The organism is Shewanella sp. A22 (assembly GCF_053850585.1).
In genome coordinates, this window is sequence record NZ_JBSQBN010000017.1 from 1 (window position 1) to 45079 (window position 45079).

General features: G+C 41.0%; 41 protein-coding genes. 22 read left to right on the forward strand and 19 right to left on the reverse strand.

All coding sequences use genetic code 11. From position 1 onward, the window contains the following. Positions 1 to 129 precede the first annotated feature (129 nt). A complete protein-coding gene (locus tag ACWXWT_RS05035) occupies positions 130 to 747 on the reverse strand; it encodes a LysE family translocator (protein ID WP_456040526.1) in 618 nt (205 codons plus the stop codon). Between the two features lie 122 nt (positions 748 to 869). Between ACWXWT_RS05035 and ACWXWT_RS05040 the strand changes: the two genes are divergently transcribed. Further along, positions 870 to 1403: a thioredoxin family protein gene (locus tag ACWXWT_RS05040; RefSeq protein ID WP_456040527.1), complete on the forward strand. Its 534-nt coding sequence runs from the start codon at positions 870 to 872 to the stop codon at positions 1401 to 1403. A gap of 129 nt (positions 1404 to 1532) precedes the next feature. Here the strand turns inward: ACWXWT_RS05040 and ACWXWT_RS05045 are convergent, their stop codons facing one another. Then, the gene (locus tag ACWXWT_RS05045) at positions 1533 to 4103 is read right to left on the reverse strand and encodes a TonB-dependent receptor plug domain-containing protein (RefSeq protein WP_456040560.1); all 2571 of its coding nucleotides are present in this window, start codon (positions 4101 to 4103) and stop codon (positions 1533 to 1535) included. A gap of 466 nt (positions 4104 to 4569) precedes the next feature. Here ACWXWT_RS05045 and ACWXWT_RS05050 point away from each other — a divergent pair, with 466 nt between their 5' ends. Then, the gene (locus tag ACWXWT_RS05050; RefSeq protein WP_456040528.1) at positions 4570 to 6168 is read left to right on the forward strand and encodes an AMP-binding protein; all 1599 of its coding nucleotides are present in this window, start codon (positions 4570 to 4572) and stop codon (positions 6166 to 6168) included. Positions 6169 to 6251: 83 nt separating this feature from the next. On the opposite strand, the gene ACWXWT_RS05055 is transcribed toward ACWXWT_RS05050, so the two are convergent. Next, complete coding sequence (locus tag ACWXWT_RS05055) at positions 6252 to 8012, reverse strand: ABC transporter transmembrane domain-containing protein (protein WP_456040561.1); 1761 nt, start codon at positions 8010 to 8012, stop codon at positions 6252 to 6254. Positions 8013 to 8189: 177 nt separating this feature from the next. On the opposite strand from ACWXWT_RS05055, the gene ACWXWT_RS05060 reads away from it, so the two are divergent. Then, positions 8190 to 8684, forward strand: a complete 495-nt coding sequence (locus ACWXWT_RS05060; protein ID WP_456040529.1) for a prepilin-type N-terminal cleavage/methylation domain-containing protein — start codon at positions 8190 to 8192, stop codon at positions 8682 to 8684. A gap of 23 nt (positions 8685 to 8707) precedes the next feature. On the opposite strand, the gene ACWXWT_RS05065 is transcribed toward ACWXWT_RS05060, so the two are convergent. Beyond that, a complete protein-coding gene (locus ACWXWT_RS05065; RefSeq protein WP_456040562.1) occupies positions 8708 to 9118 on the reverse strand; it encodes a hypothetical protein in 411 nt (136 codons plus the stop codon). Positions 9119 to 9310: 192 nt separating this feature from the next. Here ACWXWT_RS05065 and ACWXWT_RS05070 point away from each other — a divergent pair, with 192 nt between their 5' ends. After that, on the forward strand, positions 9311 to 10468 hold the full coding sequence (locus ACWXWT_RS05070; protein ID WP_456040530.1) for a methyltransferase: 1158 nt from the start codon (positions 9311 to 9313) through the stop codon (positions 10466 to 10468). 231 nt (positions 10469 to 10699) lie between these two features. Here ACWXWT_RS05070 and ACWXWT_RS05075 read toward each other — a convergent pair whose 3' ends face one another. Continuing rightward, the gene (locus ACWXWT_RS05075; RefSeq protein WP_456040531.1) at positions 10700 to 11440 is read right to left on the reverse strand and encodes a FadR/GntR family transcriptional regulator; all 741 of its coding nucleotides are present in this window, start codon (positions 11438 to 11440) and stop codon (positions 10700 to 10702) included. A gap of 400 nt (positions 11441 to 11840) precedes the next feature. Here ACWXWT_RS05075 and ACWXWT_RS05080 point away from each other — a divergent pair, with 400 nt between their 5' ends. The 6 genes from ACWXWT_RS05080 to ACWXWT_RS05105 all read left to right on the forward strand — a co-directional run bounded on the left by ACWXWT_RS05080 (position 11841) and on the right by ACWXWT_RS05105 (position 19927). Continuing rightward, positions 11841 to 14063 (forward strand): chondroitinase-B domain-containing protein, encoded by a 2223-nt coding sequence (locus tag ACWXWT_RS05080; RefSeq protein WP_456040563.1) that lies wholly within the window; start codon positions 11841 to 11843, stop codon positions 14061 to 14063. A gap of 65 nt (positions 14064 to 14128) precedes the next feature. Further along, positions 14129 to 16360 carry a heparinase II/III domain-containing protein gene (locus ACWXWT_RS05085; protein WP_456040564.1) on the forward strand — a complete coding sequence of 744 codons (2232 nt, stop codon included), beginning with the start codon at positions 14129 to 14131 and terminating at the stop codon, positions 16358 to 16360. A 43-nt stretch (positions 16361 to 16403) separates the two neighbouring features. Further along, entirely contained in the window at positions 16404 to 16751 is a 348-nt protein-coding gene (locus ACWXWT_RS05090) for a cupin domain-containing protein (RefSeq protein WP_137222629.1), read from the forward strand. Continuing rightward, positions 16748 to 18034 (forward strand): MFS transporter, encoded by a 1287-nt coding sequence (locus ACWXWT_RS05095; RefSeq protein ID WP_456040532.1) that lies wholly within the window; start codon positions 16748 to 16750, stop codon positions 18032 to 18034. The genes ACWXWT_RS05090 and ACWXWT_RS05095 overlap by 4 nt, the downstream gene beginning before the upstream one ends. Before the next feature lie 2 nt (positions 18035 to 18036). Beyond that, entirely contained in the window at positions 18037 to 18978 is a 942-nt protein-coding gene (locus ACWXWT_RS05100) for a sugar kinase (protein WP_456040533.1), read from the forward strand. Between the two features lie 178 nt (positions 18979 to 19156). Next, positions 19157 to 19927, forward strand: a complete 771-nt coding sequence (locus ACWXWT_RS05105) for a class I SAM-dependent methyltransferase (protein WP_456040534.1) — start codon at positions 19157 to 19159, stop codon at positions 19925 to 19927. 17 nt (positions 19928 to 19944) lie between these two features. Here ACWXWT_RS05105 and ACWXWT_RS05110 read toward each other — a convergent pair whose 3' ends face one another. Both ACWXWT_RS05110 and ACWXWT_RS05115 read right to left on the reverse strand, forming a co-directional pair. Beyond that, positions 19945 to 20832: a sterol desaturase family protein gene (locus tag ACWXWT_RS05110; protein WP_456040535.1), complete on the reverse strand. Its 888-nt coding sequence runs from the start codon at positions 20830 to 20832 to the stop codon at positions 19945 to 19947. A 110-nt stretch (positions 20833 to 20942) separates the two neighbouring features. Beyond that, a complete protein-coding gene (locus tag ACWXWT_RS05115; protein ID WP_456040536.1) occupies positions 20943 to 21968 on the reverse strand; it encodes a DUF2804 domain-containing protein in 1026 nt (341 codons plus the stop codon). Between the two features lie 272 nt (positions 21969 to 22240). Here ACWXWT_RS05115 and ACWXWT_RS05120 point away from each other — a divergent pair, with 272 nt between their 5' ends. The 4 genes from ACWXWT_RS05120 (at position 22241) to ACWXWT_RS05135 (ending at position 25653) form a co-directional block, all read left to right on the forward strand. Continuing rightward, the gene (locus ACWXWT_RS05120) at positions 22241 to 22807 is read left to right on the forward strand and encodes a YajG family lipoprotein (RefSeq protein WP_456040537.1); all 567 of its coding nucleotides are present in this window, start codon (positions 22241 to 22243) and stop codon (positions 22805 to 22807) included. A gap of 59 nt (positions 22808 to 22866) precedes the next feature. After that, the gene (locus ACWXWT_RS05125; protein WP_456040538.1) at positions 22867 to 23451 is read left to right on the forward strand and encodes a peptidylprolyl isomerase; all 585 of its coding nucleotides are present in this window, start codon (positions 22867 to 22869) and stop codon (positions 23449 to 23451) included. Between the two features lie 325 nt (positions 23452 to 23776). Beyond that, positions 23777 to 24109: a hypothetical protein gene (locus tag ACWXWT_RS05130; protein ID WP_456040565.1), complete on the forward strand. Its 333-nt coding sequence runs from the start codon at positions 23777 to 23779 to the stop codon at positions 24107 to 24109. A 116-nt stretch (positions 24110 to 24225) separates the two neighbouring features. Further along, positions 24226 to 25653: an AmpG family muropeptide MFS transporter gene (locus ACWXWT_RS05135; RefSeq protein WP_456040539.1), complete on the forward strand. Its 1428-nt coding sequence runs from the start codon at positions 24226 to 24228 to the stop codon at positions 25651 to 25653. A gap of 444 nt (positions 25654 to 26097) precedes the next feature. Here the strand turns inward: ACWXWT_RS05135 and ACWXWT_RS05140 are convergent, their stop codons facing one another. Beyond that, a complete protein-coding gene (locus ACWXWT_RS05140; RefSeq protein ID WP_456040540.1) occupies positions 26098 to 26787 on the reverse strand; it encodes a hypothetical protein in 690 nt (229 codons plus the stop codon). Positions 26788 to 27321: 534 nt separating this feature from the next. On the opposite strand from ACWXWT_RS05140, the gene ACWXWT_RS05145 reads away from it, so the two are divergent. The 3 genes from ACWXWT_RS05145 to ACWXWT_RS05155 are packed head-to-tail and all read left to right on the forward strand — an operon-like array spanning position 27322 to position 29561. Continuing rightward, positions 27322 to 27882 carry a hypothetical protein gene (locus ACWXWT_RS05145; protein WP_456040541.1) on the forward strand — a complete coding sequence of 187 codons (561 nt, stop codon included), beginning with the start codon at positions 27322 to 27324 and terminating at the stop codon, positions 27880 to 27882. 55 nt (positions 27883 to 27937) lie between these two features. Then, positions 27938 to 29086, forward strand: a complete 1149-nt coding sequence (locus ACWXWT_RS05150) for an Acg family FMN-binding oxidoreductase (RefSeq protein ID WP_456040542.1) — start codon at positions 27938 to 27940, stop codon at positions 29084 to 29086. Between the two features lie 31 nt (positions 29087 to 29117). Continuing rightward, positions 29118 to 29561: a MarR family winged helix-turn-helix transcriptional regulator gene (locus ACWXWT_RS05155; RefSeq protein WP_456040543.1), complete on the forward strand. Its 444-nt coding sequence runs from the start codon at positions 29118 to 29120 to the stop codon at positions 29559 to 29561. Positions 29562 to 30014: 453 nt separating this feature from the next. Here the strand turns inward: ACWXWT_RS05155 and ACWXWT_RS05160 are convergent, their stop codons facing one another. Both ACWXWT_RS05160 and ACWXWT_RS05165 read right to left on the reverse strand, forming a co-directional pair. Next, the gene (locus ACWXWT_RS05160) at positions 30015 to 30209 is read right to left on the reverse strand and encodes a hypothetical protein (RefSeq protein WP_456040544.1); all 195 of its coding nucleotides are present in this window, start codon (positions 30207 to 30209) and stop codon (positions 30015 to 30017) included. A 418-nt stretch (positions 30210 to 30627) separates the two neighbouring features. Then, positions 30628 to 31113, reverse strand: a complete 486-nt coding sequence (locus tag ACWXWT_RS05165; RefSeq protein ID WP_456040545.1) for a YajQ family cyclic di-GMP-binding protein — start codon at positions 31111 to 31113, stop codon at positions 30628 to 30630. 340 nt (positions 31114 to 31453) lie between these two features. Between ACWXWT_RS05165 and ACWXWT_RS05170 the strand changes: the two genes are divergently transcribed. Both ACWXWT_RS05170 and ACWXWT_RS05175 read left to right on the forward strand, forming a co-directional pair. Further along, entirely contained in the window at positions 31454 to 31810 is a 357-nt protein-coding gene (locus ACWXWT_RS05170; protein ID WP_456040546.1) for a VanZ family protein, read from the forward strand. 6 nt (positions 31811 to 31816) lie between these two features. Beyond that, the gene (locus ACWXWT_RS05175) at positions 31817 to 32785 is read left to right on the forward strand and encodes a ketopantoate reductase family protein (protein ID WP_456040547.1); all 969 of its coding nucleotides are present in this window, start codon (positions 31817 to 31819) and stop codon (positions 32783 to 32785) included. A gap of 85 nt (positions 32786 to 32870) precedes the next feature. On the opposite strand, the gene ACWXWT_RS05180 is transcribed toward ACWXWT_RS05175, so the two are convergent. From ACWXWT_RS05180 to hemA, 8 genes are all read right to left on the reverse strand, one after another. Next, positions 32871 to 33743: a multidrug transporter gene (locus tag ACWXWT_RS05180; RefSeq protein ID WP_456040548.1), complete on the reverse strand. Its 873-nt coding sequence runs from the start codon at positions 33741 to 33743 to the stop codon at positions 32871 to 32873. Between the two features lie 171 nt (positions 33744 to 33914). Then, positions 33915 to 34766 (reverse strand): 3-deoxy-8-phosphooctulonate synthase, encoded by an 852-nt coding sequence (kdsA, locus tag ACWXWT_RS05185; protein WP_456040549.1) that lies wholly within the window; start codon positions 34764 to 34766, stop codon positions 33915 to 33917. A 17-nt stretch (positions 34767 to 34783) separates the two neighbouring features. After that, on the reverse strand, positions 34784 to 36031 hold the full coding sequence (locus ACWXWT_RS05190; protein WP_456040550.1) for a DUF819 family protein: 1248 nt from the start codon (positions 36029 to 36031) through the stop codon (positions 34784 to 34786). A gap of 169 nt (positions 36032 to 36200) precedes the next feature. After that, entirely contained in the window at positions 36201 to 36989 is a 789-nt protein-coding gene (locus tag ACWXWT_RS05195; protein ID WP_456040551.1) for a SirB1 family protein, read from the reverse strand. A 9-nt stretch (positions 36990 to 36998) separates the two neighbouring features. Next, positions 36999 to 37394, reverse strand: coding sequence for a SirB2 family protein (locus tag ACWXWT_RS05200; protein ID WP_456040552.1), 396 nt, complete (start codon positions 37392 to 37394; stop codon positions 36999 to 37001). Between the two features lie 125 nt (positions 37395 to 37519). Further along, complete coding sequence (prmC, locus tag ACWXWT_RS05205) at positions 37520 to 38374, reverse strand: peptide chain release factor N(5)-glutamine methyltransferase (protein ID WP_456040553.1); 855 nt, start codon at positions 38372 to 38374, stop codon at positions 37520 to 37522. A 9-nt stretch (positions 38375 to 38383) separates the two neighbouring features. Continuing rightward, on the reverse strand, positions 38384 to 39469 hold the full coding sequence (gene prfA / locus ACWXWT_RS05210; RefSeq protein ID WP_456040554.1) for a peptide chain release factor 1: 1086 nt from the start codon (positions 39467 to 39469) through the stop codon (positions 38384 to 38386). A 14-nt stretch (positions 39470 to 39483) separates the two neighbouring features. Further along, entirely contained in the window at positions 39484 to 40734 is a 1251-nt protein-coding gene (gene hemA / locus ACWXWT_RS05215) for a glutamyl-tRNA reductase (RefSeq protein ID WP_456040555.1), read from the reverse strand. Positions 40735 to 40971: 237 nt separating this feature from the next. On the opposite strand from hemA, the gene lolB reads away from it, so the two are divergent. The 3 genes from lolB to ACWXWT_RS05230 all read left to right on the forward strand — a co-directional run bounded on the left by lolB (position 40972) and on the right by ACWXWT_RS05230 (position 43523). Next, positions 40972 to 41583, forward strand: coding sequence for a lipoprotein insertase outer membrane protein LolB (gene lolB, locus ACWXWT_RS05220; RefSeq protein ID WP_456040556.1), 612 nt, complete (start codon positions 40972 to 40974; stop codon positions 41581 to 41583). Positions 41584 to 41612: 29 nt separating this feature from the next. After that, on the forward strand, positions 41613 to 42485 hold the full coding sequence (ispE, locus tag ACWXWT_RS05225) for a 4-(cytidine 5'-diphospho)-2-C-methyl-D-erythritol kinase (protein WP_456040557.1): 873 nt from the start codon (positions 41613 to 41615) through the stop codon (positions 42483 to 42485). A gap of 90 nt (positions 42486 to 42575) precedes the next feature. Continuing rightward, the gene (locus tag ACWXWT_RS05230; RefSeq protein WP_456040558.1) at positions 42576 to 43523 is read left to right on the forward strand and encodes a ribose-phosphate pyrophosphokinase; all 948 of its coding nucleotides are present in this window, start codon (positions 42576 to 42578) and stop codon (positions 43521 to 43523) included. Positions 43524 to 43818: 295 nt separating this feature from the next. Here the strand turns inward: ACWXWT_RS05230 and ACWXWT_RS05235 are convergent, their stop codons facing one another. Next, the gene (locus ACWXWT_RS05235) at positions 43819 to 44799 is read right to left on the reverse strand and encodes a patatin-like phospholipase family protein (RefSeq protein ID WP_456040559.1); all 981 of its coding nucleotides are present in this window, start codon (positions 44797 to 44799) and stop codon (positions 43819 to 43821) included. Between the last annotated feature and the right edge of the window lie 280 nt (positions 44800 to 45079).

Consider the following 45079-nt stretch of genomic DNA (forward strand, 5'->3'; position numbering starts at 1 on the left):
AGATGCTGGAGGTAGAGTAACGCAGGAGCTTGTTACCGAGGATCACTATTCGCTTCAATCATCTGCCTTGCCTACAGCACTTTGAACTCCCGCTGAAAGATCACATATTTAATAGGATTGGTATAAACACTACAAAAGTGTGTAAATCACTCTTATCGAAAGTAAAATAAGTACTATGCCAGATAACCGATCAATCAGCTTTGCTTTTTCGCGTAACCTAGGTAGCACAGCAGAGTGCGACAATAAAAACGCAATAATGGTATACCACAAACCGTCCATCACTAACGGCGTAAACACAATCAAGGTTTGGCCCGCTGTCGTTTGCGCTGCCAAAACAAATTGACTAAATAAAGCTAAAAAAAATAGTAAAATTTTAGGATTAAACAACGATATAGCAAGCCCATCTCGAGCTGCTATCCATAAACTGCTTGGCTCACCAGAAATGAGTTTCTGCTGCATCCCTCCTTTAGAGCCTAGCGCTTGAATCCCCATCCAAGCCAAGTAAATTGCCCCCATGACAGCAATAACATTAAAGACTAAAGGAGATGCTTTTAGCACGGCAGCCAAGCCGAGTAAGGTCACAAGAGCGTAGACACCAATACCAATTGAATGTGCCCAAGCGCAAACCACACCATGTAGACGACCGCCACTAAGCGTATGCCTCACCACCATAGCTAAACTCGGCCCCGGAGACATCGCTCCCAAACAACATATTGCTAATAGCCCCAACCAAGTACTTAACGCCATAACACCTCTTTTTATGGTTATCACAACCGATACAGGTAAAAATACATTTTAACAGCCAATTAAGTATGCGCTGCTAATGTAACCTCACAAGACAACATGATAAAGCTTTATCTAGGAAACCTATGACAACGTTAATGATAATACTGCTCGTGGTGATTTTTACTGCTGTAGCAGGACTTTCCTGGGCTAAATTCCAAGGAAAGTCTATCCCAACCTTAGTGATCATTATGCTTGCATTGATGGGAATGTGTTTTGCGGGAATTATCGCCTTTGTAAATAAAGGAGAGAACTATCTAGCGTACCAAACATTACGCTGGCAGCCGCTTGAACCTGAAAAAATTGCTACCTATGTCAAACAAGGTAAAATTGTATTTGTTGATATCACCGCAGACTGGTGCGTCCCTTGCAAAACCAATAAAGCCAACGTATTGCATCGTGAACAAGTGGTAAAACAATTAAATCAACCACACATTGTACTCATGCAAGGTAACTGGACCAAAGCGGATACTGTCATTGAGCAGTATATGGGACAACAAGCGGTTGCCGGCACACCGTTTAATAAAATCTATGGCGCATCCTACCCAGAAGGTATTGAATTGCCTAAAGCGCTTATAATTAACGATGTATACCAAGCATTATCTTTAGTCGTCAAATAAAATACTTAATCTTGATAACACTGAAGAATATATAGTCTTCAAGACAAATTGCTTAACAAAACGATTGATAATAAAAAGACTGCCGAAGCAGTCTTTTTTATTGGTTTAGCTATTGAATATCGCTAATACTTAGAAGCGGTAATTTACACGGCCATAGTAGTAGCCACCGTTGTAATCGAATGGACCACTTTCGTAGTACACTGCACCTAACTCACCCAATGTGCCGTCTTTTAGCTTCTGCGCTTCTTGATCAAAGATGTTATTAGCACCCACTGAAACAGTTAAGTTATCAAGTACAGCATAACTGACTTCAAGATCGATAGTCACCGCTGCATCAGCCATTTCAGAGCCCCAATCAGACGTATCATCAGCATGGGTTGCATAGTACTCACCGAAGTAATTACCACGTAAAGACATGCTTAAGTCATCCCAGCTTTGTCCCCAAGTAAGGGTAGCTCGGTGTGCAGGAATACCATCTTCTAAACGACGAACTTTACCTTCATCTGTTGTTTCTGAATTGTACTTATCGACACTGGTATCAGTCCAACCATAAGCTAAACTAAATTTCGCATCACCTGACAACATTTCTGTTGTGTATGACCCAACAATATCAATACCTTGAGTTGTAGTATCAAAATCGTTGGTGTAATAAGTTACCGCTGAAATTAACTCTGGGAACTCAACGCCTGCAGCTCGTAATGCATCGTAGTCAGTTGCTTCAACCGCGATTTGGCTAGACTGCGCAATACGACCCGTTACTTCAATATTGTAGTAATCCACTGTTAAGAATAAGTTGTCATACTCATACACAAAACCTGCAGCATAACTTACAGATTCTTCTGGATTTAATACTTCACCGCCATAAAATGCCGCTAATGGATTCGTTGGTGGTGCTATAAAGGTTTGGATCAGGTCACCGTTAACAATCGAAGTTTGGGTATTAACCACGTTTTCTTGGCCAACTGTCGGCGCACGGAAACCGGTACTGTGCGATGCACGAAATGATAATTCATCCGTTGCAATATACTGTGCAGTTAACTTGTAGTTTAACGTGTCACCAAAGGTTGAAAAGTCTTCATAGCGTAATGCTAAGCCAACCAAGAAATCATCAGTTAAGTGCGCTTCTACATCGGCATAAATACCAATATTGCTACGGTCATTTTTACCTGCAGATTCAGGACCAAAACCTTTAAACCCGTGTGATCCGATGTTAAAACCTTGATCGGCATAAGGACCAGCAATCCAAGACGCTTCTTCACCTTGGCCAATCTCGAAAGACTCTTCACGCCACTCAAAACCAGTCGAAAAACTAATATCTTCTAAACTGCCGATAGTAACGTAACGGCTAAAATCGACGTTAACTGTGGTTTCAACTTGCTCGTACGAACCGGTGTCAAAGTCAGTCGGTGTATCTAATCCCATAGATGGGTTAAGTGAGTTTTTTAAACCAAAACTGGCTTTGTTGCTACCAGTACCCGCACTGGCATCATACATCCACTCCCCTAACTCACCTTTAATACCCGCAAAGAAAGACATGTCTTCGATTTTACCAGTGAACTGCGGTGTATACCCACCAGGACGAATTTGGTTCATAGAGAAACAATTTGGATCAGCGACCATCGCTTTATAGGCGTCAGTATCTAGCACATTTCCAACGTTAGCAGGGACATTACCTACCCACGAACAAGATGGGACACCATTTTCAGCTAACCCAACGTCACCAACTAATAGCGTTTCTCCACCATCAACCGAGTAAACATTGCCACGATTATGCGGGTTACGATAATAAAAACCACCTGTTGCTTTGCGTGATGATACATTACCAAAAGCGTATAAATGGGTCTTATCATTAATATCAAAACCAGAGTTTACGAATACGGTAAAATCATCTTCAATTTCAGGGTTACCCCAGGTTTGTGCAGGGTCTTGAATAAATTCGTTACCCGCATCGGCAATTGCAAAAGCATCCGGACGTTGTACACTACGACTGGTTGCATCGGCAGTTTTATATTGCGCACTAATGTTAATAAAACCATCATCTGTTAGCGGTAAACCAACATTACCATCAATCGTTGTTGCAGCGCCGTCACCTTCATAGTATTCGCCCTGACTAACGGTAATAGAACCGCCTTCAGAAGCATCTTTTAATACGAAGTTCATGACGCCCGCAATTGCATCCGAACCATACTGCGCCGCAGCACCGTCACGTAATACTTCAACTTGCTTTAATGCCACGCCAGGAATAACCGAAATGTCTGGGCCTTGAGCACCATCGTTAATGCCACCACCTTGGAAAGCAATAACCGATGCACGATGACGACGTTTGCCGTTAACTAAAATAAGTGTACTGTCTGACGGCAAACCACGTAAGTTCACTGGGCGAACGAGCGTCGCGGCATCACTAATTGGTTGTGCACGAGAGTTAAACGACGGTACAGAGGTCACTAACATATCGATCATGTCTGTGGAGCCGTTTTTCTTAAGGTCGTCACTGCTGATAATATCAACTGGGACAGGTGAGTCACCGATTGAACGAGGTGCAGCACGAGAACCCACCACAGCCATTTTTTCAACGTTTTCTTTAACAACTTCTTCGTCAGCAGCAAAAGCTTGCGAGCTAACAACCGTTCCGGCAAGTGCAAATGAAATGGCCAAACTCAATGAGTTAAAACCAAATGTAGATTTTTTTGATTGCATTATTATTATCTTCCCAACTGCTTATTATTGTTGTGTTTCAACTTGATTTTTAGGTGATTCATTCCTAAAACCAACTTCTTTATAAGTGAAACAATCCTTATTTCGATTACACTTTTATAACAACCAAAACACAATTGCTAACAATTTCTAAAACAAATAAGCAATATCTAAATAATAAATTTACAATGAATACTGTAAATAGCTGATTTTAGGTGATATAGATCACATTATGATTTTTTTTCAACAATCTGTTTTTTGCTCACAAAACAACCAACAAAACTAATGTATATAAAACTTTACGTTTAAAACTGATGTTTTTTTACACATCGGATAAGGTAAAAAATCATCAAAAATCAATTTTACTATCATTCTTTGCCAATTAATCTCGACCCGTGTAGTTTAGTAAAATGAATCTAAACGAACGTTTGATTTTATAACAATAACAACACAAAAATTATAGGGGATATGCATGTCTTATGATGCTGATTCAACACTAGATTTACATCAATACACATCTATCGTCGATCTGATCGAGAGATCCTGTAACAAATTTTCCGACAACATCGCATACGCATGTCTAGGAAAAAACACGACATTTAATGAAATAGAACAAGACTCACGCCATTTTGCTGCTTACTTGCAACATTGCACTAAATTGCAACCAGGAGACAGAGTCGCGATTCAATTACCAAATATTACCCAATTTGTGATCGCAGCTTATGGGGTTATCCGTGCAGGAATGGTGTTGGTGAATACTAATCCAATGTATACAGAACGAGAATTAACCCATCAATTTAATGACTCTGGCGCAAAAGCCTTAGTCATCCTGTCAGATTTATTGCCAACACTACCCAATGTGATCAAAAACACTCCTATAGAGCTGGTAATTTCGACTCATGCAATGGACCTTATTCAGCCACAACCTCAAACAGACACGTCATTTCCAAAAGTGACTTTTATTGACGTATTAGCTGAAGGCGCGAAACATCAATACCAAGCAGTGAAACCAAAACATAGCGATTTAATTGCCTTACAGTACACAGGCGGCACCACAGGCTTATCAAAAGGTGCAATGCTCAACCATGGCAATCTATTAGCTAACTCAGCTCAAGTAAAATCGCGCATTGCCAGCACCATGAATGAAGGACATGATATTTTTGTTGCTCCCTTACCGATTTACCATATTTATGCATTTATGGTTAATTTAGTGCTGTATTTTGAATCTGGCAGTTGTTCTGTACTGATCCCTAATCCACGCGATATAAATGGATTAATCAACACCATGAAAGCCTATCCTTTTACTGGGTTTGCGGGCTTAAATACTTTGTTTGTCGGTTTATGCCATCAACCCGAATTTAAAGCGTTAGATTTCAGTAAAATGACCATTACTATTTCAGGTGGTACGGCATTAACCAGTGCAGCAGCTAACTTATGGCAACAAACCACTGGGTGTATGATTTCAGAAGGCTATGGATTGTCAGAAACCTCTCCTGTAGTTAACTTAAACGCACCAGGCTATCAACGTCTTGGTACAATTGGCAAACCAGTTCTCGGAACCGAAGTACAGATACTCGACATGGACGATAATGAGGTCGCCATTGGACAAGCTGGCGAGTTGGCCGTTCGCGGCCCACAAGTTATGCAAGGTTATTGGAATAAACCACAAGAAACCGCCAAAGTGATGACAACAGAAGGCTTCTTTAAAACCGGTGATATTGCTATTGCCAGTGAAGATGGTTATCACACCATTGTTGATCGCAAAAAAGATATGATCATTGTGTCTGGGTTTAACGTCTATCCCAATGAAGTAGAAGACGTCTTATCGACTCATGAACTAGTACTTGAATGTGCAGTAGTTGGCGTTGAAGATGAGCGTTCTGGTGAAGCCGTTAAAGCAGTGATTGTATTAAAGCAACAGCCCAGCGATTTTGAAGCCATCAAGCAAACCATTAACGACTATTGCCGCAGCCAACTTACAGCATATAAGGTGCCACGAATTATTGAATTTACGGATCAATTACCCAAAAGCACAGTAGGTAAAATTTTACGTAGAGAATTGCGCAAGTAACTGCATCGTATATGGCTCTCATCCCTAAATAAAAAGATGCCTAGGCATCTTTTTATTTATTACATCAGGGCCAATCGTCAAAACTACTTTTGCATCAATAATTGTAAACTGGCAAATTCGCGATATAACGCATTGCTTGTCATTAATTCATTGTGTGTTCCACTGGCAACTAACTGACCTTTATCCATCACAAAGATACGATCTGCATTAATCACGGTCGCTAAGCGATGGGCAATGATCACCGTGGTACGCTTGTCCATTAATGAATCAAGTGCTTGCTTAACTTTTACCTCGCTAACAGCATCCAGTGCGCTAGTTGCCTCATCGAGTAACAATAATGGCCGGTCAGCTAAAATGGCTCTTGCAATAGCAATCCGCTGTTTCTGACCACCGGACAACCGCACCCCTCGCTCTCCTAAATACGTTAAATATCCATCGGGGAACTCACGAATAAACTCATCCGCTTTTGCTGCAATACATGCTTGCATCACCTCTTCATCGCTGGTATCTAAGCGGCCATAACGCACGTTATCCAGCACATTCATGGCAAACACTACCGAATCCTGCGGAACCAAGGCATATTGTTGACGTAACTCATTGAGTGACAAGGTCGAAATATCAACACCATCCAATAAAATCCGCCCCATTTTAGGTTGATAAAATCGCATCATCAATTCAAACATCGTACTCTTACCCGCACCACTTGGGCCAACAAGCGCAACTCGCTCACCGGGTTTAATCGTCAAAGATAACTGCCTGATAACGTCTTGATTCGCATCTGCGGGGTATGCAAACACCACATTATCAAAACGTAATAACCCTTTAATCGGTAATCTGAGTTGATTGGGATTAGGTTGCTGTGGAATATCAATTGGCGTATTTACCAGTTCCATTAACCTTTCCGCAGCACCAGATGCCCGCTGAATTTCACTAAACACCTCGCTAATGGTTGCTACCGCGCCAGCGACCATAACAGCATAAAACATGAATGCAGACAGTTCGCCACCAGTGATATTTCCGGAAACAACATCCTTAGCGCCTACCCAAGTAACAAAGGATATTGCAGCAATGCTTAAAAACATTACCGTCGAGATTAATAACGCACGATATTTTATTCGCCCTTTAGCCACATCCATAACGGCTTCGACTCGACGGGCAAATAACTGACGGTCTTGTCCTTCATGGGTATAGGCTTGCACAGTATGGATCTCGTGCAGTGTTTCATCAATGTATGCACCTAAGTCGCCAACTTTATCTTGGCTCTGTCGAGATAATGTTCTTACTTTACGGCCAAAAAAACTGACAGGTCCTAACACCAAAGGCACGGCTAATAACACTAATGCAGTTAGCTTAACACTGGTAAACCCCATCATGACAATGCCACCTAATACGGTTACACACGATCTCAGAGCCATCGATAAACTAGAACCCACCACGCTTTGAATCAATGTACTATCGGCTGTAAATCGGGATATCACTTCCCCTGTTCGCTGAGTTGCAAAAAAACCCGGCGATAAAGACAACAAATGCTGATAAACCTGTAAGCGAATATCGGCACTAACGCGCTCACCTAACCAAGTCATTAGATAAAAACGACAAAAGACCGCGGTACCACTAACAGCCGTTATGCCGATAATAATCAGCATTATTTCATTTAATCTTCCTGCATTATCAGCAACAAACCCTTCATCAACCATCAGCTTTACACCTTGGCCCAGTGACAACCAAGCAAGTGAGCCAATGAACAAAAATACTATCGAAGCCACAACCTTAGCTTTGTAAGGTGATAAAAAATGTAAAATCCAAGGCAACACCGAAGGTAATAAAGGTTGTTTAGTAGCAATATTGGATGCTGTTGGAGTAGTCGTAGAATTCGTCACAGTATTTACCAGTGTATATAACTAAGATTTGCTGATAGTAACAACAAAATGCAACATTGTAGATGCCTTACTAATCAAGTATGTACATCATTTGTTGACTCCTATTTTCAAACAGATGCTAGCATCAACTAAAAAAACAGTATGAATATCATGATAAAAAACAATATAAATACATCTAACGGCTTTACATTAATTGAATTAGTTGTCGTCATTATCATTTTGGCTATATTAGCCGTTATTGCTGCAAGTAAATTCGTTAATTTCAGAACCGATGCAATTGTATCGACTATGAAAGGAATGGAAACAGCCATGCAATCGGCTGCTACATTAACCTATTCAAAAGCCTCGATTGCCGGAGTAGATAGATTTGCGACGACAACGCTTAATATTGATGGGGTTGATGTTGATTTAGCTTATGGTTACCCCGACGGAACAGCCTCTGGTATTGCAATGCTAATGAATATTCCCGAAGGTGATTGGCAACAACGCGCAAGCACTTTGCCTATAACTGCATGGGTATATTGGCATGGTGTTATAGAAGAAGATGCTGGCAAAGCGCAATGTTATTTACGTTATAGACAAGTTACGTCTGCCAATGACCGCCCAATTATAAATGTTGAAACTAACGGCTGTTAACCGCTAGCAGCCGCTATAATAAATCAGGTCTGCGGGTAACGTTTTTCAATCGCTTTTAAAGAACGTAAGAATAAACCTAATCCACCCAAACTAAGCACTAAAATCACAATTAAGTCGAATGCACTCATGTATGAGAATCGAAAATTAATTGAACTTATCACTCCAAAAATGAGTGCGATAAGTGAACCAAAGGTCAGTAGCCAACCAAATGGGTTTTTAGCATTATAAAACATCAATCCAACCCCAAATATAAACGGGATCATGACCATGCCACTAGTGAGTCCAAATCCACCTAATTGATATAAATGGCTACCGAACCCAAATGAGCTAGTAATTTTGATAGCATTAAGCAACATGTAAAACCCACCACACATCATAGCCAAACCAATAAAAAACGGCCCAATACCACCACTTGTTCCACCAGCACCTTTCATCACGTCACCTAGAAACTGTTTATTCAATTCACAATTTACTTAACAGCTTAATGAATAGCAAACTTTGCCTCTATAACCTAAGTCTCGCGCTATCTGGTGATATCTGAGATAATGCTAAGTATCTCTTGAGCATTCGACTACAAATGCCTCCAGCTTTATAGCATCAATATTTTTTATTTAGGTAATACACCCATGACCACCCAATTTGCTTGTGCAGGCATTGAACTAGAACTATTTCGTTACCCCACTCAACAAGCATCTAATTTACAAGCATGGGACGCCGCTGACGAACATTTAATTAAACACTTAATCGACACTGAGCAACAAGTAGTGCCAACAGCAATACTCAACGACAGCTTTGGTGCGTTAACGTGTGCTTTAGCCAAAATTGATCCGCAATGGCCAATCACACAGGAAACCGATGCAAAAACCAGTTTGCTGGGGTGCCAATTTAATGTGCAACATAACCGCCTCTCCCCATCAAACCTAAAAACGTTAAATAGTCGCGATACACTGCCACAAGGTATCCAACTGGTGTTGGTCAAGTTACCGAAAAACCTTCACTACTTTGCTCAACAGCTGGCGCGCTTGTCGACGGTTTTACCGGCAGGAACCCAAGTGTTAATTGGCGCAAAAGCAAAATCAATTAATGCTGCGTTACTGAGTATCATTGATAAAAATTTAGGCCCAGCAAGTGCCAGCTTAACGTGGAAAAAAACTCGGGTAATTAATTGCATCAGCGACGGAAAAGCTCGCTCAATAGCGAAACCAGTGAGCTGGAAAATTGATGAATTAGGGTTGACCATCAACAACCTAGTTAACGTTTTTGCTGCAAATAAATTAGATATTGGTGCCCGAATCCTGCTTGATAACATGCCAAAAGGAGATTTTAAGCATATTGTCGATCTAGGCTGTGGTAACGGTATTTTGGGGCTTCATGCCAAACAATGTTTTCCCAATGCAGAGGTTCACTTTGTAGACGACTCGGATATGGCAATAACATCAGCGGCATACAATTGGCAAAATAACGCTTTACACAACACCACATCAACTGAGCCACAGGGACATTTTTATTGGGATGATTGTCTGACAAATCTACCTGCTGAAGTGACTCCCGATCTTATTTTATGCAATCCTCCCTTCCATCAAGGTGAAGCCATCACAGATCATATCGCTTGGCAAATGTTTGTCGATGCCCACAAACGTTTAAAAACGGGTGGCATTCTACACGTAGTAGGTAATCGCCACTTAGCTTACCATGTTAAAATTAACCGTATTTTCAAAAACTGCACAACCATTGCTTCCAATGGTAAATTTGTTATTTTACAAGCAAAAAAACAGTCATCCTAACCAGATGCATTAGGTCAATAGCGGTAAAACATCGCCACTACAGCTTGTTAGTCTCTTAAAACTATCCCCATCATACGGTACTAATGTCTTAAATTAAACGTTAATTGGTATGACCAAAAAAAATAAAGCGGGAAGGTTAACAATGTATATTAACCCCTAAGGCATACTCAGGTATCGTAACGACACCTAGTGGTCGAGCCCCAAATCAGCAGAATAAACCAATAAAGTTAATCAGCCTTTAATTTTAACTAAGTTCTCAATCGAGTATAAATCGCGGTTTGCGCTGTTTTTTCGACGCACTTCTTCTAAAGCCTGTTGCTCAAGTTTGTCAAACAACACATTAATTAACCGATTAAAGTGCTTATGCATTGCCAAACGCGCTTCTGCCGCATCATGCAAAGATAACGCCTGATAAATAGCCGTATGCTCTGCTAACGTTTTATTATTATCGGTGCTACAAACAATATTATAATCTTCAATGATTTCATTGCTTGATGAGCGTAGGGTCCACATGTTTTCAAACAGATTAATTAAGGCACCATTACGAGTAGAATAGGCAATAATTTGATGAAACAACTCGTCGGCTTCTTCGACATTTTGCATGTCTTTCATCATAACTAATGTGCCATGAAGCTTTTCAAGCTCATCTTTTGTAATCGTCTTTGCCGCTAAGGCGGCAATTTCACCTTCAACTAAGGCCCGCGCTTGAGTAAGCTCAAAGGCATTAACATTGGTGACACTTACATTTTGCTGTTTGTTGTTAACGACATACACACCAGAACCTGTTTTCACTTCAACTTTTTCACGCACCTCTAGCGCAATAATGGCTTCACGAATGGTTGGCCTGCTGACATCGAACTTTTCTGCAAGCTCCCGCTCTGGGGGTAAACGACTGCCTACTGGATATTCGCCACTGGCGATACCAGCTTCAATCGTATCAACTATTCGCCAAAATAAACGACGGTTTTTCATATACCTTCCTTCGAAAAGTAAAACCAATTTAGTGGTTTAATACTGACATACTATCGGTTAATAGCATGGCAGCAAACAACTAATTAACATGATATGTTAATCACAATATAAAAATAATAGCACATTGTCATACCTTTAAAAACATTGGTAATAACACCAAAATAAAATACCGGGCAATTGGTATAACAATTTGGTTGACATAATGTTAATCATTGGTTAGTTTCTATTCAAGCACAAAGTGTAATTAAAACGTTGTGTTTACGTTAAGAAAAGGAAATCAACTAATCTGGGGAGATTAACGGTGAAACTTAACAAGAAAAGCCAAGTGCAGATAAGTCATTCAAATAATAAAACGCCATCATCATCGCATTGGCTGTTCACTCAGTTGTTAGTCTTATTAATGCTTTGCGCACCATCAACCTTGGTGCAGGCAAAGGATCGCTTAGTGGCAACACAAGCTGAATACAAAACGGCACTAAAGCAAGTTGAACCTGGCGATAAAATCATTTTAAAAAATGGTACATGGCAAAACTTTGAAGTGTTGTTTATGGCTAAAGGTACTGCTGACTCACCAATTGAATTAACAGCCGAAACTAAAGGCAAGGTGATCCTGTCTGGCCAATCTAACTTAAAACTGGCTGGCGAATATTTACAGGTTTCTGGGTTAGTCTTTAAAAATGGTTACACTCCTAGCAATGAAGTCATCGCCTTTAGAAAAAATAAAAAACAACTGGCCTTTCACTCTCGTGTAACCGAAGTCGTTATTGATAATTATAGTAATCCAGACAGACAAGAGTCAGATTACTGGGTCAGTTTATATGGTCAGAATAATAGACTTGATCACAACAACTTTGTTGGTAAACGCAACGTGGGCGTTACCGTTGCAGTGCGTTTAGACAGTAAAGACAGCCAGCAAAACCATCACAGAATAGATCATAATTATTTTGGACCTCGTCCAATATTAGGGTCTAACGGTGGCGAAACACTTAGAATTGGCACCAGTCACTACTCGCTAACAGACTCATTTACTGTCGTTGAAAATAATTACTTTGATCGCTGCGATGGCGAAGTGGAAATTATCTCGGTTAAATCAGGTAAAAACCGTATTCAAAACAATCTATTTTACCAAGCTCGCGGCACATTAACCTTAAGACACGGCAACGGTAATACTATCGACAGCAATGTGTTTTTAGGTAATGGCGTAGATCATACTGGCGGGATCCGGGTCATTAACCGCGATCAAATCATTACCAACAATTACCTAGAAGGATTAACTGGCAATCGATTTGGTAGTGGTTTTACCATCATGAATGGCGTACCGAACTCATCGATTAATCGCTATCATCAAGTGGTCAATGCCAATATTAACCACAACAGCTTTATTAACCTCGACCATATTGAGCTCGCAGCGGGAAGTGACACTGAACGTTCAGCAGTGCCTTTAGACAGCACATTAAGTCAAAACTTGTTTATTAGCCCAGCAGCACCCTTTACTTTGCACGATGATGTTAGCGGCCTAACCTTTACAGATAACCTCAGTAACTTTGCCAGCAAAGATCTCAATCCATCAATGGCAAAAGGTATTAGTTCAAAAAATATCACTATGAAACGCGCAGCTAACGGCTTGCTATATCCAAGCGATGCAAGTCTTGCACAATATGGTGCCAGTAAAAATTTAATCCCAACATTAAAGCAAGAAACCGGTGCATCTTGGTATCCCAAAACTGAGCCTACTGTCGCATTTCAATCAGGTAACATCATCAAAGTCAATGCAACCGACGATGAACTCGCCAGCGCAGTTGCACAAGCTCAATCAGGCGATACCTTATTGCTAAATGATGGCAGCTATAATGTCAGCAGAATATTGGCTATCAGTAAAACCTTAACCTTTAAAGCTGCAAACCCTCGTCAAGCCATTATTAGTTTTGAGCGCCCAAGCTTATTTGAAATTCAAGACAACGGCAGCTTGCAACTAGATGGATTAGTCATCAACGGTCTTAACAGCCCTGACTCTGCTGGCAATAGCGTAGTTAGGACCCGCAAATGGGGCATGTTAATCAACTACCGTTTTGAAATGACTAACAGCATCGTTGAACAACTTAATGTGAATCATTCATTCCATTTCTTTGACTCTGGAAGTCGCGCCTTTGCCGATATGATTAATATTAACCACAATCAGTTCCGTCATATTACTGGGGATTTATTTCGCCTAAATAAAGAAACTGATGACTTAGGGATTTATAACGCCGAATACCTCACGCTGAACAATAATCAGTTTGAAGATATTGAAGGTGCTGTTGCTTCTGTATACCGAGGCGGTACAGACGAAAGTACTTTTGGGCCACATGTGTCTGTTAACCACAATGTGTTCACTCAAGTAGGCCTAGGTAAGCGGAATAAAACGGGGGCGAGTTTGAAGTTGCATGGGGTGCAAATGAGCCAAGTAGAAGACAATAAATTTAATAATAGTGCACCTATTATTGTTGAGCACACTGTCGGTGAACCCAAAACACGTATTGCCAATAATGAATTCAACAATACTGCTAGCCCACAAGTGACCGAACTGGTTGCAGCTGGCAAACACACTGCAGATATCAACAACAATAAAGTGCAAAAACTATGAACAACATCAAACTCAAAAACGACAAAGACCAACTGACGAATATGGCTGGTATTGCCTTAAAAAGCATGACCCGCTTGGCACTAAAACCACTTACATTCATTGCGTTTGTAGCCTGTAGTATTGCTCTGCCTGCAGTAGCAGCAAGTCACCCTAACTTGGTCATAAACCAGCAAGACGTTAAGGCCATGAAACTGGCCATTACACAACCGGGTGCCTTTAAAGATGCATTTGATGCCAAGCTTAGTGCCGTTGATTTAGGTCTTACTCAACCCATTGAGGTTCCGACCCCAAAAGATGCTGGCGGTGGATACACTCACGAAAAGCACAAAAGTAATTACCAGCAAATGTATGACACGGGCATTATTTATCAGCTTACTGGTGATAAAAAATATGCCAAATACGTTAAAAATATGCTGTTGCAATACGCCCAACTTTACCCAACACTCCCGTTGCACCCTAAGCGTAAAAGCAATAATGAGGGTAAATTATTTTGGCAAGGACTCAATGAAGCAGTTTGGTTGGTTCATACCATTCAGGCATATGACTTTATCTACGATGCTCTGACACCTGCTGAACGAAACAGTATCGAAAAAGGGGCGATTACCCCTGTCGCATTGTTCTTATCAGAGCAATCCCCACATACCTTCAACAAAGTACATAACCATGGTACTTGGGCCACCGCTGCGGTAGGCATGAGTGGTTATGTGCTAGACAAACCATTATGGGTTGAACGTGCACTATACGATTTAAACCTCGCCAAAAAAGGCGGCTTTATGCGTCAGCTGAGCGAGTTGTTTTCGCCAGACGGTTACTACAATGAAGGGCCTTATTATCAGCGTTATGCGTTAATGCCGTTTGTGACTTTTGCTAAAGCCATTGAGCAGAACGAACCACAACGTAAAATATTCCAATACCGTGATGGCATTTTACTTAAAGCGATTACCAGCACTGTTGAACTCAGTTATAACAAACTATTTTTTCCATTGAATGATGCGATTAAAAGCAAAGGGATCGACACTATTGAGTTAGTTAATGGCGTTGCGATAGCCTATGGCCTAAATGGTGACCCACGCTTATTAGATATCGCCCAACAGCAAAACAACATCTTACTTACCGGTGATGGGCTCAAGGTAGCCCAAGGCTTAGATAACCATCTGCAGCAACCCTTTCCATTTACATCGGCGTTATTTCGCGATGGTCAACATGGTGACGACGGTGCATTAGTGGTCATGCGTCAAGGCGAAGCCAACGACCAAGCCATTGTCTTTAAAGCAACTTCACAGGGTTTAGGTCACGGTCATTTTGATAAATTAACCTGGCAATTTTACGATGCGGGTAATGAAATTGTGTCAGATTACGGTGCGGCGCGTTTTCTCAATGTTGAAGCTAAATTTGGCGGACGCTATTTACCAGAAAATAAATCTTGGGCCAAACAAACCATTGCCCATAACACCTTAGTGGTTGATGAAAAAAGTCACTTTAACGGTGACGTTAACCTCGCTAATAAACATCATCCCGAGCTAGCATTTTATGATGCTAAACAAGATTTAACTATCTCATCAGCATCAATTGACACGGCTTATGATGATGTAGCCTTTAAACGCACACTTGCTCTAGTCAACATTAAGCAACGCGATGCGGTTATTGGCATTGATATTATGCGAGTCACAGCAGACAAACCGCATCAATATGACCTTCCGATACATTATCAAGGACAATTGATCGACACTAACTTTGACAGACAGGCTTCGTTGACACACTTATCGACGCTAGGTAACCAAAATGGTTATCAGCACTTATGGTCGTTAGCAACCGCCAACTTAACCAAAGAGAAAGCCGCTAACGAGTTAGCTAAAGTGACTTGGTTAAATGACAATGGCCATTTCTATACCCTTAGCACGTTAGTTAATACTAACTTCAACAACGCCACTGACGAGAAAATGTTATTCACTCAATTGGGCGCCAACGATCCCAATATGAACTTACGCCAACAGCAGTCGTTCATTCACCGAGTGAATGCAACTAATCATACTTATCTCAGTGTGATAGAGCCTCACGGTGAGTACAACCCATCAAAAGAATACACCTTAGCAGCCACCAGCAGCGTAGCTGGGCTAATCTATCATCAACAAGATGAGCTAGAAGCGGTGCAAATACTCTTTACCGATGGACAACAATATTTGCTGGCAATAAACCAAACAGATAAAGCGGTAACTCAAGGTACCCAAAGCGTCATTAGCATTAATGGAGTGCAATATCCGTTTAGCGGACGCGCCCAATTATTAAACATTAAATAATTCAATTAAGACAAAAATTAAAATAAAAATGGGGAGTAAGATCATGCAACAGAGTGAACATTTTTCGTTTGGGGATAGTACCGAAATTGAAGATATCGGTGGCGGACTGAAACGCCAAATGCTGGGGTTTAATAATGAACTCATGGCCGTAAAAATTTGGTTTGATAAAGGCGCTGAGGGTTATGTGCATGCCCATCGCCATTCACAAGTATCGTATGTGGTAGAAGGCGAGTTTCATGTCAATGTGGATGGCGTCATTAAGGTGCTGAACGCGGGAGACAGCTTTTTTGTGCCCCCTCATGTTGATCATGGTGCGGTTTGCCCAACTGGCGGCATTTTAATTGATACCTTTAGCCCTGCGCGCGAAGACTTCGTTGAGGGGTTAACATGAAAAACAGTCCATTCAAACTAAAACACTTACGATGGCTAGTGGTTACTTTAGTGGCACTTGCTACCGTCATTAATTACATTGACCGCTCCGCCCTTGCCATTATGTGGCCAGGCATAGCCGAAGACTTAGGCTTAGATAAAAGCGATTATGCCAACATTATTACCGTGTTCATGATCTCATATGCTATTGGTCAGTCTTTATTTGGTAAAATATTTGATGCTATCGGTACTCGCTTAGGTTTTTTACTGTCAATTGTCGTGTGGTCAGTTTCAATCGCCTTGCACGCGGTTGCAGCAAGCGTAACCTCATTTGCTATTTTCAGAGCCATGCTCGGGTTAGGTGAAGCGGGTAACTGGCCTGGTGCAACCAAAGCCAATGCTGAATGGTTTCCGATTAAAGAGCGTGCATTAGCACAAGGTATTTTTAACTCTGGTGCGTCTTTAGGCTCAATTATTGCGCCACCATTTATTGCCTTTCTATATGCATTTTTAGGTTGGCAGGCGACCTTTATTGTTGTTGGTTCATTGGGTATTATCTGGATTATTCCATGGATGATTATCTATAAATCAGCACCAGATGCTCATCCATGGATCACCGAAGAAGAGCGCCAACATATTTTAACAGGTCAACAATGTTCAACAGAGCAACAAGAAGCCAAAGAATATGTACCCACCATGGGGCAATTATTGCGTCACCGTCAAGCATGGGGCGTTATAGCTGCGCGCTTTTTCATCGATCCAATCTGGTGGTTATTTGTTGCTTGGCTACCACTGTATTTAAATGAAAAATTTGGTTTTGATGTTAAACAAATTGGCGCATTTGCTTGGTTACCTTATGTCGGTGCTGCAGTTGGAGCGTTATTTGGAGGCTGGTTTAGTGGTCATTTAATGCATCGCGGTTGGTCTGTAAATAAAGCTCGCCGTGGTGTCATAGTATTAGGCTGTATGGTGATGTTGCCATCATTATTATTAACATCACTAGCTGCTACACCTTGGATGGCAATGGGGCTTATCGCACTTATCTTATTTGGTTTTCAAACCGCCATTGGTAACGTACAAACCTTACCGAGTGATTACTTTTCGGGTAAAACAGTGGGTACGTTAGCAGGTATTAGCGGTACCTCTGCGGTATTAAGTGTAATTATCACCATTCAATTGGTACCCATGATGACCAAAGGCGGTGACTATGGTCCATTCTTTATTTTAGGTGCTGCACTGGTCCCATTAGCGTTAATCTCACTTTGGTTAGGCGGTAAAATTCAACAAGTAAAAAGGAAATCATAACGGTGAAAAGTGTGTTTTTATTTGGTGAGTGCATGGTCGAATTGCAGCGGGTCACGGCCACCAGCTTGCGGCAATCATTTGCAGGTGATGTGTATAACTCTGGGGTTTATTTAAAACGAACCTTTAGTGACATTAATACCCACCTAGTCACGGCTATTGGCCAAGACAGCTTTAGCCAGGCGATGCTACAGAGTTTTGCTGATGAGGCCATTAATACCGACATGGTATTTAAGAGCCCTGACAAAATTGCTGGGCTGTATGCTATTCAAACCGATAGTCAAGGTGAGCGTAGTTTTACTTACTGGCGCAGCGATTCTGCCGCAAGACAAGTGATGCAATTTATTGACGATGCTGCCATCAGTAAGATAACTCAAGCAGATATGGTATTTTTCTCGGGCATTTCGTTAGCGGTAATCAAACCAGAAGATAGAGATACCTTTTGGCAAATGATCAAACAATGCAAGCAAGCGGGTGTCAGTATTGTGTTTGATCCGAATTACCGCGCGAGAATGTGGCAAAATCCACAACAAGCCAAAGTCCAGTTTGATATTGCCTTTGGCTTGGCCGATGTGGCGTTACCTGGGGTTGATGACTTCGATCAACTCTATGGCATCCACTCGGTAGATGAGATTATTGCGTTTTGTCAGCCTTATGCAATCAATGAACTCGTCATCAAAAATGGTGAAAGCGGCATTAACTACGTGATTAATGATCAGCAGCAACATTTTTCAATCACACCAGTGGCTAATGTGGTTGATACAACATCCGCTGGCGACTCGTTTAACGGAGTGTATCTTGGTGCAAGATTATCTGGCTTAGATATCAACACCGCCATTAAATTAGCATCGCAAGCGGCTGGATTTGTTATTCAGCATAAAGGCGCTATAGCCCCTAAAACTGAATTTAATCAATTTATTGAACATCAAAAACTAATAATGCTATAGCACCTAAAGCGTCATCTTTAATTGCTTACAAACAGGCTTGATAACACCTAGTTATCAAGCTTTTTTATTTGATCTTAACTACAAGCTTAATGATATGTTGCTATATTAATATCCAGCCAAGTAAAATTACTAAAAAATTTAGAAAATTACCCAATAAAAACAATAAGAAGATACTAAAATGGACTATTTAGCCATCAATAAACACGCATGGAACCAGCGAACCAAAATCCATCTCGACTCAGCATTTTACGACTTAGACGCATTTATCCAAGGCCAGTCATCGTTAAACCCTATTGAACTTGAACAAGTCGGCGATGTGCACAATAAAAGCCTACTGCATTTACAATGTCACTTTGGGCAAGACAGCTTATCGTGGGCAAGACTGGGCGCCAATGTCACTGGCGTCGATTTATCTAGTGAGTCTATTGCGAAAGCCAAACAGCTTGCGATTCAAATGCAATTACCTGCGACATTCATCAATCAAGATATTGACCAATTTGGTGCGACCAATACTCAGCAATACGACATGGTATTTACTTCTTACGGGGTGTTATCTTGGTTGCCTGATTTAAATCGTTGGGCACAAACCGTTGCACGGGCTTTACGCTCTGGTGGTGAACTTCATCTGATTGAGTTCCATCCTTTTAACGACTTGCTATCTGGTTATAGTTATTTTCCACAATCACAACCCGATATTGAAGATGAAGTCACCTACACCGAAAACCACAACGACCAAATCGAAACGGTCGTCACTTGGCCGCATCCCATAAGCGAAGTCATTAGCGCACTCATTTATGCAGGACTAAATATTGAGTCATTTAACGAACATCAATATAGCCCTTATAACTGCTCTGAAGGACTAGAATATGTAGAAGAAAAAGGTTATCAGTTACGACACAAAAATAACCCTATTCCGCTGATATATTCGATTAAGGCAATAAAGCCATAATAGCCCATGCCTTTAAACTAGTTTGAACGCGGGTCAGTTTTGGTGACAGAAGGTTGATGAGTTGACGGTGGAGAAAAAAGTATTCGAAAACGCTGCCCTAATGATAAGGACGATTGGCTCACGTCACGCCACATATCGCGCCACTCACTAAAGGTGACCACTAGCGGATTAAAGCTGTTTACTGGCTTTGTGATGCCGTATTGAACCGTATCAACCTCAGGCTCGAACGTACCAAATATTTTGTCCCATATAATCAGTACACCGGCATAGTTTTTATCAATATAGTGCGGATTGCGACCATGATGAACACGATGATGAGATGGAGTGTTAAAAATCCACTCCAGTGGCCCTAACGACTTAATGGCTTGAGTATGTACAAAAAACTGCAACCCAAGGTTAAGTAATACGGCAAACACCACCCAGTTAGGGTCAAAGCCAATTACCACCAAAGGTAACCAAAACAGCCACATTCCAGCCAGAGGATACATTAAGCTTTGTCTAAAGGCGGTGCTGAAATTCATATTTTCTGAGCTGTGATGCACTACATGTGCAGCCCACATCCAACGAATACGATGACTAGCGCGATGAAACCAGTAATAACAAAAGTCTTGAGCAATGAGTAATAAACCCAAGGTGAATAATGTCATTTCGATATCAAATAAACGCCAGCCAAAAAAATGTAAATAGACTTTTGCAATAAATAAGCCCGCGATAATATCCGCAACTTGATGCATGCCAGCCAATACAAAATTGCACAACACTTCAGCGGGACGATATTGCGCATTGCTGGGCAAGCGCTGAGCGCGAACACCAAACCACCATTCCAATAAAATGCAGCCGAAAAATATCGGCGCTAACACCAGTAATAACCACTCAGGATGAGCAATCAATAAATCCATGTCCATATTGTTATCCATTTCTGTTTATAATTATTATTTTCAGCGATAGACCATCTCAAAGACTGCATAATAACATTTAAAATCAATTGATTAACTCGATTAATTATTAGTATTCATTACCACTTAGCAAAATGGTCTTCAGTTAACCCTAATTGGTTTGTTAAGCGATATTGATTGCCATTGTTATCACAAATCACCCCGCTGAAATGGCCAATATATTGTCTAAAATTGTTTTTTAGCCAGATTAAATTGAGCTTTTCGCTGCGTTGATTTAACGGTCTAAAATGCAAATCAACTTGACCATCATTGGTAGTGATATGCCATACATCCTGCTGTGAACGTCGATTAAAATCAAACTGTGCAGCACCCAATAAGTGGCGTTCACCATTTATCCACATTACATTTTCGGTTTGACCCGTTTCGTTTACGCCGGCGGCTAAATTCAGCCCAATAACACCATCGTCGGTTTGGGCATTGATTGAAGCCCAACGCCAACTGGTTTCGCGACGCATAAATCCGGCCGAAAAGTCATAACCTGCCAGCGCATGATTTAAGGGCTGTGGTTCATGACGAATGGTTAGTTGCCCTGTTACAGCTAAACCATTGTGCTTTTGAGTATATGTCCAACCGTTATAACCTGTGGGCGTACACAAGCTTATCGGTAAACTCAGCGGTGCAGGTTGGATGCGTAAATTGGCTTGTATATCGGCAAGGTTGATATCGACCAGCCATTGTCCATCGACAATATCGATAACAATACCTTTGTGTTTACGGCCGATTTCGGCGCGCCCATGCTTAGGAGAGTCGCTTAACTTACAACCAACCCCTAATGGGGTTAACCATTGTGTCTGGGTCAGCTTGTTGGCTTTGATGTCATAAAGATAACAAAAGCCATTAGCAACATACCTAATATCGGCAATCGCAACCGCCACAATATAATGAGGGGTAATAATGCTAACAAACTGGAATTGTTTAAAATTAAAATGCTTTGCCAGTTTCGATGCGGGTTTATCCATTACCGTAGAATAAGCAAATTGATCCACATTGAGTAAATCAACAATCCCATCAAATACACCAAATACAGGTTGGCCATTGGCAGTGATTAATTTATCTGGAGCCAATTGTGGCTGTTTATGTTGCATGGTATTACCTACATCACATTGTTTATTAGACCTAAGTTGCATCATACTAACCTTAATTGTTCAGCCGTCTATGTCAACAAACGTGATACATTATGTTTAGTATCCACAGTTTAAAATCGATTAAGATCGATATCTTAATATTTAACTCCACCAGCATACATTATGATGTCCCTTATTAAGGTTATGTTTTTAACAACATAACCTTAGGGGTGCTGGAAACCCCGACAAATTCTGGTATCCTTTAACTACCTATAGTTCGAAATTGTTGTCTCATGAAGTTACTAATCCCTATTTTACTTTCTACATTAATGTTAACTGCCTGCGCAAGTTATGAGCCTACTCATGTCGGCCTTAATCCCACCCTGGGCGCTATTCAGTTACAAACTGAAGCCGATTTTCCTGTCATGGTAGAAACTATTGACACACGTGAAGCCAGTTTTGTAGTGCGTTTTAATGAAGAAGGCAAACCACCTAAACTGGTCAGTGCAAGTGAACCGATTCGCCAACAGTTGGAAAAACTGTTTCGTAATGGAATGAATAAAGCCGGCTATATTATTGACCCAGCAGCACGTAATTCAGTGCAATTTCAACTGAACTATTTGCTCGCAGATGTGACAGACACCACGTTTAGTTTTGAATCAAAAACACGATTAGTTATCAACGTTTTGGCTAAAAATGCGCAACAAGAATTTACTAAAACATATAATGCTAATGGTTACTTAAAAGGCCCATTAAGCCCAGACTTCGCCACACTTGAATTAGATATCACCAAGCTGGTTGATAAACTCACTACCGAAATTCTTAACGACAAAGAGTTGCACCAATTTATTCAACGCTAACACAGCACGTTTACCCAACATTGGCATCAAAAGATGCCAATAAAAAAGGATTGCATATTATGTTGAAATGGCTAACCACTTGCCTATTGTTATTAACCAGTTTAAGCACCAACGCTGCGATCGATATCCAAAAAGACACCTTATATCCACAAGTTGAGTTTGATACCTCTATGGGGAAAATAGTGGTTGAATTAGATCGCACCCGTGCACCACTCACCGTTGATAATTTTTTAACGTACGTAGTTAAAGGCGAATATGACAATACTATTTTTCATCGTGTTATTGCCGAGTTTGTGGTCCAAGGCGGCGGATTAACCGCAAAATTAGAAGAGCGCCCTTCCACTGCTCCTGTGATAAACGAATCCGGTAATGGCTTATCTAACACCTTTGGTACAATTGCAATGGCTCGTGATAATGATCCTCATTCAGCAACGCGTCAATTTTACTTCAATGTAGGCGATAATAAGAAACTAGATCCTTCCAAACGTCGTTGGGGTTATGCCGTTTTTGGTGAAGTCACCCAAGGCATGGAGGTATTAGAAGCAATATCACTTGTACCAACGGAGCACAACAGTACATTAAACTGGCCTGATGTTCCGGTTAACACCATCATGCTAAAAAAAGCCACTTTACTGCCTCGCTAATCCTCTATAATTCGTCTATAACTACCGATGGTTAAGCCTCATCGGTAGTAGTTTAGAATCAACAAAAATAACCTTGCTAGCCTTCCTTCATGGCTAGCTCACTCAGTTGTTGTTAAATATTTACACTACGTCACAGCTTACACCCTATACAAATTGACTAGCTGATAAATTAAGAAAGTAGTACTATCGAATGACAAAGTGAGGCTTTTTTTCACGTTCGCATCTTCAAAAACAAGATTAGCGTCTATACTCTATTATAAGTATTCACCCAGTTAGCTGCGCAATTCTTGGCAACCGTATTAAGCATACTCAAGGACGTATTATGATGACGGCTAATGATTTCATTGAAACCAAAGCACCACAACTTGCCTATTTCGGCAAAGCTTTTTTAGACAATCAATTAGATTACAAAGAAATCCAACTGTACATGTGGGATGTTCTTGAAGAATGGCAATTCATATCAAACAACCCCAATCAAATAACAGAACAACCTAGCGACACAGAAAAGGTATTTTGGCACTTATTATACTGCTTTGATCATTGGTCAGGTTGGACAATTAAAGGTAACCAATACTTACGTCAGCAAGTTAATGATTGTTGCGATTACATTAATATTGGCGGTAATGTGCCACAAAGCTGCATTGGGATCAGACCTTAATGCAATCATCTAAATTCAGGTTTAACCTCAAACTCATGGAATAATCTTTTAGAATGGCTTGAACCAAAGCCCCTTGCAACATAAGCTAGAGCCATTCTTCATTATCCAGTTGTCTTATGTCGGTTTTTTTATCTCGAACCCGTGAAGCCTTATCGGTTTACTACCACAAACGAGTATTCATTTTACTCTTGCTAGGCTTTTCTGCTGGCTTACCATTAATGCTAGTCTTTTCTACCCTCAGCTTTTGGTTGCGTGAAGCCGGTATCGACCGAGCCGCTATTGGCTATTTTAGCTGGATAGCGCTGACTTATGCTTTTAAATGGGCATGGTCTCCCCTCGTCGACCGTATGTCACTCCCCTTCTTCACCCGTTTTTTAGGCCGACGACGCGGCTGGATGCTGTTTGCACAATTATGCTTAGTAGGCGCCATACTCGGTATGTCGGTGAGCGACCCCGTGGTCAATCTTGAACGCTTGGCATTATGTGCCCTGCTTTTGGCCTTTGCTTCAGCCACACAAGACATTGTCATTGATGCTTTTCGAATTGAATCCGCCCCAGAAAAAATGCAAGCGGCCCTAGCAGCAGCCTACCAAGTTGGATATCGCAGTGCGATGATTATAGCTACTGCGGGTGCCTTAACTATTGCAGCTTGGGTTTCACCAGATAATGATGCATATAACCTACAAGCATGGCAAACTGCATACTTTGCCATGGCGATGTTAATGGGTATTGGCATTATTACCACGTTATGCAGTAAAGAACCGCAGGTAGATACCAAGCACGCTGACGATACAGAGCACCTATTAAGAGCAGAGTTTGCAGCCAAATACTCAGTGAACATCGCGGGAGCATTAGCTTGGTTATACTGCGCGAGTGTATTGCCATTTATTGACTTTTTTAAACGTTATGGCAAAAGTGCAATTCTCATATTATTGTTAATATCGTGCTATCGTATCTCCGATATTGTCATGGGGATTATGGCAAATGTGTTTTACGTCGACATCGGTTTTAGCAAAGAAGAAATCGCTTTTATCAGTAAAGTCTATGGTTTGATCATGACCTTAGTCGGCGCCGCTTTTGGTGGCGTATTGTTGATGCGTTATGGCACCATGAAGATTTTATTCTTAGGTGCATTGTTAGTCGCGGTCACCAACCTGCTGTTTGCTTGGCAGGCTTATATTGGCTACAACGTACCATTTTTAACCTTAGCCATATCGGTGGATAATTTTAGTGCAGGCATTGCGACAGCGGCATTTATCGCTTATTTATCCAGCTTAACCAGTAGTGGTTATAGCGCCACACAATATGCGTTATTGTCGTCGATTATGTTACTGTTTCCAAAATTTATTGCTGGATTTTCAGGCTTGTACGTTGATGCTTTTGGCTATATCAATTTCTTTATTGCTGCCAGTTTAATTGGTTTTCCGGTGTTACTATTGGTGGTATTGGTTAACCGCTCACAAAAACAAGCGCTTGTAATAGAACCAGTATCAACAGAACAATCGATTGATGTGTCGCCAGATGTGGGTAAACCACCAATGTAGTTTTTACATCCAAAGCTGAATTTGGATTAACGTTGTGGCGCTTGCCTCACTTAATCCCATTCAGGAATAGCTAAATCAGCTATGTTTACAGATCAATTTCAAGACAGGCTTTAATCACATCTCTATCAATAATATGTGTATTCGCCAACACAAATGTAATATATTCCGCAACTCTCGAATATTACCCACAGAATCATGCTTTCTTAACTAATTGATTGCAGAATCAGTCACTAAGTACTTTCCACTGTTATCTATTCGATGCAAGATCGCGGCACTTGTTATACCAATCCTATTAAATATGTGATCTTTCAGCGGGAGTTCAAAGTGCTGTAGGCAAGGTGTAACCCGATTTATTTCAAGAAATGTCATTTAACACGTTTGGGACAAAATTTGTCAGCAATACCAAATTGAAAATATCGCCTTTATTGCTTTTGATATCTGCAGTTAAATATCCTCTAACTCGATACCATCAGGATTGAGTGCGTGAAGGTTATCTAATTTAACTTTCGCGTTAGCATCTTTGTCATTTTTAATATCGGTAAATGTTTGCATTTCCACTCCTGCGTCCTTTGTTTTTAAATAGTCACTTTCGACTGCTTTTACCCAAGACTGGCAGTCGTGACGTCCTAACTTATATTCTCCAAAATTATTTTTTCGTCCAATGCTTTGAATAAGAACCCTATCCTCGTAATCATCATTACTTAGCGTTTTTATGTCGCTATATCCCCTAGTATGTACTTGTTCCTTGAACAGTTCCCCTGGCCCTGATGCGCCTTCAATTGCATGATAACCAACGTTATCACTGGCCCCAACTGTAGGCAACACATAGCCTCTATCAAATATGATGTGTGCATGATGTAAAAGACCTCGGCCATTAACCAAACTATTAGTCTCACTTGTATCATATTCAGCTTGCGCCAACGGGCGCCTGGCTACTTTTGCTTGTTTCTGTATTGGATCGTGCCGATTAGAAGAGAAATCATTGGCTATATTTTGTAGTTTTCGTTGAGCAATGACCTCAGGTCGATGATCCACAAACTGAAGAGTAAAACCTGTTCCTCTGTGTTTTGCTGAAAGGCCGTTCGATATCGATTGCCGTTTATTATCTTGCGTTGTCTTGGCGTGGGTTTTCATATGTAAAATCCTTTTCTATTGAGAGTAATCGTCAGTGAGAAAACACATAATAATATAGCTCACGAGTCGAAGGTGTAGATAAATAGTTTGTTTTTACATTTGGAGGTTCAAAATTGACACGACTCTGTACATAAGTATCTCCTCTATCCCTTGGACGCCATTTGTAGCCCTTCAGCGAGAAAAGCGTTAGCCTGCTTCACTTATTAACCAAGCATTATGCTTACTTTTTAAGCTAACATGAAAATAAGCCCTCTTCCAGAACGTTTAGCACTATACAGCACTTACTCTAGACCCAAATAACCCAAACCCAACCTAAACAATTGTTATTTAATAATTTTTAATCTATACCCCACTCTATTTACTTAATTTAAAGTGCATTGCTGAAAGATGAGCTGTTCCTATTCGCTCAACAAGAAATAAAATTGTTGACAAAACATAGTTTAACGTTAAACTTAATTTATTGGTTTAACGTTAAATCATTTAATCGATAAGTAACATACTTTTGGTCTCTCAATAAATCTAAGTGGAATAAAAATGAATAAACTTATGGGCACTAACAAGATAATTCTTTCTGGTTTGCTATTAACGACGATGCTTGGCTGCTCTAGCATGCAAACAACCAACAGTGGTTTTTTGTCTGAACAACATAAGCCGCTAAGTACTGGTTCAGAAAAAATCATGATTAGCTGGAAAATGGAAAATGATCAAACTATCTCAGCGCAAGATAAACATCAAATATCCACCAGCCTCAGTACAGCGTTATTAAAAGAGCTTGCCAAAATTAATCCAAACAACGGATTATCAGATATACGTATACGTGCAGCCATCACACGAGTGGAAACCGTGTCAGTACCTTTAAATTGGTTAACAACTATCTTGTTATTTGCTCCGCTAGATCGTGGCGGTATTGCAGCAGAGTTTGAAGCCATTGATATAAAAAATAACAGCTCAATTGTTCAAATGAATTTTGCAAGTTGGACACCCATTTCAGCATTTTCTGCCCGATATAACAGGTTAGAACCAGCAAAAATAGCCACCAAGCAAGCCGCTAAACGTTTTATTGAAGAATTACACAAAAACTTGCCTGCCAGCTAAGGATTAAAGAAGAGCAAGACCTTGTTGCCATTTAGTTAATCTTATGGAGCCGAAAATGAATCGACGGAATTTTTTAAAAATAACCGGAAGTGCAGCCATTGTCACCGCTGCAAGTGTCACTTGTGGTTTATATATTTTAGGTAAAGGTCCAGCGGCTAATTTACCTTGGCACATTGCCGGTTCACAATATAATGAACCGAGAATGAGAGCTCTTTCATGGGCAATATTAGCGCCCAACCCCCATAATAGACAACCTTGGTTGATTGAAATGCATGACGAGTTAAGCATGACACTCTCCTTAGATTTGAATAAATTGTTACCACACACCGATCCGTTCAATCGGCAAATATTAATAGGCCTGGGATGTTTTTGTGAGCTGTTATCTCAAGCAGCATCTCACGACAACTATAGGGTGGAGTTTGATTGGTTTCCTCAAGGAGTTAACAATGAGAACCAACAATTGGATGAAAAACCCATAGCAAACATACACTTTTTTAAAGGTGCAACGCCCGATCCTTTATTTAAGCACGTACTAAATCGCAGGTCATATAAACATGTGTTTGACGAGAATAAAGACATAGAAGCCAACGTGCTTAATGAGTTGGGGTCTGCACAGGTAGATGGAGCCAAGATCCACAGCAATCATTGCCAGACTTTTATTGCAAAAATGCGCAAAGAAACAATGCAAGCTATGGCAATAGAAATGCAAACTAAACGTGTATACCAAGAAAGTGCTAAATTAATGCGCATTGGTACTGATGAAATAAAAGCACAACCTGATGGTATCGCTCTTGATGGCCATTTGATGATAGCCCTTCGACACATGGGCATCGTCACTCACGAGAACTTAATGGATATGACTTCATCCACTTACCAACAAGGCATACAAGATGTGATAAGCACACTCTCTTCAACAAAAGGTTATATGTGGATAACCACCAAAGACAACAATCGCAAATCACAAATCGATGCTGGGCGGAATTATATAAGAGCCAACCTAGCCGCCACAGCATTAGGACTGCGTATGCACCCTGTAAGCCAAGGCCTACAGGAGTATGCTGAAATGCAAAATACTTACGAAAATATCCATGATATAGTGGGAACTACATCATCTGAACGGGTACAAATGTTAACCCGATTAGGTTATGGCGAAGATATCAAAGCCAGTCCACGCTGGCCCATAGAGCAGTGTATTATTAGTTAATCTATCCGCGAAAATCGGCAAAAGAGTGTAAATGAAAGAACAAGATATCGAATCTATCTTCCAAATTTTCAATGAGATAGGCATTGTAAGCCAATTATCATCCACATTACTAGAAAAAGGGTTGCCTCTAGGTATTAAGGCATCCCAATTTAAAGTGTTAAATCATTTTTCACGTTTAGGAGATGGACAAACTCCGGCAAGTTTAGCTAAATCGTTCCAAGTCACGAAGGGGGCAATGACCAATACCATTAACAGGTTATTATCCCTTGATTTAGTTAGTGTAGAGGAAGATAACAATGATCGCAGAGCAAAACGTATTTATATAACAGATAAAGGCAGAGAAATAAGAGAGCAAGCGATTAAGGGAGCGATTCATGAGCTTACCCCTTTAAAGCAAGTATTCACCGAGGAAGAATTGGCTAATGCACTACCTTTTTTAACTAAGTTAAGATGTTATTTAGATGACAATAGGTAAGGTCCCAATCCATGGTGATACCAATCCTTATTAGAATATGATCTATTTTAGGCTGCATCACTAGGCCCAGTACAATAAAAATGACTGTAGGTATAGTCTTCTACATCAAAGTCATTTGAAGCAGTAATGGGGGTTGTGACACAGCCCCGAAGGGCGAATTTATCTGCGTGGTCTTCTTTGTTAGTCTTTCTTAACGTACGACTGCATGGATACTTGGTTGCAGGAGGTAGAGCAACGCAGGAGCAGTTGCCGAGAATGACTAGGTCTTCAAAAGGCAGCCTCGAATACCTCATTGATAATTTTCGCTAAAAGAGCAAATTCTAATGCGGATTGGTATTATACTGACGATCATGGTTCAGCTTGATTACATTTACTCCTCTATAAAAGACGCGCGCTAGCGCGCCCAATAAATGCTACTTTCTTGACCAGAATTATTTTATAGCCTTGTTGGTGTTAAACGTCAACAGAGCCCTGAGTTGATTGCTTTTTACTTAACACATTAATTAACTCAACTTGAGAGTCGGCTATAGATTTTTGAGATGCTGCAATGTCGGTAATGCGGTTAAGTAATTTTACCGCAAAAATGATAATACCGACTACAATTGCGAGTTTAAAAATAATGGCTAACATAGCTACTCCGGCGAACATATACGATCCTCATATAATGAATCAAAACATAATTTTTTTAGCATTTATGCGTTGCGATATTTGCAAGGCATAAGTCGCTTATTTGCCTTTACCACATCCACATCAATCTGTATGTTTTATGCTATAGGAATTCACTTCTTTACGGTAGTTGTTTTTATACAGTGTTTTTTGCTAGTTGTTTGTTCTTATTAAACCTTTTAAGGAGGGCATTAAGATATTTCTGCTTTTATACTGCTTATTTTATGCATTTTAATTTCGCTGTGCAAAAAGCCAAGCACCACGACCTTAGCGGCCGAAGGCATATCCCAAAAATCAGCTCTATTTATTCCCATCGATTCGACAAAAAAGCCGATACGTTTTCTATATCGGCTTGGTAACCTTTGCTGCACGTGTCACTGCAGTATTAGTCAATTCAGAGTCAATCTCTAAAGTTATTAAACTGGAATGGTTGTCCGAGTTCGGATTCTTTGGCTAGGCGCATAACAGCTTGTAGGTCATCACGTTTTTTGCCAGTAATACGCACGGAGTCGCCTTGAATGGCAGCTTGTACTTTAAGCTTGCTGTCTTTGATGACTTTAACCAACTTTTTAGCCACTAAAGAGTCAATACCTTGTTTAAAGTTAACTTTTAAACTAAATGTTTTGCCGCTATGAATCGTTTTGTCATCGACTTCCATTGCGGATGGGTCAACATTACGTTTACTCAGCTGCATACGCAGAATGTCGACAAGTTGCTTACAAATAAAATCATCTTCAGCTTTTAGTGTAACAACATTGTCTTTGTAATCTATTTCGATGTCTTTGCCACGTAAATCAAATCTACTCGCAACTTCACGGCGAGAGTTTTCTACTGAGTTTCGTAATTCTTCTTCGTCCACTTCCGACACAATATCCATCGATGGCATGTTGCTTTCCTCTTTGATTCATAACATTTATACCGAGTTATTTTACACTAGGAGTCATTAACAGGATAGTAGAGCGCAACCAGAGATGTCATCGCGGTGGGATATTTAACGCTAACAACAGATTAATTAACAAAAAATAACTAAACAGTTATTTTTACTAATAACGAGCCTGGAAAGCCTACTATAATTGAGTTTAACAAATACATATTTGCCATTAACACCCGATATCTCCCCGCCTATTGAACAATTATTTCATTCCAAAGTGGTTAATGAGTGACAATTTTAAGTAGGTTTCTTATTATTAGCGATATTCTCGCTTTACAAGGCTAATGTTACGCTCGTGATCACTTATAAGAACGTTTTTAAACTTGCATTAGTTATCGCCGTCCTTGTGACTAGTTATCTGGTTTTTTCAAAGCCGAGCTATCCACAGACTTTTGCTAACATGGATAAAGTGGGCCATTTAGGCAGCTTTTTCGCACTGTCTTATCTTGCTCATTACGCGTTTAAACCTCGTTGGTATTTTTTATGTACCGCATTGGCTTCCTATGCGGTACTAATTGAACTGATCCAATCTCGTTTACCCTATCGCAGTGCATCCGTTGCCGATGTTATAGCCGATTTTGTCGGGATTGCTCTATTTTACTTACTGCACTTTGTTATTTTACAATACCGTAAATTACGCGTGAATCGTTAATACGTGATGACAAAAACATCTGAATTACCAATCTCATCCACAAACAATAATACAGCAACCATTGCGATATTGGGGGCAGGAGCTATTGGACAATTGATGTATCACAAACTGTCCATTATTGCTCAAGCACCTAATGTGATGTTTATTGGTCGAGACAAGCAAACCTCTCAGCAACAATTGTGCTTTATTGACCTTAAGCTGCAACCCCATGAAACACTAACAACAATATTAGGCACTGGTGATAACCGCTTAGCACAAGTTACATTATTGCTGGTATGTGTGAAAGCATATCAAGTTGTTCAGGCTCTTTTACCCTTGCTAGAAAAGCTGTCACCTCAGTGCCATATTGTATTGCTGCATAACGGTTTAGGGCCGCATTTAACGGTTGCCGCATCACTTAAACACTTTCCCCAAATGGGATTAAGTTTAGGCACAACATCACAAGCGGCGTTAAAATTAACCCAATGGCAGGTAAAACACAGTGGCGTTGGCGTCACTCAACTAGGTCATTATTGTGGCCCAGAGATGCCACTTAAGCTAAAAGAATATATCACTCAATTGCACAGTGACAATCAACCCATTGAGTGGCATCTGCCAGTGATCCCAGTGCTATGGCAAAAGCTGGCCATTAATGCGGTGATAAACCCGTTAACGGCACTACACCGCTGTGCTAATGGCCAATTGGCAGCAACAGAATATCAATCACAGATCAGTGCCATTATTGATGAGTTAGTACAAGTGGCAAAATATGATGACATCATATTAGATAAGGCTGCGATCAGCGCGCGGGTTTATTTGGTGATTAATTTAACCGCAGAAAATTATTCATCTATGTATCAAGATGTCGCACATAACAGATTGACTGAAATTAATTATATTAATGGTTATATTTGCCAGCAAGCTCAGTTGCATCACCTTAGCGTGCCAAATAATCAGTCTTTACTCGAGCAGGTTTTACAACTCAGTCAATCTTAACCCCAATGCGCTCTCTCGTATCTATTCAATATTCAAGATGTGATAAACCTACCCAAATAAGCATAAACGGGTTGATACTAACAACTTAACTCCACATAACCAAAATTGCTGCGATGGCAATTAACACTAAGCCGGCTACATCATTAATTTTCACTTTATCTTTAAGCCAAAACACCGCAATGATTAGTGTGAAAAATATTTCAACTTGGCCTAACGTTTTAACATAAGGCACAGCTTGCAACGACATAGCACTGAACCAACCGATTGAACCGATACAACTGGTGACACTGATTGCCAAGGTTAATTTAGGTCGTTGCCACAAAGCTGCTAGCGTCGATTTATCTTTCGCCAATAGATAGCCAATGAGTACTATTGTTTGTAATCCTATCACCCAAAGTAATACCCATGCTGCACGATGTGTGAATGGCCCTTGCAGTGTTAAACTAGCTTCGCGTACCCATAGCGATGTCAGCGCAAAGGAGCTGCCACATGCGAGGCCTAACAATACCGTTTTAAGGGATAAATGTTTAAAGCCTTGTTTGCTACTTAACAACATCACCGCTATACCGCCCACAGTAACGCCAATCCAACCAAGCAGGGATAATTGAGTACCGAAAAAGAACACCCCAAGGATTGCTGCGACTAAGGCTTCACTTTTTGCAAGACCTGCACCTATGGCAAAATTTTGCATTTTAAACAGCTTCACCATCAAACCTGTTGCCAGTATTTGCATTGAGGAAGCACCAATCACAAAGCCCCAAAAGCTGCTACTAAACTCCGGTAATGCACTGGGTTGATATTGATGTAGTCCAAACAAATAACAGGCTGCAATGGGACCTGCCCAGATAAATCGCGCTAAAGTCACACCTGCAACACTGACTTCTTTACTGAGCTTACTTTGAAATGCATTACGCCATGCCTGCATAAATGCAGCGAGAAAGGTAAATAGAATCCACATTGTTTAATCCCAACGACTAAAAAGCCCTGAAACTTTGTAAAAAGTCAGGGCTTATACAAGGACAATTAGCTTATCTTGTCAGCTAGATTAAAGACACAAATAATGGCTAAATTGATTAGAACTCACTGTGCACTAATTAATACTAATAACCACTAAGTGCAATCCAGCCAATTACTTGCTGGTATCGATAAACTCAAATGACTTAACCAAATCGTCGACCGCTTTCATCTGCGTTAGGTATTTTTCTAATAAATGCAGTGGTAGTGCACATGGACCGTCACATTTTGCATTGTCAGGATCTGGATGTGCCTCAATAAATAAGCCCGCTAACCCTAATGCCATACCACTTCGTGCAAGTTCGGTTGCTTGTGCACGACGTCCACCAGCAGAATCTGCTCGTCCACCAGGGCGTTGCAGAGCATGAGTAGCATCAAAGATCACTGGATAACCTGTTTGCTTCATTTCATCCATGCCTAGCATGTCAACCACTAGATTGTTATAACCAAAGCTACTGCCACGTTCACATAAAATAATGTTGTCATTACCCGCTTCATTAAACTTGGTAATGATGTGGCGCATTTCGTGCGGCGCTAAAAACTGCGGCTTTTTCACATTGATCACAGCACCGGTTTTCGCCATCGCGACCACAAGGTCAGTTTGGCGAGCTAAGAAAGCAGGTAACTGAATAACATCGACAACTTCTGCTACTGGTGCACATTGGTCAATTTCGTGAACATCGGTGATCATTGGTACATTAAACGTTGATTTTATTTCTTCAAAAATACGTAAACCTTCTTCCATACCAGGACCACGGTACGAGTTTACTGATGAGCGATTAGCTTTATCAAACGACGCTTTAAACACGTATGGAATGCCAAGTTTTTGCGTCACTTCAACATAATGCTCTGCAATTGACATCGCCAAATCACGTGATTCAAGTACGTTCATACCGCCAAATAACACGAACGGTTTATCGTTAGCAACTTGAACATTATTAGTTAATTGAATAATTTTTTGATCCATTTGATCCTCTTAGCGCATTACGCTGCAACAATTTGTAATAACTGACCACATAGCCACGCCATGTATGTACCTAATGCATAACCAAATACAGCTAATAACACCCCAACAGGTGCTAATGCAGGGTGGAATGCTGCGGCCACCACAGGGGCCGATGCGGCTCCGCCAACGTTTGCCTGACTGCCAACTGCCATATAAAACAATGGCGCTTTTATGAGTTTCGCAATCAGCAGCATGAACCCTGCGTGCACTAACATCCATACAATACCAATAAGGAAATATATTGGCGTATCCATAATTTTAGACACATCCATATGCAAGCCAATGGTCGCGACTAAAATATATAAAAATGCTGAAGCGATTTTAGATGCACCAGCAGCTTCCAAGTGGCGAACAGGGCTAAACGAAAGCCCTAAACCAATGGTTGTGACAATCACCACTAACCAGAAAAATTTAGACGTTAAACTGTAATCTTCTGTCCATGGGTAGTTAGCTTCAAAGAATGGACCTAAGAAATCTGCGGCAAAATGTGCAAAGCCTGTTACCCCAAAACCAACGGCCACAATCATCATGATGTCGCGAAGTGAAGGAATACGCGAGTTTTCAGCGTGATACTTTTCTACTTTTTGTTTCAATGCCTCAATTGCCGTAGTATCAGCACCGGTTCTGGCATCAATCTCTTTGGCTTTCGATGCCATAAACAACAATACTGCCATCCATATATTGGCCACGATAACGTCAACTGTCACCATGACAGAGAAGATTTCGCCACCAACTTCATAAATCTCTTTCATTGCGGCTTGGTTAGCACCACCACCAATCCAACTACCCGCTAAGGTTGTCATGCCGCGCCATACCGCATCAGGTCCATGACCACCGAGTAACGATGGGTCAATGATTGATACACTCAACAATGCAATGGGTCCACCAATAACAATCCCGAGTGTGCCAGTTAAAAACATAATGACGGCCTTAGGGCCTAAACTTAAAATCGCTTTTAAATCGACACTTAAAATCAGTAACACTAAACATGCAGGTAATAAATACCGTGAGGCAACAAAATACAACTGCGATGTATGGCCATCAATCACACCAAAGGTATTTAATAATGAAGGTAAAAAATAGCACAATAATAATGCGGGAATAAATTTATAGAATTTTTGCCAAAATGGGTGGGTGGATGAGCTAGTGTAAAAAACAAAACCTAGAATAACGGCGAGTAAACCCAGTGCGGTGGCATCATTGCTCACCATTGCTGACGTTGTCATGCAGTGTTCTCCCTTACAAATACATTATAGTTTTAATTGTTATTATTATGAAAAATCATTACGACTCAATGCGTATAAGTTGTCGATTGATAATGAGCAATCAACCGACTCCCCTTTTATACAAACAAAAGCTGCTTTACCGTTAAGTCAAAGCAGCATAAGCAGCTGATTAATGATATACCTGCGTATGTTGACTAAGTTCCTTTAATTGAATCTTAACCAGTTCAATCACTGGGTCATGCGGACTCAAATCAATGAAGTGTTGCAAATCAGACATGGCCACTTTAATACAACCTAATTGCTGGGCAATAAAAGCCCGCTCGCGATTAAGATGTACATCATCTGGATGCCATTGTAATAATAAATTACAGCATTCCATTGCCTTTTCAAATTGATGACTAACGATACAACCTGCTTTAAGCTCATGTAACATGCGGCTAATTAATCGCTTTAACGTGGCCGTTTTAAGGTGGCTCGGTTTTAATTTAGCAGCATTGCCCAACTCTCCGCGAACGAAGGCATGCAATTGATGACGATTAAGCTCTTTACCGGTAAGTGGGTCATGATATCTAATGACATCATTTATTTGGCTTTTTAATATTGTATTACCCGGTAATAAAACCGCCTCGAGTGATAAATCGAGCTGCTTAGCCAGTAACATTAACAATACTGATAAGGTGGTACTATTACCCTGGCGCTTTAATACGCAATAGTTTAAATCTGCCGCCTCGACACTATAATAGTCGTCGCGAGCACAAAAACCTAAATCCTGGTAAAACCACTTAAACAGACCATCAAGCCGAGCTTGTTGGTCAACAACGTAGTGACTCAAAACTGAACCGGCCATTTCATACCACGCCCACATAGCAGGTTTGGAGGTTGAAAAGCCTAGATGTTCAGAGAGCTCAAATGCCGTTTCAGGAATTGAAACTGCATCATCAAGAAGATATTTTGCCATTAAAACCAATTAACCCATCAATACGACTTGTTTAAAATAAGCAAGCTTAGCCGCTAACACTACCCAACCAATTGCACCAATAAAAGCAAAAAACTTAAACAATTTATTTCGGTTAGATTTAAGTGCCATAACGCCGAGAGCAATATATGCCGCTACACAGATGATTTTCTCTGTCATCCATGGATCCACAAAAGGAAACTGTTGGATCATAAAACAAAGAGTGAAGCCAGACAGTAATAAAAAAGTATCCACTACATGCGGCGCCACTTTAAGAAACTTTTTTTCCATCACCGGAGACTGACGCAAATGTAAAACAAAACGGGTGATAAAAAATATCACACTCAATAAAACTAACGTCATATGAGTATGTTTTACCGCAGGATATAAACTGTAAAATGTTTCCATTAATTAAGTCTCATTTAAAAAGGTAAAATAAAAGGCGGCTAGTTTACTCTATCAACCAGCCGGATACCAATATCGTGATTTTTGCTATTTATTAAGAAGGGTAAATGTTGCTTATTATGGAATGGCTAATCAACCCATTGTCCTAGGGTGCAACGATCATTACTGCCAAAGTCGCGCACTGTCGCAACGTTTTGATAACCAAGCTCAATGAGCTTTTCACGCACTTTAATGGCCTGTTCATAACCGTGTTCAAGTAATAAGTAACCACCAGCCAATAATCTATCACGTGCTTGTTCAGCAATATAGAACAAATCAGCATAGCCTTCATTGCCAGCGGTTAGCGCACTTTGAGGTTCAAAGCGCACATCCCCTAAATGAAGGTGTTCATCTGCTTCATCAATGTAAGGTGGATTAGAAACGATCAAATCGAAATCACGTTGATCTACGGCAGAAAACCAGTCTGATTGAATGATTTCTACTTCAGGTAAATTAAGGTTTGCACGGTTCGCTTTGGCTAATTCGACAGCATCAAACACTTTATCAATAGCAGTAATACGCCATTTTGGCCTTTCAGACGCTAGGGCCAACGCAATAGCCCCCGTTCCGGTACCTAAATCCAATACTTTGGCATTGTGGCGCACGGATAAGTTCAATGCGGTCTCAACTAAAATCTCGGTATCAGCTCGTGGAATAAGGGTTGAGTCGTTAACGATAAAGGGTAAAGACCAAAACTCTCGCTCACCGATAATATGCGCTACCGGCGTTCCTTTTTGGCGCTTAATAACCATCTGATTGTAGGCTTTAAATTGCTCACTAGTCAGTTGTCGTTCAGGCCAAGTGTATAAAAAGCTGCGATTTTTATTCAAACAATGCAACAGCAACACTTCTGCATCTACGTGTGCAGATTCAGAAGTTGAGGCTAATTGTGAATAAGCCCATTGAAGGGCTTCTGCGATGGTTGAATACGAAGACTGAGTCAAGAGCACTCCTTAGTCGTCAGCTAACGCTGCAAGCATGTCGGCTTGATGTTCTTGCATGATAGGATCAAGTAAGGCATCTAAGTCGCCTTCCATCACTTCGTTCAAGCGATATAGCGTTAAATTGATACGATGATCACTTACACGGCCTTGTGGGTAATTGTATGTTCTAATACGTTCAGAACGATCTCCGCTAGCCACTAAGCTACGACGCGTGCTTTCTTCTGCACTTCGTCTTTTTTCATCTTCAACCGCTTGAATACGCGCCGCGAGCACACTCATTGCTTGAGCACGGTTTTTATGCTGTGAACGTTGGTCTTGGCACTCAACAATAATCCCTGATGGAATGTGAGTAATACGAATCGCTGAGTCGGTTTTGTTAACGTGCTGACCGCCCGCACCTGATGCGCGGAAAGTGTCAACTTTAAGATCGGCTGCGTTAATCGAGATAGCTTCAGCTTCAGGTACTTCGTGCAACACCACTACCGTACAAGCAGAAGTGTGAACACGGCCTTGAGATTCCGTCTCAGGCACACGTTGAACACGGTGTCCGCCAGACTCAAACTTTAGCTTACCGTAAGCACCGTCACCACTAACTTTGACAATAATTTCTTTAAAGCCACCATGTTCGCCTTCGTTCAGGTTCATGACTTCCATTTGCCAGCGGTTTGTTTCGCAGTATTTCGAATACATACGATATAAATCACCCGCGAAAATAGCGGCTTCATCGCCACCTGCACCAGCACGAATTTCAAGAAATGCATTGGTGTCGTCGTTTGGATCTGTTGGCAAGAGCAAGACTTGAAGCTCATCTTCTAGCTTTTCTAACACTTGTTTTGATTGCTTATACTCATCTTGCGCCATTTCGCGCATTTCAGCATCGTCTTCTTCAAGCATTTCTTTGGCGTAGTCAAAATCTTTCTGAGCTTGTTGAAATGCCTTAAAGCTGCTGACAACTTCTTCAAGTTGAGAATATTCTTTCGATAATGCACGAAAACGGTCTTGATCCGCAATCACGCTAGCATCACTGAGTAACGCTAATACTTCTTCATTACGCTCGAGCAAGCCTTCAAGCTTGCGGATAACGGATTCTTTCATTTAGCTCGCTAACCTTAGTTTTTATCTAAACCAAGCGCAGTTCTTAATTGGCCTAACGTATTCAAATCGCCTTGACGGCTTGCAGATGTGAGCGCTTGAGTGGGTGCATGTATCAAACGATTGGTTAACCTATTGGCTAACTCTAGTATCACTTGTTCACAATCACTGCCTTGAGACATTTTATTCAAGGCACGCTCAACTAACTCATCTTTAATCGCCAAGCTCTGGCTGCGATATTCGCGAATACTGTCGACTGACTCTAAAGATCTAATCCACTCCATAAAAATGTGCGATTGATCTTCAGTAATTAATTCTGCTTGCTCGGCGGCTTCTTTACGGGAAGCCATGTTCTGTTCAATTATGCTATGCAGATCGTCTACAGTATAAAGGAATGCGTCGTCTAACTCACCGACTTCTGCTTCAATATCTCTTGGAACTGCAATATCGACCAACAACATAGGTTGGTGACGACGCCGTTTTAGCGCTTTTTCAACCATGCCTTTACCTAAAATAGGTAACGGGCTGGCGGTGGAGGATATCACGATATCCGCTTTAGGGAGAAAGTCTGGTATTTGCTCTAAAGTTATTGCTGTCGCATTAAACTCTTCGCACATCGCTTGAGCACGCTCTATGGTACGGTTGGCAACCACCATAGAAGCTACACCATTGTCTTTCAAATGCTTAGCAACTAATTCAATGGTTTCTCCCGCACCAATGAGTAACACCTTAGTGGTGCTCAACGATGAGAAAATATGCTTCGCCATACTCACTGCAGCAAACGCAACAGAAACAGCGGCTGCGCCAATTTCAGTTTCTGTACGCACTTTTTTAGCCACGGAGAAGGTATTTTGAAATAGGCGATCAATGGTTAATGCTATAGTGCCCGCTTCTTTGGCTTTAACAAAGGCTTGTTTGACTTGCCCCAAAATCTGCGGCTCACCCAAAACCAATGAATCTAAACCCGATGCGACTCGCATTAAATGTTTGACGGCAAATTGCTCTTCATAAGCGTAGATACACGGCATTAGATCACTGTGTTCTAGGTTATGATAATCCTGTAACCATTCAATAATGTCTTCTTTCTCGGCATTATTACAGTATAGCTCAGTACGATTACAGGTAGACACAATAACGGCCTCACCCGTTCGGGTGCGACTAGCCAAACTTTTCATGGCGTCATGAATGCGGTCTGGAGAGAATGCGACTTTTTCACGCAAATCTACCGTGGCGGTTTTATGGTTTATCCCGATTGCTACTAGGCTCATTAGACGATATCAAGTTCTTTTCGGTGACGTTAATTAGGCTATTCTACTGAATTGAACCAACTAAAAACACAATTGGCTTAACAAAACCGAATAAATGTCTAAATATTTATAGATTGATTGCATCTGTATTATGCAAACCATTACATTAATATCACATTAATTTTGGTAAAAGCATTTTTACATAATGCCTTAAGCCCAGTATCATAAGCGTATCTTAAGCAACCGCTAGGCAATCCATTGCGTTTATCTTTATCGTTATTTCATACCTGTCTTTTTTCTGTATTGCTTTTGTCAGCTGGCTGTAGCGTTACTCCATCTGAAGATTTTAGCCCTATCAACGTGACCAGTGCTGCACAAGCTAAAGCCTGGGAGCTCCAAGGAAAAATAGCAGTCAAGACATCTGAAGATACATTCAGCACCAACCTGTATTGGTTACATCAACCTAGCGCAAATGATTTACGCCTAACAACGGTATTGGGCACAACAGTGTTAACCCTAAAGACAAATCAAGGCATGGCAACACTTGAGGTTGACGGAAAAACCTACCGCGACAGTAATGCCCAAGATTTACTGACAGGTATCAGCGGATGGTCAATTCCATTAGATAGCCTCCCCTTGTGGATCACAGGACAAATAGGCGGTAATGATAAAATCATTAGTTATCATCCTGACGGAACCATCAAACAATTAATCAGTTACGATCCCCATGCCAATTGGTCGGTGAACTTTATTAGCTGGCAACAACAAAGTGGTGCACTTGTGCCTAAATTGTTGAAGATTGAGCGTGAAGACGTACAAATAAAAATTCAAAATAATCAGTGGAATGCTGTAGCAGCCAAAACCCAATAGGGGTTAATCAATAAGGCAGTTAAACGAACATGACATCAACAAACTCACAAAATCCGGCGATTTCAAAACGTTGGCCTGCTCCCGCAAAGCTGAATTTATTTTTGCATGTCACTGGGCAACGCGCCGATGGGTATCACGAATTACAGACATTATTTCAATTTATAGACCATTGTGATTATCTTGACTTTCAAATCACCGATACATCAGAGCTCATTCTTCATTCAACTATTTCTAATTCTGTCGCTGACAGCGATAACTTAATTCTTAAGGCCGCAAAATCTCTCAAAAATCACACTAATTATGCCGGTGGTGCGCATATTTGGTTAGAAAAATTATTGCCAATGGGAGGCGGGTTAGGCGGTGGTTCGTCTGATGCGGCAACCACATTAGTGGCTTTAAATGCATTATGGAAAACCAATCTATCAATGCAAGAACTAGCTGAAATAGGTTTAACGCTTGGTGCTGATGTTCCTGTTTTTATTAATGGTTTATCTGCATTTGCTGAAGGTGTCGGGGAGCAACTTATTACTGCCGAGCCTACACAACACTGGTATTTGGTCATCGTCCCTGATGTGCATGTTTCAACAAAGGATATTTTTCAAGATCCCGATCTACCTCGTAATACACCTAAATTAGGCATGGACAGCTTAATGACCCAACAATGGAGTAATGATTGTCAAAAATTAGTCACAACTAGGCACCGTCAAGTTGCCAATGCCTTAAGCTGGCTGGTAGAATATGCGCCGTCGAGAATGACCGGAACAGGCGCATGCGTGTTTGGGGAATTTACACATTCGCAACAAGCCCTAAATGCTTTAGCCAAATTACCGGCTAATATGCGAGGGTTTGTCGCAAAAGGGATGAACAAGTCACCATTAAAAATAAGACTTGAGCAGCTCTAACAACATAATATCTTCTGGGTCAGTTTTGAGTGACAACACGTAAAATTGATCTAGCCTTTAACCGTAAAGCAAACACCTGAGGTTCATAAAGTGCCCGACATCAAGCTCTTTGCTGGTAACGCTACCCCAAATCTAGCCACCAAGATTGCCGATCGTTTATTTTGCAAACTTGGCGACGCAGTTGTAGGCCGTTTCAGCGACGGTGAAATCAGTGTTCAAATAAACGAGAATGTACGTGGTGCGGATGTATTCATCATCCAATCTACTTGTGCACCAACTAACGATAACCTCATGGAGCTTATCGTCATGGTTGACGCATTACGTCGTGCATCAGCGGGTCGTATCACTGCCGTTATTCCGTACTTTGGTTATGCTCGTCAAGACCGCCGTGTACGCAGTGCACGTGTCCCCATTACAGCAAAAGTGGTTGCAGATTTCTTATCAAGCGTGGGTGTTGACCGCGTACTGACCTGTGACTTACACGCTGAACAAATTCAAGGTTTCTTTGACGTCCCTGTTGATAACGTGTTCGGTAGCCCTGTGTTACTTGAAGACATGCTCGCCAGAAAATTAGAGAATCCTGTTGTTGTGTCTCCAGACATTGGTGGTGTAGTACGTGCTCGTGCCGTCGCTAAGCTTCTAGATGATACAGATCTTGCCATCATCGATAAGCGTCGCCCACAAGCAAACGTTGCTCAAGTCATGCACATTATTGGTGATGTACAAGGTCGTGACTGTATCATTGTTGATGACATGATCGACACTGGTGGTACCTTATGTAAGGCAGCTGAAGCATTAAAAGAACATGGTGCTAACCGCGTGTTTGCTTATGCAACTCACCCTGTTTTTTCAGGTAATGCAGCTGAAAACATTGAGAATTCAGTCATTGATGAAGTGATTGTGACCGATACAGTACCTTTAAGCCCTGAAATGCTTAAAGTGGCTAAAGTGACTCAGTTAACCATGTCTGCGGTATTAGCTGAAGCGATCCGTCGCGTTAGCAACGAAGAGTCAATCTCTGCGATGTTCCGCCACTAATCTAACCCATTAGTCGCAACCCAAAACGCACTCAATCGAGTGCGTTTTTTGTTACTGAGCTTTTCCCCGTTTGATAGCTTAACCACAACGAAATATTGATAGTGGATAATATTCGATATCTCTTGATATTGAATGGTTAAACGGTTTACTTTTCATATCATAAGGCGCCAGCTGCTGCTTCGTTAATACGCTACGACACACTTATCTCTATAAAGATAACCGAGTTAGGTTTGTGACTTCTTTTTAATACTCCCCCCACTCAGAACCTTACTACACCTGAAAATATCCCAACTGGTCAACTGGCCCTTCGCACTATACTTGGTTGTTGCTTTAAAAAAGTGTCGCCCGCGATTAATCCAGCACGATAGTCATGACGTAAATCAATGTCTGTGCTCCCTAACAATTTGCTTTGTAAATGACCATCGGAAAATATCTGCATTATTTCGACATCATCTGGTGGGTTATCAATAAACGCTAACTCATCTTGATATGCTTGTTCATGTTGCACTAAATAATCAATCGTTTTTGGGCAATAACCTGAAACACAAATCCATGACTTTAATTTATGTACCCAGGCAGACTGCGCCTGAAAGTCGGCATTAACGGTACGAATAACAACAATTTTTCGTGCGCCACGCTCGTAAGCTTCACGCACAGGTAGTGGTGCTGCGAGCCCGCCGTCAAGGTAAAAGTCTTCAGGTATATTATTGATGCTCCCATCTGCTTGATTAGCAGCGTTTGTCGCTAACCAAGGAGTTAACTTCACCCCTTGCTTGTATAAAAATGGCAACGCACTCGATGCTTTTAACAACTCGCGCCAGTGATCACTGTTATTGCTTGGGCTTAAAAAATAACCTTGCCGATCTCTTGAATTTGTTGCAGTGATCAGCAGCTGCCGCTGACCGAGTATCTTAGCTGCAGCATCAAAGTCCAATGCAAAACTTCCACGAATGGTTTTATCAAAGTACCAATCTAAGTCAACGATGTGTCCACCAACCAAACCACGGCCCAGCTGATAAAAACGTCTATGACGTGATAAGCCACGGATCAACCGCTTTGCATAACCTTTTTGGCGTGATAGAAAGCTTGTAAGATTTTGTGAACCAGCAGATGTGCCGATGAAAAGATCAAATGGATCAAATTCAGCGTCTAACCAAGCATCCAACACCCCCGCAGTGAAAATACCACGCTGCCCCCCGCCTTCAGCAATTAAAGCGGTCATTGGTTGCGATGGGTGTTTAAATTGCCTGAATCGATAGCGTGTATGGCTGCTCATGTTAAACCTAGTGTATAAATGGACTACATAAGCTAAGTCTAAAGAAGCGGGCAACAAATGGATAATGAATAGAATCAATTAAGCTAATAGAGAAAGACTATCAATCTATTCCAACAACAACTTTCATTTATAATAAAGTATTGTACTATTTCTAGTAATACCAATCCTATTAAATATGTGATCTTTCAGCGGGAGTTCAAAGTGCTGTAGGCAAGGCAGATGATTGAAGCGAATAGTGATCCTCGGTAACAAGCTCCTGCGTTACTCTACCTCCAGCATC

What these genes read in the sequence shown, in the direction of transcription:
- ACWXWT_RS05035 (WP_456040526.1), bottom strand. Translation starts at nt 747, where the DNA reads ATGGCGTTAAGTACTTGGTTGGGGCTATTAGCAATATGTTGTTTGGGA.
- ACWXWT_RS05040 (WP_456040527.1), top strand. Translation starts at nt 870, where the DNA reads ATGACAACGTTAATGATAATACTGCTCGTGGTGATTTTTACTGCTGTA.
- ACWXWT_RS05050 (WP_456040528.1), top strand. Translation starts at nt 4,570, where the DNA reads ATGTCTTATGATGCTGATTCAACACTAGATTTACATCAATACACATCT.
- ACWXWT_RS05060 (WP_456040529.1), top strand. Translation starts at nt 8,190, where the DNA reads ATGAATATCATGATAAAAAACAATATAAATACATCTAACGGCTTTACA.
- ACWXWT_RS05065 (WP_456040562.1), bottom strand. Translation starts at nt 9,118, where the DNA reads ATGAAAGGTGCTGGTGGAACAAGTGGTGGTATTGGGCCGTTTTTTATT.
- ACWXWT_RS05070 (WP_456040530.1), top strand. Translation starts at nt 9,311, where the DNA reads ATGACCACCCAATTTGCTTGTGCAGGCATTGAACTAGAACTATTTCGT.
- ACWXWT_RS05075 (WP_456040531.1), bottom strand. Translation starts at nt 11,440, where the DNA reads ATGAAAAACCGTCGTTTATTTTGGCGAATAGTTGATACGATTGAAGCT.
- ACWXWT_RS05080 (WP_456040563.1), top strand. Translation starts at nt 11,841, where the DNA reads ATGCTTTGCGCACCATCAACCTTGGTGCAGGCAAAGGATCGCTTAGTG.
- ACWXWT_RS05085 (WP_456040564.1), top strand. Translation starts at nt 14,129, where the DNA reads ATGACCCGCTTGGCACTAAAACCACTTACATTCATTGCGTTTGTAGCC.
- ACWXWT_RS05090 (WP_137222629.1), top strand. Translation starts at nt 16,404, where the DNA reads ATGCAACAGAGTGAACATTTTTCGTTTGGGGATAGTACCGAAATTGAA.
- ACWXWT_RS05095 (WP_456040532.1), top strand. Translation starts at nt 16,748, where the DNA reads ATGAAAAACAGTCCATTCAAACTAAAACACTTACGATGGCTAGTGGTT.
- ACWXWT_RS05105 (WP_456040534.1), top strand. Translation starts at nt 19,157, where the DNA reads ATGGACTATTTAGCCATCAATAAACACGCATGGAACCAGCGAACCAAA.
- ACWXWT_RS05110 (WP_456040535.1), bottom strand. Translation starts at nt 20,832, where the DNA reads ATGGACATGGATTTATTGATTGCTCATCCTGAGTGGTTATTACTGGTG.
- ACWXWT_RS05115 (WP_456040536.1), bottom strand. Translation starts at nt 21,968, where the DNA reads ATGCAACATAAACAGCCACAATTGGCTCCAGATAAATTAATCACTGCC.
- ACWXWT_RS05120 (WP_456040537.1), top strand. Translation starts at nt 22,241, where the DNA reads ATGAAGTTACTAATCCCTATTTTACTTTCTACATTAATGTTAACTGCC.
- ACWXWT_RS05125 (WP_456040538.1), top strand. Translation starts at nt 22,867, where the DNA reads ATGTTGAAATGGCTAACCACTTGCCTATTGTTATTAACCAGTTTAAGC.
- ACWXWT_RS05130 (WP_456040565.1), top strand. Translation starts at nt 23,777, where the DNA reads ATGACGGCTAATGATTTCATTGAAACCAAAGCACCACAACTTGCCTAT.
- ACWXWT_RS05135 (WP_456040539.1), top strand. Translation starts at nt 24,226, where the DNA reads ATGTCGGTTTTTTTATCTCGAACCCGTGAAGCCTTATCGGTTTACTAC.
- ACWXWT_RS05140 (WP_456040540.1), bottom strand. Translation starts at nt 26,787, where the DNA reads ATGAAAACCCACGCCAAGACAACGCAAGATAATAAACGGCAATCGATA.
- ACWXWT_RS05145 (WP_456040541.1), top strand. Translation starts at nt 27,322, where the DNA reads ATGAATAAACTTATGGGCACTAACAAGATAATTCTTTCTGGTTTGCTA.
- ACWXWT_RS05150 (WP_456040542.1), top strand. Translation starts at nt 27,938, where the DNA reads ATGAATCGACGGAATTTTTTAAAAATAACCGGAAGTGCAGCCATTGTC.
- ACWXWT_RS05155 (WP_456040543.1), top strand. Translation starts at nt 29,118, where the DNA reads ATGAAAGAACAAGATATCGAATCTATCTTCCAAATTTTCAATGAGATA.
- ACWXWT_RS05160 (WP_456040544.1), bottom strand. Translation starts at nt 30,209, where the DNA reads ATGTTCGCCGGAGTAGCTATGTTAGCCATTATTTTTAAACTCGCAATT.
- ACWXWT_RS05165 (WP_456040545.1), bottom strand. Translation starts at nt 31,113, where the DNA reads ATGCCATCGATGGATATTGTGTCGGAAGTGGACGAAGAAGAATTACGA.
- ACWXWT_RS05175 (WP_456040547.1), top strand. Translation starts at nt 31,817, where the DNA reads ATGACAAAAACATCTGAATTACCAATCTCATCCACAAACAATAATACA.
- ACWXWT_RS05180 (WP_456040548.1), bottom strand. Translation starts at nt 33,743, where the DNA reads ATGTGGATTCTATTTACCTTTCTCGCTGCATTTATGCAGGCATGGCGT.
- kdsA (WP_456040549.1), bottom strand. Translation starts at nt 34,766, where the DNA reads ATGGATCAAAAAATTATTCAATTAACTAATAATGTTCAAGTTGCTAAC.
- ACWXWT_RS05190 (WP_456040550.1), bottom strand. Translation starts at nt 36,031, where the DNA reads ATGACAACGTCAGCAATGGTGAGCAATGATGCCACCGCACTGGGTTTA.
- ACWXWT_RS05195 (WP_456040551.1), bottom strand. Translation starts at nt 36,989, where the DNA reads ATGGCAAAATATCTTCTTGATGATGCAGTTTCAATTCCTGAAACGGCA.
- ACWXWT_RS05200 (WP_456040552.1), bottom strand. Translation starts at nt 37,394, where the DNA reads ATGGAAACATTTTACAGTTTATATCCTGCGGTAAAACATACTCATATG.
- prfA (WP_456040554.1), bottom strand. Translation starts at nt 39,469, where the DNA reads ATGAAAGAATCCGTTATCCGCAAGCTTGAAGGCTTGCTCGAGCGTAAT.
- hemA (WP_456040555.1), bottom strand. Translation starts at nt 40,734, where the DNA reads ATGAGCCTAGTAGCAATCGGGATAAACCATAAAACCGCCACGGTAGAT.
- ispE (WP_456040557.1), top strand. Translation starts at nt 41,613, where the DNA reads ATGACATCAACAAACTCACAAAATCCGGCGATTTCAAAACGTTGGCCT.
- ACWXWT_RS05235 (WP_456040559.1), bottom strand. Translation starts at nt 44,799, where the DNA reads ATGAGCAGCCATACACGCTATCGATTCAGGCAATTTAAACACCCATCG.